The organism is Streptomyces sp. NPDC007095 (genome assembly GCF_040634475.1).
GTDB lineage: Bacteria > Actinomycetota > Actinomycetes > Streptomycetales > Streptomycetaceae > Streptomyces.
Genome location: NZ_JBEYFS010000032.1, coordinates 1 through 57,088 on the forward strand (window position 1 = coordinate 1; position 57,088 = coordinate 57,088).

General features: G+C 70.1%; 49 protein-coding genes and 2 pseudogenes (1 of these 51 cut by a window edge). 28 read left to right on the forward strand and 23 right to left on the reverse strand.

Going from position 1 to position 57,088, the window contains the following annotated elements:
• The 6 genes and pseudogenes from ABZ656_RS13680 to ABZ656_RS13705 form a co-directional block, all read left to right on the forward strand.
• Positions 1-311, forward strand: a 311-nt coding sequence (locus ABZ656_RS13680) for an ROK family protein (RefSeq protein WP_360267615.1), incomplete at its 5' end; no start/stop codon positions are given.
• Between the two features lie 274 nt (positions 312-585).
• Entirely contained in the window at positions 586-1,914 is a 1,329-nt protein-coding gene (locus ABZ656_RS13685; protein WP_101404023.1) for an extracellular solute-binding protein, read from the forward strand.
• 118 nt (positions 1,915-2,032) lie between these two features.
• On the forward strand, positions 2,033-2,944 hold the full coding sequence (locus ABZ656_RS13690) for a sugar ABC transporter permease (RefSeq protein WP_101402842.1): 912 nt from the start codon (positions 2,033-2,035) through the stop codon (positions 2,942-2,944).
• Positions 2,941-3,843, forward strand: coding sequence for a carbohydrate ABC transporter permease (locus ABZ656_RS13695; RefSeq protein ID WP_101402843.1), 903 nt, complete (start codon positions 2,941-2,943; stop codon positions 3,841-3,843). The genes ABZ656_RS13690 and ABZ656_RS13695 overlap by 4 nt, the downstream gene beginning before the upstream one ends.
• 2 nt (positions 3,844-3,845) lie before the next feature.
• A complete protein-coding gene (locus ABZ656_RS13700) occupies positions 3,846-5,564 on the forward strand; it encodes a hypothetical protein (RefSeq protein ID WP_360267620.1) in 1,719 nt (572 codons plus the stop codon).
• 50 nt (positions 5,565-5,614) lie between these two features.
• Positions 5,615-6,472 (forward strand): annotated as a pseudogene (locus tag ABZ656_RS13705) (hypothetical protein).
• On the opposite strand, the gene ABZ656_RS13710 reads toward ABZ656_RS13705, so the two are convergent.
• Positions 6,402-7,082 (reverse strand): nucleoside/nucleotide kinase family protein, encoded by a 681-nt coding sequence (locus ABZ656_RS13710; protein ID WP_360267710.1) that lies wholly within the window; start codon positions 7,080-7,082, stop codon positions 6,402-6,404. The pseudogene ABZ656_RS13705 and the gene ABZ656_RS13710 sit on opposite strands and share 71 nt — an antisense overlap.
• Before the next feature lie 14 nt (positions 7,083-7,096).
• Positions 7,097-7,411, reverse strand: a complete 315-nt coding sequence (locus ABZ656_RS13715; protein ID WP_101402846.1) for a DUF6191 domain-containing protein — start codon at positions 7,409-7,411, stop codon at positions 7,097-7,099.
• A gap of 145 nt (positions 7,412-7,556) precedes the next feature.
• On the opposite strand from ABZ656_RS13715, the gene ABZ656_RS13720 reads away from it, so the two are divergent.
• Positions 7,557-7,709 carry a hypothetical protein gene (locus ABZ656_RS13720; RefSeq protein ID WP_180362251.1) on the forward strand — a complete coding sequence of 51 codons (153 nt, stop codon included), beginning with the start codon at positions 7,557-7,559 and terminating at the stop codon, positions 7,707-7,709.
• Positions 7,710-7,785: 76 nt separating this feature from the next.
• Here the strand turns inward: ABZ656_RS13720 and ABZ656_RS13725 are convergent, their stop codons facing one another.
• The 7 genes from ABZ656_RS13725 to ABZ656_RS13755 all read right to left on the reverse strand — a co-directional run bounded on the left by ABZ656_RS13725 (position 7,786) and on the right by ABZ656_RS13755 (position 13,982).
• Complete coding sequence (locus ABZ656_RS13725) at positions 7,786-9,006, reverse strand: serine hydrolase domain-containing protein (RefSeq protein ID WP_101402847.1); 1,221 nt, start codon at positions 9,004-9,006, stop codon at positions 7,786-7,788.
• 121 nt (positions 9,007-9,127) lie between these two features.
• Positions 9,128-10,420: a CAP domain-containing protein gene (locus ABZ656_RS13730; RefSeq protein WP_360267625.1), complete on the reverse strand. Its 1,293-nt coding sequence runs from the start codon at positions 10,418-10,420 to the stop codon at positions 9,128-9,130.
• A gap of 80 nt (positions 10,421-10,500) precedes the next feature.
• Positions 10,501-10,821, reverse strand: a complete 321-nt coding sequence (locus tag ABZ656_RS13735) for a DUF1232 domain-containing protein (RefSeq protein ID WP_101402849.1) — start codon at positions 10,819-10,821, stop codon at positions 10,501-10,503.
• 88 nt (positions 10,822-10,909) lie between these two features.
• Positions 10,910-11,344, reverse strand: a complete 435-nt coding sequence (locus ABZ656_RS13740) for a VOC family protein (RefSeq protein WP_101402850.1) — start codon at positions 11,342-11,344, stop codon at positions 10,910-10,912.
• Positions 11,345-11,389: 45 nt separating this feature from the next.
• Positions 11,390-12,295: an MBL fold metallo-hydrolase gene (locus ABZ656_RS13745; protein WP_360267630.1), complete on the reverse strand. Its 906-nt coding sequence runs from the start codon at positions 12,293-12,295 to the stop codon at positions 11,390-11,392.
• Between the two features lie 50 nt (positions 12,296-12,345).
• A complete protein-coding gene (locus ABZ656_RS13750; RefSeq protein WP_101402851.1) occupies positions 12,346-12,726 on the reverse strand; it encodes a hypothetical protein in 381 nt (126 codons plus the stop codon).
• A gap of 332 nt (positions 12,727-13,058) precedes the next feature.
• On the reverse strand, positions 13,059-13,982 hold the full coding sequence (locus tag ABZ656_RS13755; protein WP_101402852.1) for a MurR/RpiR family transcriptional regulator: 924 nt from the start codon (positions 13,980-13,982) through the stop codon (positions 13,059-13,061).
• A 290-nt stretch (positions 13,983-14,272) separates the two neighbouring features.
• Between ABZ656_RS13755 and ABZ656_RS13760 the strand changes: the two genes are divergently transcribed.
• Positions 14,273-15,424 (forward strand): glycoside hydrolase family 88 protein, encoded by a 1,152-nt coding sequence (locus ABZ656_RS13760; RefSeq protein WP_101402853.1) that lies wholly within the window; start codon positions 14,273-14,275, stop codon positions 15,422-15,424.
• Positions 15,425-15,477: 53 nt separating this feature from the next.
• Here the strand turns inward: ABZ656_RS13760 and ABZ656_RS13765 are convergent, their stop codons facing one another.
• From ABZ656_RS13765 to ABZ656_RS13780, 4 genes are all read right to left on the reverse strand, one after another.
• Positions 15,478-16,770 (reverse strand): RICIN domain-containing protein, encoded by a 1,293-nt coding sequence (locus ABZ656_RS13765; RefSeq protein WP_101402854.1) that lies wholly within the window; start codon positions 16,768-16,770, stop codon positions 15,478-15,480.
• A gap of 26 nt (positions 16,771-16,796) precedes the next feature.
• Complete coding sequence (locus ABZ656_RS13770) at positions 16,797-18,953, reverse strand: RICIN domain-containing protein (protein WP_360267714.1); 2,157 nt, start codon at positions 18,951-18,953, stop codon at positions 16,797-16,799.
• 137 nt (positions 18,954-19,090) lie between these two features.
• Positions 19,091-20,479, reverse strand: a complete 1,389-nt coding sequence (locus ABZ656_RS13775) for a ricin-type beta-trefoil lectin domain protein (protein WP_360267634.1) — start codon at positions 20,477-20,479, stop codon at positions 19,091-19,093.
• A 273-nt stretch (positions 20,480-20,752) separates the two neighbouring features.
• Positions 20,753-21,271, reverse strand: coding sequence for a DUF2231 domain-containing protein (locus tag ABZ656_RS13780; protein ID WP_360267637.1), 519 nt, complete (start codon positions 21,269-21,271; stop codon positions 20,753-20,755).
• Positions 21,272-21,484: 213 nt separating this feature from the next.
• Between ABZ656_RS13780 and ABZ656_RS13785 the strand changes: the two genes are divergently transcribed.
• Positions 21,485-21,682 carry a hypothetical protein gene (locus tag ABZ656_RS13785; protein ID WP_180362252.1) on the forward strand — a complete coding sequence of 66 codons (198 nt, stop codon included), beginning with the start codon at positions 21,485-21,487 and terminating at the stop codon, positions 21,680-21,682.
• Between the two features lie 27 nt (positions 21,683-21,709).
• On the opposite strand, the gene ABZ656_RS13790 is transcribed toward ABZ656_RS13785, so the two are convergent.
• Positions 21,710-23,455: a cholesterol oxidase substrate-binding domain-containing protein gene (locus ABZ656_RS13790; RefSeq protein ID WP_360267640.1), complete on the reverse strand. Its 1,746-nt coding sequence runs from the start codon at positions 23,453-23,455 to the stop codon at positions 21,710-21,712.
• Between the two features lie 151 nt (positions 23,456-23,606).
• Between ABZ656_RS13790 and ABZ656_RS13795 the strand changes: the two genes are divergently transcribed.
• The 6 genes from ABZ656_RS13795 to ABZ656_RS13820 all read left to right on the forward strand — a co-directional run bounded on the left by ABZ656_RS13795 (position 23,607) and on the right by ABZ656_RS13820 (position 31,633).
• Positions 23,607-24,590: an aldo/keto reductase gene (locus ABZ656_RS13795; RefSeq protein ID WP_101402857.1), complete on the forward strand. Its 984-nt coding sequence runs from the start codon at positions 23,607-23,609 to the stop codon at positions 24,588-24,590.
• A 330-nt stretch (positions 24,591-24,920) separates the two neighbouring features.
• Positions 24,921-25,262 carry a hypothetical protein gene (locus ABZ656_RS13800; protein ID WP_360267643.1) on the forward strand — a complete coding sequence of 114 codons (342 nt, stop codon included), beginning with the start codon at positions 24,921-24,923 and terminating at the stop codon, positions 25,260-25,262.
• 291 nt (positions 25,263-25,553) lie between these two features.
• Positions 25,554-25,739, forward strand: coding sequence for a hypothetical protein (locus tag ABZ656_RS13805; protein WP_101402858.1), 186 nt, complete (start codon positions 25,554-25,556; stop codon positions 25,737-25,739).
• Between the two features lie 154 nt (positions 25,740-25,893).
• Positions 25,894-27,444 carry a hypothetical protein gene (locus ABZ656_RS13810; RefSeq protein ID WP_360267646.1) on the forward strand — a complete coding sequence of 517 codons (1,551 nt, stop codon included), beginning with the start codon at positions 25,894-25,896 and terminating at the stop codon, positions 27,442-27,444.
• Positions 27,445-27,802: 358 nt separating this feature from the next.
• Positions 27,803-28,975 (forward strand): NAD(P)/FAD-dependent oxidoreductase, encoded by a 1,173-nt coding sequence (locus ABZ656_RS13815; protein ID WP_101402860.1) that lies wholly within the window; start codon positions 27,803-27,805, stop codon positions 28,973-28,975.
• 216 nt (positions 28,976-29,191) lie between these two features.
• A complete protein-coding gene (locus ABZ656_RS13820; RefSeq protein ID WP_360267649.1) occupies positions 29,192-31,633 on the forward strand; it encodes a GH92 family glycosyl hydrolase in 2,442 nt (813 codons plus the stop codon).
• 51 nt (positions 31,634-31,684) lie between these two features.
• On the opposite strand, the gene ABZ656_RS13825 is transcribed toward ABZ656_RS13820, so the two are convergent.
• Complete coding sequence (locus ABZ656_RS13825; protein WP_360267652.1) at positions 31,685-32,713, reverse strand: hypothetical protein; 1,029 nt, start codon at positions 32,711-32,713, stop codon at positions 31,685-31,687.
• A 238-nt stretch (positions 32,714-32,951) separates the two neighbouring features.
• Here ABZ656_RS13825 and tgmA point away from each other — a divergent pair, with 238 nt between their 5' ends.
• The 3 genes from tgmA (at position 32,952) to ABZ656_RS13840 (ending at position 37,476) form a co-directional block, all read left to right on the forward strand.
• A complete protein-coding gene (gene tgmA / locus ABZ656_RS13830) occupies positions 32,952-33,143 on the forward strand; it encodes a putative ATP-grasp-modified RiPP (protein ID WP_101402862.1) in 192 nt (63 codons plus the stop codon).
• Positions 33,144-33,158: 15 nt separating this feature from the next.
• On the forward strand, positions 33,159-34,103 hold the full coding sequence (locus ABZ656_RS13835) for an MvdC/MvdD family ATP grasp protein (protein ID WP_180362255.1): 945 nt from the start codon (positions 33,159-33,161) through the stop codon (positions 34,101-34,103).
• Between the two features lie 97 nt (positions 34,104-34,200).
• Complete coding sequence (locus tag ABZ656_RS13840; protein WP_360267656.1) at positions 34,201-37,476, forward strand: amidohydrolase family protein; 3,276 nt, start codon at positions 34,201-34,203, stop codon at positions 37,474-37,476.
• On the opposite strand, the gene ABZ656_RS13845 is transcribed toward ABZ656_RS13840, so the two are convergent.
• The 3 genes from ABZ656_RS13845 to ABZ656_RS13855 all read right to left on the reverse strand — a co-directional run bounded on the left by ABZ656_RS13845 (position 37,468) and on the right by ABZ656_RS13855 (position 43,897).
• Positions 37,468-39,102 carry a serine/threonine protein kinase gene (locus tag ABZ656_RS13845; RefSeq protein WP_360267659.1) on the reverse strand — a complete coding sequence of 545 codons (1,635 nt, stop codon included), beginning with the start codon at positions 39,100-39,102 and terminating at the stop codon, positions 37,468-37,470. The genes ABZ656_RS13840 and ABZ656_RS13845 overlap by 9 nt on opposite strands.
• Positions 39,103-39,265: 163 nt before the next feature.
• Positions 39,266-40,501, reverse strand: coding sequence for a 4-hydroxybenzoate 3-monooxygenase (locus ABZ656_RS13850; RefSeq protein ID WP_360267662.1), 1,236 nt, complete (start codon positions 40,499-40,501; stop codon positions 39,266-39,268).
• A gap of 120 nt (positions 40,502-40,621) precedes the next feature.
• A complete protein-coding gene (locus ABZ656_RS13855; RefSeq protein ID WP_360267665.1) occupies positions 40,622-43,897 on the reverse strand; it encodes a family 78 glycoside hydrolase catalytic domain in 3,276 nt (1,091 codons plus the stop codon).
• A gap of 205 nt (positions 43,898-44,102) precedes the next feature.
• On the opposite strand from ABZ656_RS13855, the gene ABZ656_RS13860 reads away from it, so the two are divergent.
• The 5 genes from ABZ656_RS13860 (at position 44,103) to ABZ656_RS13880 (ending at position 49,428) form a co-directional block, all read left to right on the forward strand.
• The gene (locus tag ABZ656_RS13860; RefSeq protein ID WP_360267668.1) at positions 44,103-45,551 is read left to right on the forward strand and encodes a serine hydrolase domain-containing protein; all 1,449 of its coding nucleotides are present in this window, start codon (positions 44,103-44,105) and stop codon (positions 45,549-45,551) included.
• A 649-nt stretch (positions 45,552-46,200) separates the two neighbouring features.
• Positions 46,201-47,226: an alcohol dehydrogenase gene (locus ABZ656_RS13865; RefSeq protein ID WP_101402867.1), complete on the forward strand. Its 1,026-nt coding sequence runs from the start codon at positions 46,201-46,203 to the stop codon at positions 47,224-47,226.
• A 521-nt stretch (positions 47,227-47,747) separates the two neighbouring features.
• Positions 47,748-48,335, forward strand: a complete 588-nt coding sequence (locus ABZ656_RS13870; RefSeq protein ID WP_101404030.1) for a rhodanese-like domain-containing protein — start codon at positions 47,748-47,750, stop codon at positions 48,333-48,335.
• 158 nt (positions 48,336-48,493) lie between these two features.
• Complete coding sequence (locus tag ABZ656_RS13875; RefSeq protein WP_101402868.1) at positions 48,494-48,868, forward strand: hypothetical protein; 375 nt, start codon at positions 48,494-48,496, stop codon at positions 48,866-48,868.
• Between the two features lie 200 nt (positions 48,869-49,068).
• Positions 49,069-49,428, forward strand: a complete 360-nt coding sequence (locus ABZ656_RS13880; protein WP_060900065.1) for a metalloregulator ArsR/SmtB family transcription factor — start codon at positions 49,069-49,071, stop codon at positions 49,426-49,428.
• A 32-nt stretch (positions 49,429-49,460) separates the two neighbouring features.
• On the opposite strand, the gene ABZ656_RS13885 is transcribed toward ABZ656_RS13880, so the two are convergent.
• Entirely contained in the window at positions 49,461-49,934 is a 474-nt protein-coding gene (locus ABZ656_RS13885; RefSeq protein WP_360267673.1) for a TetR-like C-terminal domain-containing protein, read from the reverse strand.
• On the opposite strand from ABZ656_RS13885, the gene ABZ656_RS13890 reads away from it, so the two are divergent.
• The 3 genes from ABZ656_RS13890 (at position 49,855) to ABZ656_RS13900 (ending at position 50,832) form a co-directional block, all read left to right on the forward strand.
• Positions 49,855-50,040, forward strand: a complete 186-nt coding sequence (locus tag ABZ656_RS13890) for a hypothetical protein (RefSeq protein ID WP_360267676.1) — start codon at positions 49,855-49,857, stop codon at positions 50,038-50,040. The genes ABZ656_RS13885 and ABZ656_RS13890 overlap by 80 nt on opposite strands.
• Entirely contained in the window at positions 49,974-50,408 is a 435-nt protein-coding gene (locus tag ABZ656_RS13895; protein WP_360267679.1) for a carboxymuconolactone decarboxylase family protein, read from the forward strand. The genes ABZ656_RS13890 and ABZ656_RS13895 overlap by 67 nt, the downstream gene beginning before the upstream one ends.
• Before the next feature lie 172 nt (positions 50,409-50,580).
• Positions 50,581-50,832: a hypothetical protein gene (locus ABZ656_RS13900; RefSeq protein ID WP_360267682.1), complete on the forward strand. Its 252-nt coding sequence runs from the start codon at positions 50,581-50,583 to the stop codon at positions 50,830-50,832.
• Positions 50,833-51,143: 311 nt separating this feature from the next.
• Here the strand turns inward: ABZ656_RS13900 and ABZ656_RS13905 are convergent, their stop codons facing one another.
• Together ABZ656_RS13905 and ABZ656_RS13910 are read right to left on the reverse strand one after the other, a co-directional pair.
• Complete coding sequence (locus ABZ656_RS13905) at positions 51,144-52,379, reverse strand: GNAT family N-acetyltransferase (protein ID WP_360267685.1); 1,236 nt, start codon at positions 52,377-52,379, stop codon at positions 51,144-51,146.
• Positions 52,380-52,682: 303 nt separating this feature from the next.
• Entirely contained in the window at positions 52,683-53,351 is a 669-nt protein-coding gene (locus ABZ656_RS13910; RefSeq protein ID WP_360267688.1) for an NmrA family NAD(P)-binding protein, read from the reverse strand.
• On the opposite strand from ABZ656_RS13910, the gene ABZ656_RS13915 reads away from it, so the two are divergent.
• The gene (locus tag ABZ656_RS13915) at positions 53,331-53,696 is read left to right on the forward strand and encodes a hypothetical protein (protein WP_360267691.1); all 366 of its coding nucleotides are present in this window, start codon (positions 53,331-53,333) and stop codon (positions 53,694-53,696) included. The two genes, ABZ656_RS13910 and ABZ656_RS13915, sit on opposite strands and share 21 nt — an antisense overlap.
• Positions 53,697-54,114: 418 nt before the next feature.
• Here the strand turns inward: ABZ656_RS13915 and ABZ656_RS13920 are convergent.
• Together ABZ656_RS13920 and ABZ656_RS13925 are read right to left on the reverse strand one after the other, a co-directional pair.
• Positions 54,115-54,495: pseudogene (locus tag ABZ656_RS13920) on the reverse strand (VOC family protein); the annotation flags it as partial.
• Positions 54,496-54,752: 257 nt separating this feature from the next.
• A complete protein-coding gene (locus ABZ656_RS13925; RefSeq protein WP_101402871.1) occupies positions 54,753-56,126 on the reverse strand; it encodes a glycoside hydrolase family 125 protein in 1,374 nt (457 codons plus the stop codon).
• Positions 56,127-56,277: 151 nt separating this feature from the next.
• Here ABZ656_RS13925 and ABZ656_RS13930 point away from each other — a divergent pair, with 151 nt between their 5' ends.
• A protein-coding gene (locus ABZ656_RS13930) for a sugar ABC transporter permease (RefSeq protein WP_360267694.1) crosses the window boundary here: on the forward strand, positions 56,278-57,088 show its 5' portion. Its footprint extends 119 nt past the window's final position; 811 of the gene's 930 nt are visible here — the first part of the coding sequence; its start codon is at positions 56,278-56,280; its stop codon lies off the right edge, out of view.

Genomic DNA, 57,088 nt, shown 5'->3' on the forward strand with positions numbered 1-57,088 from the left:
GGCTCTTCGCGCTGGCCGCGGCGGGCCGGGAACCCGCCCGTGCAGTCGTCGCCCGGCACGCCGCCGACGTGGGCCGGCTGGCCGCCGCGGTGGCTGCCGTACTGGATCCGGGACTGATCGTCCTCGGCGGCAGCACCGGCGCGGATCCCCAGCTCCTGCCGGGGGTGCGGGCCGAACTGGGGCGGCTCAGCTGGCCCACCGAGGTGGTCAGCAGCCAGATCGGGGATCTCGGTACCGTGGTGGGTGCCGCCCGGCTCGCCGTGGCCAAGGGAGTCCAAACCGTGACCGAGGGCGCGCAGGTGAAGGATTGACGGCTTCCTTATCGGTCTGCCAATGTCCGGACAAGCGCTTTCTAAGTCGGCCGGGACGCCGACTCCGGGTGAGCCTTCAGCCCGTACGCGAAGTACGGCAGCCGCACGAGGGCGTGCTTGTGCGACGTCGGCCGTCATGGCCGGGGACCCCACCCGTCAAGGCGACACGGCCGGGCGAGGCCGTGCCCCCGGAAAGCGACATCTCCCTCAAAACGCACCCGTGCCGCCTCGGCTGGCGCCGTGCTTCTTCCGCTACGACGAAAAGGGATTGAAGATGACCACTGTGGGTGTGCGGCGCTCTCGCCGACTCGGCCGCGGCGGCATGCGCCGCCTGGTTCCTCTCGCTGCCGTGGCCACGGCAGGAGCCCTGCTGCTCTCCGCCTGCGGGTCGGGGTCCGGCTCGGGCGGGAACGCGAAGTCGCTGACGTTCTGGATCTCCACGGTTCCGGGTCAGGACGCGGGCTGGAAGAAGCTGGTGGCGCAGTACAAGAAGGAAAACGGCGTCAACGTCAAGCTCGTCAACATCCCCTATGACGGGTACCCGACGAAGCTGCACAACGCCGCGCAGGCGAACTCGCTGCCCGACGTGGCGGACGTGCCGGCGCTGGACCCGATCTGGTCGAGCAAGCTGATCGACCTCAGCTCCATCGCCAACAACAAGACCAATAACATCAACGCCAACTTCCTCGCCAAGGACTCGTCCGGGAAGGTGCTGTCCATCCCCTCGGACGTCACCGCGTCCGGCCTGTACATCAACGAGACGCTGTTCAAGAAGGCCGGCGTCTCCGTCCCGACCTCGCCCCAGAAGACCTGGACCTGGACCGACTTCATCGCGGCGGCGAACAAGGTCCGCGAGAAGACCGGCGCCAAGTACTCCCTGACGTTCGACCAGTCACCGTCCCGGCTCCGCGCCATGGTGTACGAGATGGGCGGGCAGTACGTCCACGCGGACTCCTCCGGCAAGTTCTCGGTGGACGCCGCGACCAAGAAGGCCGTGAAGTACTTCGTCGGACTGAACGACGACAAGACCATGCCGAAGTCGGTGTGGACCAGCGGCGCCGACCCGTCCGCCATGTTCCAGAGCGGTGACGTGGTCGCCTACTGGTCCGGCGTGTGGCAGGTTCCCGCCTTCGCGTCGAGCATCAAGAAGTTCGACTGGGCGAGCGTCCCGACTCCCGCCCAGCCCGTGCAGGCCAGTGACGTCAACAGCGGCGGCATGATGGTGGGCTTCAACAACAACGGCGCCGCGGCCACCGCCGCGCAGAAGTTCCTGTCCTGGGTGTACGAGCCGAAGCAGTACACCGAGCTGGTCGAGGCCTCCGGGTTCCTCCCGGTCGAGAGCGGTCTGAGCCCGAAGTACCCCTTCACCTCCGAGGCGGCGCAGGCGGCGTTCAAGCTGTACAACGAGGAGATCCCGCTCTACGCCCCGATCTCGGGTTACTTCAACGGCGCGCAGACGAACTGGGTGCTGAAGGGCAAGAGCCTCACCACCGACCCGACCAAGACGGAGCTGGGCAAGGCGATCAACGGCCAGCAGTCGGTCGACAAGGCCCTGGAGAACATCGTGGCCGGCTACAACCAGCAGGTCGGCGGCGGATCGTAGGCCACAGGGCCGGGCGGCGGGGTCGAGACACCGCCGCCCGGCCCTGGGCGCCCGCGTGATGCCGGGCTCATGGTGTGAGCCCACAGCAATCCATTCCACCAGCACGGAAGTCAGGAAGATGACAAAAAGCGCCGCGGACGTGTCCGTGAGGCCGCCCAGGAGACGCAGCACCTACACCCTCGCGCCGCTCGTCCTCATCGCGGCCAATGTCGTGCTCTTCGCGCTGTTCTTCGTGTGGCCGGCGGTGATCGGGCTCGTCTACTCCTTCACGAACTACACGGGCGTGGGGGCGTTCCAGTTCGTCGGACTGGACAACTACCACAACCTGTTCGGGGACTCCGCCTTCTACGACGCGCTGACCCGGACGCTGCTGTACACCGTCCTCTTCGTTCCGCTGAACTTCGCGCTCGCGCTGCTCACCGCCAATGTGCTGGTGAGCAAGCACGCCAAGGGCGCGTCGGTCGCGCGCGTCATCTTCTTCATTCCGTGGCTGCTGTCGCCCATCGTCGTGGGCGTCCTGTGGCGGTGGCTGTTCGGTGAGAACTTCGGACTGGTCAACTACGTCATCGAGAAGTTCGGCGGGTCCGCCGTTCCGTGGCAGTCCAACGCGGACCTGTCGCTGCTGGTGGTGGTGATCGCGGCATCCTGGGCCTGGACGGGCTTCTCGATGCTGCTGTTCATCGCGGCGATCAAGAACGTACCGGTGTCGTACTACGAGGCGGCCTCGCTCGACGGCGCCGGTCCATGGCGCCAGTTCATCAGCATCACGCTGCCGAGCATCGCGCCCACCTCGTTCATCGTCATCCTGCTCAACACGATCAACGCGATGAAAGAATACCCGCTGTTCGTCTCCCTCAACAACGGCGGACCCGGAACGTCGAACAACCTGCTTGTCCAGTACATCTATCAGACCGGCTTCCAACGGGGCCAGATCGGCTACGCGAGCGCCGCGTCGTTCGTGCTCATGCTCATCCTGATGGCCGTCGCGATCATCCAGCTGATCGTCAACCGGCGGGTGGAGAACCGATGACAACCACAGACATGCCACGCAAGGCCGACGCCGGTCCCGGACGGGCCGTCTCCAAAAAGCGGCCCCGCGGTGCGGGCAGTGGTGGGCTCCGGCGGGCAGTACCCGCGACGACACTGCTGTGGATCCTGGCGTGCCTCTACGGGCTGCCGGTGCTGTGGTTCATCCTCAGCTCCTTCAAACCGGCCGGGGATCTGTTCTCCTATCCGCTGACGCTGGTTCCGCACAACCCCACGCTGTCGGGTTACTTCGAGGCGTGGCGCAGTGCCAACTTCTCCCAATACTTCATCAACACGACCATCGTGTGCGTGATCACGACGATCCTCACGGTGGGAGCCAGCTGCTGTACCGGGTACGCGCTGGCCAAATACGACAACAAATGGCTCAAGGCGTTCTTCATCTGCATCCTGGCCACCACGATGCTGCCGGGCGAGGTCATGCTCGCCCCCGAGTTCCTGGTGGTCCGCAATCTCGGCCTCTACAACTCGTTCGCCGGCATCATCCTCCCGGCCGTGCTCACCGCGACCGGATGCTTCATGTTCCGCCAGTTCTTCCTGACGGTTCCCGACGAACTCGTGGAAGCCGCACGCATCGACGGCGCCCGCGAACTGTCGATCTTCCTGCGGATCATGGTGCCGCTCTCCCGGCCCATCATGCTGACCCTCGCCATCCTGTCCTTCCAGTGGCGGTGGAACGACTACATCTGGCCGCTTCTGATGCTGAACGACCCCAACAAGTTCACCGTGCAGATCGGCATCCAGAGCATCGTCGGCGCGCAGAACATCAACTGGTCGGTACTGCTCGGCGCATCGGTCATCTCCATGATCCCCCTGATCGTCATCTTCCTGGTCTTCCAGCGCTACGTCATGGGCGCCGACATCAATGCCGGACTGAAGGACTGACCGTGCCCACCCCGCTCGACCACGAGTTCGTCCGCGCGGTGGCCGACGCCGCCGACCGGCTGGCCGCCCCGCTGGCGGCCGGCCCCGACGAGGAACCCGCCGGTGTGACCCACCGCGCTCTGGCACGCCGGGTGAAGACCCTCGTCGCGGCGTACCGTTCCACCGCCTCGGCCTTGCACGGCAGCAGGCAGGCCGTCGTCGCCGCGATGACCCACCTCGGCGCCCTCCGGGCCGCGCAGACCACCACCGGCCTCTTCGCCGGGGGCGACAACGTGCAGTCACCGCCGGACTCCGCGTTCACCGTCAACGACGTGTGCGACGCGTACGTCCTCGCCGCGGGCGCGGGGCCGGAACTGCGCGACGTCACGGCCGCGCTCGCCGAGATCGCCGGCGCCGCCTCCGGCAGTCTCCTGACCGGTGGGGCGCACACCCCGAACCACCGCTGGGAGCTGTGCGCGGCGCTGGCCCGGCTGCACCGGTCGTTCCCGGACAGCCGGCTGCTCGACCGTGTCGACGCGTGGCTCGCCGAGGGCGTCGACATCGATGCGGAGGGCCTGTACTCGGAGCGGAGCGCCAACTACGCGGCCCACGTGTCCAACCCGTCGCTGCTGCTCCTGGCCGCCGTCCTAGGCCGCACCGACCTGTGGGACGCCGTCGAACGCAACCTCACCGCGACCCTGGACCTCATCAGACCGGACGGCACGGTGGAGACCGTCCACTCGCGACGGCAGGACCAGAACCACCCGTTCCCGCTGGCGCCCTACCTGCCGCACTACCGGCTGCTCGCGATCCGCACCGGCCGACGCGACTTCAGCCGGGCGGCGCGGCTGGCGGCCGCCGGCGGCATCGACGACCCCGACCTGCTCGCCGAGACCCTCCTCACCCCCGACCTGTGCCGCGTGCTGCCGAAACCGGCGCCGGAACCCCTTCCCCGCGGCCGGTACATCACCACGGCACGCCTTGCCGCACGTGCCTCCGCCACCGCGCACAGCGTCCTGTACGGCGGCTCGGACGTGCCCGAGCACCGGCGCATCCGCTCGGGCCTCGCCTGCAATCCCACCTTCCTGCGCCTGTTCGCCGGCGACGCCGTCCTCGACGCGGTCCGCCTCTCACGGGGATTCTTCGACCTGGGCCCGTTCCGTGCCGCCGGCATGCAGCAGCTCGCCGACAACCGGTTCCGGCTCACCGAAACCCTCACGGCCGCCTACTACCAGCCGCTCCCGCCGGAACGGCGACGGGACGACGGCGCCTACCGTATGGCGGACGAGGGACGCTTCTCGGCCGCGATGGCCTTCCCGGACCGGCCTCGGGACGAGGTCTCCCACACGACTCGCGTCGAAGTGGATCTGAGGGAGGACGGTGCCGACCTGCGGATCGACATCAGCGGACCAACGGTGCCCTGGGCCCTCGAACTGACCTTCCGGCCGGGCGGCGTGCCAGAGGGCGCCGTACCGATCGGCGACGGACACTGGTGCCTGACGACCGGGCCGATGACCTACCGGGTCGGTGACGACGAGATCCGGGTCGAGGCCGACGTCGAGGCAGGCGAACCGCTCGCCGGGCCGGACCGGGGCGACGTACTACGGTACGACCCGGGTCAGGACCACACCGTGGTGGGCGGCACCGACGCGACGACCGGGAACCGCGTCTACATCGGTGGGCACGGCCCTCACACACTGACCGTCGCACTGCGCGCCCGCCGTCCCTCGCCTGTCGTCTGACCCGACAAACCATGCCATGGCCACCTCCGGCATGAAGGGCTGATCCACCCGTGCACCTCCTCCGCCGGCTCGGCCCGCCGCACGACCTGCCGGACACGCCCGAGGCGTATGACGCGGTCCTCGCCGACGTCGTGGAGCAGGCCCTGGCCCGCCTCACGCCCGAGGGCAATCTCGAACACCCCGACTGTGTGGACGACATCGGCGACACCCACTCGGCGTCACCTCGCTGCTGGCCGTCGCCTGGCAGCGCGGCAAGGACCCGCGGCTGCCGGAGGCGGCGCACCGCAGCCTCGCCTTCCATGGGCGAGGTACGGGTGCGCGACCTCGGGAGCGACGGCCTGAGTGCCAAGCTCGTCACCAAGCCGGTCGTCGGCCGCGACCATGTCCTGCGCCACGTCCGGTCGCTGTACGTCACCGACGGCGCGAGCCTGTGGACCACGGTCGCCGTCGAACGCCTCGACGGCATGCCGTACCCGCTCGCCGGGCTGCCGTACGCCACCGACGACGGGGACCGGGTGCGCAGGACCGCAGAGGCCGCCGTGACCTCCGCCGGCCCGCTCGGACTGACGCGTCCACGAGCGGACGGCGTGGACCACTTCGACGCCCGCTCCGAGACGACCCAGGAGCAGACGGCGTTCGCCCTGGCCGCGGATCCGCGCGGCTACGGCAACCCGGACGAGGGGCGCCACCTCGACGCCTCCACGGCACTCGAAGCCGGACCGGCTCCCGGCGCCCCGGAGGATCTGCACGTCTTCGCCGTGCGCTACGGCTCGCCGGGCCCCTTCGCCCCCGCTTTCGAACACGGACCGGCGGGCCTGACGATCCGCCCCGAGGCGTTCACCGCACTGATCGGGGGTCCCGCGGGTGATGCCCGAGGGGAACCCGCGCTGGAACTCCGGCGGCGGTGACCTCCGCGCCGACGACCAGGTCGGCACGGTCCCGTGTCGCGGCGACCAGGTCGGCGTTGCGCTGGTCCGTGGCGAGCACCCAGGCCACCGCCGTGTCGTGGTCCTTGCCGAACTCCTCGTGGCGGGCGACGAGCCGACGTACGCGCTCTTCCTCGCCGAGCTCGCAGAACCACACCTCGTCCAGCCGCGACCGTACGCGCGCCCACGCTCCGTCCCCCAGCAGGAGGTAGTTGCCCTCGGTGATGATCAGGCGGGCGCTGCGGAAGACCGGGACGGCGCCCGCGATCGGCTGCTCCAACGTCCGTTCGAAGCCCGGCGCGTAGACGATGTCGTCCTCCTGCTCGTCGCGCAGCCTGCCCAACAGCGCCGCGTACCCTGCCGCATCGAAGGTGTCGGGAGCGCCCTTGCGGTCCCGGCGGCCCAGCCGGTCAAGCTCGACGTCCGCGAGATGGAACCCGTCCATCGGCACATGTGCGACCCGGCCGGGCGTGTCGCCGTTCAGCTCCCGGACCAGGCGCTCGGCCAGCGTCGTCTTGCCCGCGCCGGGGCTCCCCGCGATCCCGAGAATCGCGCGCCGGCCGGGGCGCACCAGTGCCGCGGCCCGCTCCATGAGGTCGTCGAACGTCACGAGCGGGACCTGCGGACGGCCGCCGTCCCGCCCTCCAGGTCGATCGTCGTACGGTGCGGGGGCGCCCCGTCCTCCTCGTCGTCCCGCAGCACCAGGGCCGACTGCCGCTCCTTGAGCTCGTTCTGCTTGCCCGGCGAGAGACTCGCGTGCAACTGTTCGAAGCCGGTCGCGGATATCTGCCCCTGCCGCACCCCGTTCCGCCATGGCAGAAGACCGGCGCGTCCGGCGCGCAGCAGCAGCTGGTCCGCGAAGGCCGCTAGGGTCAGCAGGATGACCAGTCCCGGCAGGGTCATGAAGACGGCGAATCCCATGCGACCAGTATCAGGGTGCGAGAGTGGGATTCGGCCAGGCTCCGGCGACCTGGGTTCTGGGACCGGTCATTTCGCCTATGCTCGTCAAGCTGTTGAATATTGGTCAACAACGGGCGCCACAGCCGCCGTCCACGGGGAGAACGTCATGTCGCAGCAACGCCCTACGCTCGCCCCTCACAGCTACCGGGCGTACTGCGACCACCTGCTCGCCTGCCAGAAGTGCAGCGAGCCCCCGCGGCGGTGCGACGACGGCAGCGCTCTGTACCGGACCTACCGGTCCGACCTGAAGAAGTCATGAGCCCGGCCGAGGGGCAGATCCGCGCCCCGGCGGAGGGGTGTGGCCGGACGGGTGGGTCCGGCCGCACCTTCGCGCGTCAGCCGCGGGCGATGCCCGGCGCGATGTCCTCGTAGCGCTCCACGGTGGTCGCCGAGGAGGTCGCGCCGCGCAGCTTCGCGGTCGTCGACTTTCCGCAGAAAGCGGATTCCAGCGTGCGGGCCATCGTGTTCAACACGTTCACGTTGTTCGAGGTGTTGGCGAGCGCGGTGACGCTGCGCTTGCCGTCCTTCGAGGCGAAGGCGTACGTGTAGTAGCCCTGCACGGTGCCCGTGTGCCCGTACACCGAGATACCGCAGGACAGGTCACGGCGGCGCAGGCCGAGGCCGTATCCCTGGGTGCTGTTGACCGTCGTCCACTGCTGCATCTGCGTGAGCTGTGCGGCGGACATGAGCTGCCCTCTCATCAGCGCGGAGAAGAACGTGTCCAGGTCCTGGGTGCTGGAGATGATCGCGCCCGCGCTCTGCGCCCAGGACACCGTCTGCTCGGTGGAGTCGACCAGGGCTCCACCGGCCTCGTCCGGCGTGAGGTAACCGTTGGCGTGCGTGCCCGGGATGGCGGTGTCGGGGTGTACGTAGAAGGTGTCGGTCAGGTTCAGCGGGGTGAAGATGCGGTTCTGGTACTCCGTGGCCACGGGGTGGCCGGTGAGCTTCTCGATGAGCATGCCCGCGACGACGAAGTTCGTGTTGGAGTACGAATAGGCCGCGCCCGGGGCGTTGGTGACCGCGTGCTTCAGGGACAGGGTGACCAGGTCCTGGTAGCTGAAGACCTTGTTGCGGACGGACTCGAAGCCCGGGACCGTCTGCGCGAACATGTCGTTGGTGTAGTCGTACAGCCCACTGCGGTGGCTCATCACCTCGCGCACGGTGATCCGGTCGTCGGGCAGCAGCCCGGGCAGGTAGGTGTTCACCGAAGCGTCCAGGTCGAGCTTGCCCTCGTCCACCAGTTGCAGCAGGACCACGGCGGAGAAGCTCTTGGTGACGCTGCCGACGCGGAACCGGTCGGTCGTGGTGATCGCACGCCCGGTGGCCCGGTCGGCGACTCCCTCCGACAGTTGGTGGACCGTGCCGTTGTCGTCGACCCGCACCATCGCGCCGGGGGCTCCCTGGGACAGGGCCGTGTGCAGCACCGCCTGCAGTCCGGCGTCGTCGGGTGCCGGCAGATCCGCAGCCGCTGCGGTGCCGGCCTGTGCGGGGACTGCGAGGAGGGCCAACAGCGCCGCGCCCAGCGCCGTGCCTCTGCCCACCATTGCTGAGACCATCTGATTCTTCTCCCGGGTTCCCTCTGTGTACCGCGCCGTGGATGCGAACGTCGGCACCATCTGTACGCGCAGGAAGGACGGATGGGTTGCATGTCACGCGAAGGAAAGCGGAAAAGATCCTTCAGCGGCCGAAAAGCTGAGTCCAGTACATGCCCGCCGTGCCGCCGCCCGCGAAACCGATGCCGATGTGGGTGAAGTCGGGCTTGAGGATGTTGGCACGGTGGCCCGGGCTGTTCATCCAGCCGCGGACGACCTCGGCGGGGGAGCGCTGGCCGCAGGCGATGTTCTCCCCGATGGTGCGGCGTTCGGAGCCCGCGGCGGCGGCTCGGTCCCACGGTTGGCGGCCGTCGGGGGAGGTGTGGGAGTAGAAGGCACGGGCCACCATGTCGTCGCTGTGTGCCTGGGCCGCGTCGGTGAGCAGGATGTCGACGGCGAGCGGCGGCAGGCCGTCCGCGGCTCGCTCGGTATTGGTCAGCGCGACCACCTCACCCGCCGTCTGCCGCAGGCCTCCGCGACTGAAGGGCCGGGCCCACAGCGCCGTCCAGTACATGTCGCCGGAGCGCCGGCCGGGGACGTACGCCAGCCCCGCCTGGCTGTACGCCGGGTTGTACAGCGTGTCGCGGGACTGCTCTGTGGTGAGGCAGTACTCCACGAACTCGCCCGGGGTGCGCGGGCCGGAGACGAGGTGCTCGCCGACGGTCAGATACGCGTATCCGGCGGACGTGATGCGCTGATAGACGGAGATCCCGTGGGCGCTCTCGGAGCTGAGGAGTCCGCGGGACGCCATGTCGGAGGCGTGGGCCCGGGCCGCGGTCGCGAGCCGCGCGTCGAGGGAGATGGGTGGAGAACCGGCCGCGCGGCGCACGGAGTTGACCAGGTCGAGGAAGCCGTCCGGGTCAGGAGCCGCCACCGGTGTCGGGTCGTCCCCGGTGGCATCCTCGGCGACCTCGACCCCGAAGTCCCGCGCGATGCCGGCCAGTCCGTCCGCGTACCCCTGGCCCAGTGCGCGCAGCTTCCACCCCGTGCCGCGTCGGTAGATCTCGGCGAGCAGCAGCACGGTCTCCCGCTGCGGGCGCGGGGGTGTGAACCGGGCGAGGGTGTGGCCGCCCCGACCGCTGACGTGCAGGGTGGGTGTGGGCAGCCGGCCCAGCGGCGTACCGGGATCGGCCGGACTGACGACCACGGTGACGCGGCTCGCGCCGGACCGCAGGCGCGGCGGGTCGATGGTGAGGTGCTCCCCGGCTAGCCGGGCGCCCGGCACCGTCGGCTGGTTGTAGAAGACGAAGTCGGCGTCGCCGCGCACCTTGCCGCTGTCGTCGGTGATGAGCGCGGACACGTCGAAGGGACCCGGCACCCGGATCGTCAGGGTGCCGCCAGGCAGGGGCACGTTGCCCCCGGGAACCAGCTCGGTCATGGTGCCGCCCGTCGAAGTGATGGTCCTCGCGGACCACCGACACGGGCGCACCCGCTCCCGCTTCCCGCCCGCTCACCTCGTCAACGTCCCGTTCGCTCCCGAGGGTTCCCGCGCGCCTCGGCACCGCGTGCGTCGATCGCCTCGGGCGGGCGCAACGACCGCAGCGCGAGCAGGAGTACGCCGATGTCGTCCAGGTAGATCGGGTCGGGGAGCAGGTCGGTGGGCAGCAGGAGATAGGCGACGGCACCCCAGAAGACCCAGCGGGACCCCGTCGGAAGCCCGGCGCGCCTGAGGTCGCGGCGGGTGCGCACGAGCCGCACCAGGACCGCGATCGCCACCCCGAGCGCGGCGGCACCCAGGATCGCGACGATGAGCACCACCGTCCATGTCGTGGAGTCCATGAGTTCCGTCCAGAGCTCTCGTAGGGCAGTTCCTCCCCTTCGTGTTCCCGCTCGCCCGGTTCGTATCGCCCCCGAACCACCGGCCGATTCAGGCCGAGCCTGCGGCGACGCAGAACTCGTTGCCCTCCGGGTCGGCCATCACCACGTGGTGCCCGTCGAACTCCTCCAGGACGGAGCCGCCCGCCTTCACGAGCCGCTCGGACTCCGCCCTGATCCGCGCCCACCGCTCCTCGGGACCGCCGTGTCCCGGCACGCGGACGTCGATGTGAAGGCGGTTCTTCGCCGTCTTCGGCTCGGGAACCTTGAGGATGGACAACCGGGGGCCGACGCCGTCGGGATCGCAGAGCCACGCGCCGTCGTCCGCGGAGTCGTCCTCCGGAAGGTCGAACTGCGCGAGCCACTCCTCGCGGGTGGCGAAGGGAGCGGGCGGCGGCTCGTCGATGTACCCCAGAGCCGTCTTCCAGAACTCTGCGAGGAGTTTCGCGTCCGCGCAATCAAGGGTCAGATCGATTCTGGCTGCCATGACAGGACCGTACTGCGCGCCTCTGACAATCCGGCCGTACGCCTCTCACTCACCCGCGGGGACGTCACGGCGGCAGAGAACGAAGTCGTCGAAGACGTGCCGTCCGGGGCGGTCGCCGACGGTCTGTATCGCCGCGCGGATGTCACGCAACTGGTCCGTCGTCATCTGCAGGGGCGGCTCGTCGGGCTGGTAGGTGGTGCGGACGGGATAGTCCAGGCCCGGTTGACGGGTCATCTCGATGTGGCAGCCGAGCACATGGGTGACCGGCCGTTCGGCGCAGAAGCCGATCAGGCGGTCGACAGTGCGGGTGAACGCTGCCCAGTCGTCGATGTACAGACGGCCGGGATAGACCGTGTCACCGGTGAGGAGGAAGCCGGTCCAGGGGTCGAAGAACGTCACCGCGGCCGCGTGGTGGCCCGGCGTGGCCAGGCACTCCAGGACCCGGCCCCCGAGATCGACACGCGCGACGCCCTCGGGGTCGCCGTCGAAGCCGAAGAACGGCCAGGCGGTGTCGACAGCCGCGTCCACGACCGTGGTGCCGGGACGGTCGGCGAACTGTCCGTCCCCCGCGACGTGGTCGCCGTGGGGGTGGGTGTGCAGCACCAACAGCTCGTAACCCTCCCGGGGACGGGCGGTCAGCCAGGTCTCCATCAGCTCGTCCACCACCCGCCGCAGCGGGAAGTGGGCGGCGGAGGCCGTGGCACCGGTGTCGATCAGCACGGCCCGTGCCTCGCCGAACAGCAGGAAAAGGAACGGCGCCTCGTAGTCGACGGCCATGTTCTGTCGCAGGATCACCGTGTGCGCGTCGTGGGCGTGGACCTGGATGTCGGGATCGGTGTTGTGCTTGGCCGACGGCGATCCGTGGATCCACCGCACGTCCAGCGCCCGCGTGCCCACGGCCTTCTCCGCTGCTTCAGCGGTCTGTTCGGTCCTCTGCCTCTGGGTGTCCACGACGTCTCCCGGTGATGATCCCGCCGGGACCACCACCTGGACCCGGGACCTCAGTTTCGCGCGGGGTGGTGGTCGACTAGCGCCTGGGTGACCGCTCGGACGCTGCGGGCGATGTGGTTGAGCTGCAGCACTTCGGCGGCGTACATCTTGATGGTGTGCTCGATGACCGATTCGTGCAGGCCGAGAGCGGGGAGTTCGGCCCGGGCGGTCTGCAGGGCGGTCCGGGCGACCCGGATCTCGTGCTGCACCTGGATCTGGGCGTGACGGGCGAGCAGCACGGGGTGCTTCATGAGCACCGGGTAGCTCGCGTAGCGGGACGGCACCAGATCGCGCAGCCACTTGGTCGCGGAGCGCTCCCAGTCGAAGCTGCCGGGGGTCTTGACCTGGCACGGCCAGTCCGAGGTGATCGGTGAGTACGTCGTCAGGGCCATGTTCATCGCTTCCGGGTTACGTCGGCGGCAAGGGTCAGCGGGTTATGGGGCGGCCCCGGTCTAGGGGATGGCCGGGGCCGCCACCACGGGCGCCCACTCACGCGGGGCCCGTCCGAACATCCGGGGCCCCATGCGGGTAGGAGCGGACGGCCCCGGATGGCCGTAGGACGTGACCCGGAGGCCTCCTGGTCGCATCCGCGAGAAGTATTTATATATACCGCCGGATACGCAAGAACATGAAAAAATTCATCCGCGATATGGGCGAATGATCCCGTGATGCCGTGGTGACAGGGGGCGTACGGGGTGTTGAGGGAGGGGGGAACCGTGCGAGGTCAGTCCTTGAGGAAGAACTGGTGCTGCTCCGCGATCTGCTCGTACTCCTCCAGCCGGGCCTGCGTCCGCTCCGGATCCGCGTCGGACATGGCCTGGAGGAGTGCCGCCGACATCATCACGGGCGCGGCGTAGGAGTCGAAGACGAGGCGGGCCCCGGTGCCTACGGTGAAGGTGGCGTCGGCCTCGTCCGCGAGTGGTCCGAGCCCCAGGTCGGTGATCAGGGCGACCTTCAGCCCCGCGCTGCGCGCGACCCGCACCGCGGTCAGTGTCTCCTGGGCGTGCCGGGGCATTCCGAAGGCGAGCAGCCAGGTGCCGCCAGCCTCGCGCGACTGGAGCAGCGCGTCGTAGGCGACGCTCCCGCCGCGCGTCACCAACCGCACATCGGGGTGGATGCGGCGGGCGGCGTACGCGAAGTACTCGGCCAGCGACACCGAGATGCGCAGACCGAGAACGGTGAGCGGGGTCGACTGCGACAGCGCGCGGCCGATGGTGATCACCTGGTCCGGATCGGCGAAGTCGCGGCGCAGGTTCTCCAGGTTCTCGATCTCGGCGTCCACCGCCTGCTGCAGCTCGTTGCCGTGGTCCTCCGCGGGCGCGCCCGGGGTGCTGGAGAGTGTGCTGAGCGCGATGGCCTGCAGTTTCTCCCGCAGCGCGGGGTAGCCGCTGAAGCCGACCGCCGCGGCGAAACGGGTCACCGACGGCTGGCTGACCCCGACGCGCTCCGCGAGATCGGTGATCGACAGGAACGCCGCCTCGGTGATGTGCTCGATCAGGTACTGGGCGATACGGCGCTGTCCGGGCGAGAGCCGGGGGCCGTCGAACAACTCCCTGAGCTGGGACGTGGGTGCCGCGCCCACCTCCGGAGCCGTCTTCCCCGAGGTGATCGCAGACGCCTGAGCGCGTGCCTGCTGCGGCGATGGCACCGATGTGCCTCCTTCGTGTCCCACGAGAACTCAACATAGCTCACGGACCGTGCTGACCAGGGCATGGATGACCACACGCCGTAGTTCGGCGGGCGTGGAACGTGAGGCCGGGCGCCCGGTGGGCGGCACGGCCCGGTGTGAGCGGGAAAGCATACGGCCGGCGTTCTGCCCCGTGAAGATCGCATCAGAATATGAACCTGGCCTGATTCGCGACAAGTTGACGACGGGCCATGGACACCTGCTGAGACGGGTGTTGAGGATGGGAGTCCCCATCCGTAGGAGTTGTTCATATGCGTAGACGACGCCTGCTGACCGGTGGTGCCGCCCTCGCGGCCGCCGCCTCGCTCCAGCCCGCCCTCACGGAAAGCGCGCAAGCCGCTCCGTCCGCCGCGCCAATGCCCTCCCGAGGCGCGGTCGTCGCCGTCCTGCGGCGCGTGGCCGACCAGTGGATCGGCGCGCACACGGACCCCGGCGACAACGGCTGGGCCAACGCCACCTTCTTCAGCGGACTGCTCGCCCTCCAGCGCCTGACCGGCAGCCCGCGCTATCTGGCCTACGCCAGGAACTGGGCCGAGAAGCACGCGTACGGTCTCAACGGCGGGGTCACCACGCGTCATGCCGACAACCACAACGCCGGGCAGGCCTACCTCGACCTGTACGAGATCGAGCCGGAGGAGAGCAAGGTCTCCGCCATCGAGGAGTCGCTCCACCGCATGGTCTACACCGACCAGCCGGACAAGAACGACGACTGGTGGTGGGACGACGCCCTGCACATGGCGATGCCTCCGTTCGCCAGGATCGGAGTGCTCCGCGGCGACCCGCAGTACTGGCAGAAGCTGTACGCCCTCTACGACCACACCAAGCGTGCGGAGGGCGGACCCGGCCTGTACGACGCCGACACGGGGCTCTGGTACCGCGACAAGCGGTTCCTCCCCGGGACCCCCGGCGGGATCCTCTCGCCGGCGGGCAAGCCGGTGGTCTGGTCGCGCGGCAACGGCTGGGTGGCGGGCGCACACGCCAAGACGCTCAAGGCGCTGCCGCCCGGCGAGCGGCACACCGGTGAGTACCGCGACACCCTTGTACGCCTGGTGACGGCCGTCACCGGGATCCAGCGCACCGATGGCTTCTGGAACGTCAACCTCGCCGACGTTACCCATCTGCCCGGCCCCGAGACCAGCGGCACCTCCTTCTTCCTCTACGGCACCTCCTACGCGATCCGGGCCGGCCTCGTCGACCGGCGCGCCCACCTCCCGGTCGTGGCCCGCGCCTGGAACGGCCTCGTCACCACGGCCGTACACCCCGACGGCTTCCTCGGCTACGTCCAGAACGTCGGCGACCGCCCGGAATCCAGCCAGCCCGTCACCTACGACAGCACCGCGAACTTCGGCGTGGGCGCCTTCCTGCTCGCCGGCACCGAACTCGCCCGCCTGGCCGGACCCTGACGCGACGTACCGGTGCCCCCGCCGCGTACGTCGGGGGCACCGGTACGTCGCTGTCAGGACTGCGCGGTGAGCGTGAAGCTCTGGGCCGCGGAGCCGTCGCAGGTGCGCTGGGTGAGCTGGACGCTGTTCGTCGAGGCGCTCGCCGCGGTCAGGCACTTGCCGCTGTGGCGAGCCGTGAAGTGGTAGCGCCCGGTGCTCTCCTTCACCGGCAGCCACTGCTGGTTCTGTCCGCCCGAGTAACTCCACAACTGGAGCGGTGCGTTGTCGGTCGTCGAGACACCGGTCACGTCGATGACCTGTTGTGGATTGACACGGATGGCGGCCTGCCGGTACCCGCTGTCGGTCGAGCGGAACTGGAACTGCTGGGCCTGGGTGCCGTTGCAGGCGTACTGCTGGATCACGGTCCCGTTCGCCGTGGCGGCCGAACGGGCATCCACGCAGGTGCCGTTACCGGCATTCGTCAGCGAGTACCAGTCGGTCTCGGAGGGGGAGTCAGCCGGGGGCGTGCCGGTGTCGGCTCCTCCCAGCCACTTCAGACCGTCCAGCAGGAACTGATTCTGTGTGGCGCTCGCGAACGTCGACGACAGACGCGTGTTGGTGGTGTAGTTCATCGCGTTGTGACCGAAGTTCGCGTACAGCATCTTGTACTGCGTGTTGGTCCACAGGATCGGGTAATAGCCGCTGTACCAGGACTGGTTGGGATCCGTTCCGACCGGGAAGCTGCCGGCGTCGATCGAGGCCAGGATCTTGATGTTCGGGTTCTGCCGCAGATCGTTGGACCAGCTGTACCACTCACTGACCGACGAGGTGAACGTGGCCGGCAGATTCTTGGTGGCCGGCTGCGTACGGTCCTCGACCTTCAGGGTCACCGATGTCGGACCCCAGGTGTTCGACTGGAAGTTCCCGGAGCCGAGGAACTGGTTGTGGTACCAGGACCAGCTCGCCGCGTTCGTCGTGAAGGCGGAGACGTGGAAGCCCATCCAGGCGCCACCACCCCGCATGTACGCCTCGAAACCGGATCGTTGGGCGGATGTCTGCGGCAAGTCGTCGAGGAACAGGACGACTTGGTAGGCGTTCACCCCGCCGTTGGCGAGCAGGTCCCAGTCGGTGCTGGCCGTGTAGGTGAAGCCGTTCGCCGCGGCCTGCTGCGGAAACCAGACGTTGGCCTCCTTGTCGAAGTCGATGTGCGCCGCGTCGTAGGTGCCGCTGTAGAGCGCGAGGACCTTGAACGGGGTCGCCGCGGTGCTCGCGTGGGCGGCGGGCGGTGCGGCGAGGCCGAGCAGCGCCGTCAGGAGCAGGAGGATCCGCAGGGTGGTGCGCGCGGAGCCGGATCTGATGGTGTGCATCTGCTGATCGATCCTTTCCCTGCGGTTTACGGGTAGTTGGTGAGGTAGGCGACGTTGGTGCTGGAGTTGGACGGTCCTCCGGTGCTGTTGATGATGTGGCTGATCGTGCCGACACCGCCCAGCGTGACGGTCACCATGTCGTGGAACCTGACCCCGGACACGCTCGGCACCTCGAAGGCGTGATCGGCGACCACGCTCGAGTTGGCGCTGAAGTAGCAGTAGCTGCCCAGCCCCCACGCTTCGTGGCTGGTCACGGAGGAGGCGACCTTGTAGGCGGGATAGCCCTTTCCGGTGCCGTTCATCCAGGAGGCCTGGTTCGGCGGGTCGTAGGGCATCTCGTTCTGGAAGAAGTACGTTCTGCCGCCGTTTCCGTTCCAGGTGACCTGGGTCTTCTGGTAGTGCTCGACGAACAGGCCGTACGCGGTCACGTTGTTGCCGTTGACGGTCAGGCCGTTGTCCGCCGTGTTGGTCGTCCAGCCGACCGTGCCGGAGTTGCCGTGGTCGGCCCGCCAGATCCAGGTGTGGTCGATGATCGTGTTGGCGCTGTTGATCACCAGCGAGTTGGTCGCCTTGCCGACGGTGGCGCCGCCGATCCGGATGAAGACGTCGGACAGCTGCGTCGGGTCGGTCGCGTGGGTGGCGGACGAACCGGCCGGGCCGATCTGCATCAGCGTGGGGGAGTTGGTGGTGCCCGCGTCGATCAGCAGGCCCGCCAGCTCGATGCCGTCCACGTCGGCGGTGGTGACGGCGGTGATCCCGCCGTCCGGCACGAAGGTGGCCAGGCCCATGCCCAGCACCACCGTGTCGGGGCGCGTGATGTTGATCGTCTGGTTGAGGTGGTAGACGCCCGGGGTGACCAGCAGGTTCTTGCCCGCCGCGAGGGCCGTGTTCATGTCGGCCGCGGTGGCGCCGGGCTTGACGATGTAGAACTGGTCGATCGGCAGGGACTTGCCCGCCGGGGTCTTCCCGCTCCACGTGGTGCCGACGGCGTTGGACTGCAGCCCGGGCACGAACACCTGATAGGCGCCCGCGCTGTCGACGTACAGGAACGGCTTCTCGCGGATCGTCGGTGAGCTGGCGACGTTGGTGTACGTCGGGAAGGACTGGGCGGGCGCGCCCTGATCGCCGACGAAGACCATGTTCCAGTTGGAGCCGGACCAACTGCCCATCTGCGAGTTGCGGGTGAGGAACTGCTGCTGGGTGCCGGACTGGATCTGCCCGTCGACCTCGGTGTCGGAGATGAAGCCGCCGCTGGACCAACCGCCGTCGTCCAGCGCGAGGTTGCCGCGCACGTGCATGCGCCGGTACGGAGCGGCCTGCGAGACGGCCCAACGGTCCGTGCCACCGGTCGGGTTGACGGACAGGTTCTCGGCGTCGCGCCAGAAGTTCTGGGTGGCGTTGCCCTGGAACCAGTCGGCCTCCGCGTGCACGGCGCCGTCGATGGTCACGTCGTCCGGCGAGAAGCCCAGGCCGGCGACCTGGGTGTAGAAGCCCACGTTGGCGTTCGCGCTGTAGGTGCCGGGCTTGAACAGCAGGGCCTGGCGGGCCGAGCCGAACTGGTTGGTCTCCTGCTGGGAGAAGACCGAGTCCAGCTTGGACTGGATGCTGGACGCCGACATCGACGGGTCGAACACCGTCACGTTGGGACCGAAGTCCGGAGTGCCCGGCGGGTTCGTCGTGCCGCCGCCCAGAGTGAAGGACTGCGCGGCGGTGCCGTTGCAGGTGTACTGCGCGAGCTGCACGCTGTCCGCGGTGGAGGCGCTGGGGACGTCCAGGCACTTCCCGCTGTTGCGGTTGACGAAGTGGTAGGCGCCGTCGGCCTCGGCGACGGGCAGCCACTGCTGGTTGTTGCCGCTGGAGTACGTCCACAGCTGGACGGGCGCGGAGTCGGCGGTGGAGACGTCGGTGACGTCCCACGCCTTTGTGGCGTCCAAGTTGCTGTTCACCCGGTAGTAGCCGCCGCTGGTGGCCACCAACTGCCAGTTCTGGGCGGTGCTGCCGTTGCACGCGTACTGCTGGACGGCGGTGCCGTCGGCACTCGCGGCCGAGCGGGCGTCGACGCACTTGCCGCTGCCCTTGTTGACCACGGTGGTGTAGCCGGTAGGTATGGCGGCGGCCGCCGCGGTCTGCGCGCTCGCCGAGTCCTGCGAGGCGAACTCGATGCCGGACACGGTGGTCGCCACGAGGCCGACCACGGTCAGCACTCGCGGTATCCGGTGGCGACCGGACAGCCTCGTCCGTCTGAGCTCGGATCTGGGCACGGAGCTGGACACGGATTTCTCCTGGGGTGATGGGGGGTGGAAGGGGGGAAGCGCGTCCGTCAGCCGGTGTACTTGGCGAAGATGCTGGTGAACTGCCAGGCGTTCTGGGCCACACCCGAGCAGGTGTCGTCGTTCGGGTAGGCGCCCGGGCAGGGACGGTCACGGTTGGCCGACCAGAACGTCAGCCGCGCGAGGTGGTGCTGCTGCGCGTAGCCGAGGATGGTCTGGAAGTCGGCGGTGGTGACGGTTTCGTTGTTGTCGGTGATGCCGTTCATGGAGGAGATGCCCATGTCCCGGTACGCCTGGTCGTCGCTGTAGCCGTACGCGTTCTTCAGAGCGGTCTTGAGACCCTCCGCGGCCCGCTGGGTGAGCGTGCCCATGTTCTGGCCCGCGCCGCCGAAGTCGAACGGCATGATCGTCCAGGCGTCCACGGTCAGTCCGGACGCCGCGGCCCGGTTGATCAGGCCGGTGTCGGGGCCGTTCTGACCGGTGCCGATCGTGACGTACACCTTGATGCCCGGGTTGTTGGCCTTGACGGTCTTGAGCGCGTCCACGGTGCGCTGCTGGACCGTCGTGTTGCTGTAGGCGTCGGCCTCGATGTCGATGTCGATCGCCTTGAGCCCGTATGCGTTGATGACCTTCTGGTACGCGGCGGCCAGCTCCCCGGCACTGGAGCAGGAGCTCTCCAGCTTGTTGCCGCTGTAGCCGCCGAAGGAGGGGACGACGTCGCCGCCGGCCGAGCGCACGGTGTTGATGGTCTGCTGGTCGACGCCGCCGGTCAGCCCGCGGCCGCCGTCCCACTGCGGGTTGCAGTAGCCGTTGCTGAGGACGAAGGCCAGCGTGAACCACTTGACGCCGGTGGCGTTCATGACGGTGGTGGGGCTCGGCGGGTTGCCCCAGCCGTTGTAGAGGTAGGGGGCGACGGCCATCGGTGCGGAGGGGGGCGTTCCTCCGCCGTCGGCGGCGGGCGCGGTCCACTTCTGGTTGGCGGCGCCGGTGCAGGTCCAGATCTGGATGGGCGTGCCGTTGGCCGAGGTGTTGCCGGTGACGTCGGCACACTTGTTCGCCTGCGGATTGACGAGGTCGCGGGCGGCGGAGACCGTCCACATCTGGTTGGCGCCGCCCGAACAGTCCCACAGCTGGAGCTTGGCCCCGTCCGCGGTCGAGTTGCCGGTGACGTCAAGACACTTGCCGAGGGCCCGTACGGTTCCGTCGGAGCCGACGGTCCACTGCTGGGCGGCGGTGCCGTTGCAGTCGTAGAGCTGAACGGCCGTGCCGTTCGCGGAGCTCGCGCCGGCCACGTCGAGGCACTTGCCCGCGAGTCCGGTGATGGTCCCGGTGGCGGCGGAGGCGGGGGAGACGCTCAGGGCGCCGGCGGAGAGAGCGAACACCGCCGTGGTCAGAGTGGCGCGCAGCGCGGTGGAGCGCGCGAGGGATTGTTTTGCCATCAGAGGGTCACAGCCCTTCGGGGAGGCTGAAAGTGGGGGGCGTTCATATCCGTGAATGTTGAGTGCATTCATGGAGCTGTAGTGATCGGTGAACCTAAAGGTCTGAACCAAGCTCGTCAAGAGATGAAGCAAAGCGGGCTTTGGATTGACCTGGGTTCACAAGGAGTTGAACGCATCGACCATCCCGGGAACAGCAAACAGCCGAGGTTCCGTCGTGCGGAACCTCGGCTGTACGGCGAGCGGTTGTGTGGAGCCCGCCTGGTGCGGCCTCGGTCAGTTGCCCTGACTCTGCGCGGTCTTCGCGTAGGCGTCGTGCCAGGCCGCCTTGGCGCCCGAGTCGCCGATGCGGTACACGTCCACCACGGAGCCCGTCGCCACGACGAGGGACAGCACGATCGCGGCGGTCCGTATCGGCGCGGACGTCAGACGGATGGCCGGAGCCCGGGTGTCTCCCTGGCCGGGGGCGGTGCGTCGGGCCGCCCACCACAGCGCCGAGGACAGCACGAACAGGCCGAGGGCCCATGGCAGCAGACCGTCACCGAGCTCGGCGTGTCGCTGCACCAGGGACGAGCTGTCGACGTGCTTCTCCAGCCACTCTCCCGCCTGCGTGGTGAGAGGCACACTCACCAGCGTCACGAGCGCGAGCACCGGCGGCAGGACGCCGAGCCGCCGCGCGAGGTGCGGCCAGATCGCGCAGACGACGAGCGCCAGTGCGCTCAGCGGTACGAGGACGACGACGAAGTGCACGAACAGGACATGCGCGGGCAGGCCATTGACAATGCTGGGGCTCATCAGGCTTGTCTCCTGGAGACGCTCGGTCGCAAAGTGGGGGGTGTTCAGGGGCGGCGGTGGTGATCGCCCGGCGCCCGGCGGCTTGCAGCCTGGCACAGGAACTTCTCAGCTTCTTCTGAGGCGGGAGTACACGGGAGTGGTCGCCGGTACTCTGACCGTTTGCCGTCCCCATGGACGCCGACAGGCGTTCCTCGCACCCCTGGTGCCCTCCTGATGACCAACCGTGTCCCGCGCCTTCCCCGCCGCGACGCCATGATGGATCCCGTCCTCGTCTTCGCCACCTCGATTCCGGTGTCGCTCGCCTCGCCGACGGCCGCCAGGTACTGGTGGCTCCTCACGGTTCCCGCGCGCCTGCTGTTCCGCGAGACACGCACGCCAGAAAACGAGCAACTGGCCGCTGCCGCCGAGTGAGACCACCGCGCTTCGGAGGACCGGACATCAGGGGAAGAGCCGGTTGAGGAGGGCCGTGCCGAACAGCCGGTGAGGATCGAGCCGGTCCAGGACGGCGGCCGCCTCGTCCCAGCCCTGGCCCGCACCGTCCCGGAAGGAGGCGGGCACCGCGGTGCCCAGCACCTCCTCGTCGGACCAGGCGGCCTCGTCCGTATAGCCCCAGCCCTTGGACCACTCGACGCGGGTGAGCGCGTACTCGCCGTCGTACGTCGTGAGCAGAAAGCGCTCCAACTCCCGGTAGAACGCCTCCGCGTCGGGCGTCCCGGGCAGTGTCAGGACGTCCAGCCAGACGGCCGTGTCCCATTCGGGGTGGTCGGCGCGGGGGCGCAGCGCGGACAGCAGTGGCGCACGGGCGCCCGCCGAGTCGGCGTCGGACGGGTGGTCGAGGCCGGTCACCCGGATTTCCACCTGGCCGTTGACGGGGTATCGGCCCTGGGCGGCGTAGGCGGAGAGCCGCTCGCGGAAGAAGGCCGTGAACTCGGCGATGACGCGCTGTACTTCGGCACGCGAGGTGAGCACCGCGTACCCGTTGGCGGTCACCCGCAGTGTGGTGGGCCTGATGTAGAGCAGCGTGTTCTTCGACGGTCCCCAGATGTCCGCCGACAGGGTGGCCGTCAGTCCCACGGCCGCCGCGGTGAACTGCGCGCTGCCCAGGAGCGGGGCCAGATACCAGGCCGCGTCGGCCACCATGCGCCCGGCGAGATCGGCGACGACGGTGGGGACGTTGTCCGAGAAGGGGTAGTTGTACGGCGACCCCACGCGGCGGGAGGCCGGCGGCCGGGTGGGGGCGACACTCCAGACCTTCAGCCAGGGGTGCTCGGTGAACGCGAACCAGATCGCCTCCGCACGCCCCGACTCGTCCAGGAAGCTCGCGAAGGTGCGTCCGCCCTCGGGGCCGCCCGGCGCCGCGAAGAGTTCGGCGGCGGGGATGTCGGTACGGCTGACGCAGCGCAGATGGGTGTTCGCGCCCACGCGCAGCGTCACCTCGGTGACCAGGGCGCGGCCGAGATGCGCGAGGAGCGCCGCACCGTCGGGGTCGTCCCTCTCGTACGTCCGCAGTACGTAGGAGTCACTGCCCGCGTCCCACACCACCGCCGTGAGGGACAGGACGAGATTGCTGAGCGAGCCGTAGGTGTGCCCGGGCAGTCTGCTCTCGCCGTGGGCCGGAACGGCCGTGCCGTGGGCGTCGATGGCCAGGGCGCCGCCGAGCGTCAGGTCGCCGGGCGCGGGCGTCGCCGTGAGGCCGAGGCCATGGTCCTCCAGATGCCCGAGCAGAGCTTCCAGCGTGACGCCGGCACCGGCTCGTACGACGGCGGGGGCGGTGGCCTCCAGGGACAGACCGGTGAGATGCCGGGCGGTGTCGACGAGCAGCACGGGAGCGCCCGCCTCGGTCCCGGAGGCGATCGTCAGCGGCGACCAGCCGTGGGAACTGCCCCGGGCGCGCACCGACCAGCCCTGCTTCCAGGCCCAGTTGACCACGGCGGCCACCTGGTCCTGGTCGGCCGGAGCGCAGGCCCACAGCCCCGTGGCGGCGATCTCGCCGACCCAGTTGCGGTACGACGAGCGGTAGACGTCGACGCCTTCGGGGAAACCGGGAAGCTCCTCCGCCGCGGCGGCAGGGTCCGGCAGCGCGAGTGGCAGCAGCGCGGTGAGCGAGGCCGCGCTCAGCAGGAACCCCCGACGGGACCAGGGGGTGCGTCCTTCACTTTCTAAATGGTCGGTCACCTGGTTCACGGTAGGTGATGGTTGACACGCATCACCTGTCCGTCAAAAGGACTCACCCGTGTGAGTGAATGACGCGCTGTTGCGTCCGCCTGGGGGGCGCGGGCGGGCGTGAGCGGGGCGGGCGTCCTGCGCGGGCGGGTGGAGATGTCAGACTGACGGCATGGACGAGCGTGAATTCGGCAGGTCAGGCCAGAAGGCATCGGTCATCGGTCTCGGTACGTGGCAGCTCGGCGCCGACTGGGGTGACGTGAGCGCTGGGGACGCCGAGGCGGTGCTGGAGACGGCGGCGGAGTCGGGGGTGACGTTCTTCGACACCGCTGACGTCTACGGCGACGGGCGCAGTGAGCAGGCGATCGCGTCCTTCCTCAGTGCCCGCCCCGACCTGCACGTGATGGTGGCGACGAAGATGGGCCGCCGGGTGGAGCAGATTCCGCAGAACTACGTCCTCGACAACTTCCGCGCGTGGAACGACCGTTCCCGGCGCAACCTCGGCGTCGACCGCATCGACCTGGTGCAGCTGCACTGCCCGCCGACCCCCGTCTACTCGTCGGACGAGGTGTTCGACGCGCTGGACACGCTGGTCGAGGAGGAGCGGATCGCCGCGTACGGGGTGAGTGTCGAGACCTGTGACGAGGCGCTGACCGCGATCGCCCGGCCGAACGTGGCGAGCGTGCAGATCATCCTGAACCCGTTCCGCATGAAGCCCCTGCGGCAGGTCCTGCCGGCCGCGCGGGAGGCGGGCGTCGCGATCATCGCCCGCGTTCCGCTGGCCTCCGGGCTGCTTTCGGGCAAGTACACGAAGGACACGGTGTTCGCGGCGGACGACCACCGGACGTACAACCGTCACGGGGAGTCCTTCGACCAGGGTGAGACCTTCTCCGGAGTCGACTTCGTGACCGGCGTGGAGGCGGCGGCCGAGTTCTCCGCGCTCGCCCCGCAGGGCGTCACCCCGGCCCAGCTGGCGCTGCGCTGGATCATCCAGCAGCCCGGAGTGACCACGGTGATCCCGGGCGCCCGCTCGCCCGAACAGGCCCACGCCAACGCGACCGCCGCGAAGCTTCCGGCGCTGCCGGCGGAGACGCTGGACGCGATCGAGGAACTCTACGACCGACGGATCAAGGAGCAGGTGGAGGGCCGCTGGTAGTGCCCCTCAGGGGGCCGGCCGCGCGACGGGTGCCGTCGGTGCCCCGGCTCGCCGGGTCGGTGGCCTGCCTCGGGGGAGTGGTGTCCGTGGCCGCGGCCCCTCACCGGTGACTTCCGGGGGGCGGCTGCCGGCCGCGGCCTTGGCTCCGCGCGGGTGAGCTTCGGGCGGTGCCGTCCTTGGCCTTGTCCCGTGGGTGAGCTTGGGAGCGGGTGCCATCTGTGGCCCCGGCTTTCCGCGAGGCCAGGGGCTTCGGTGGCCTCGGTCCCATACGCTGGCCTCGCGCATACGTGGCGTGCGGCTCGGTGCTCAGGCTGTCTGCACGAGCGCATCTTGGACGAGCAGGTGCCCGGCGCGCTTCTGGAGTGGATCAAGGTGGTCGACGCACCGCGCTGCCTCACGGGAGGCCGCCCGCGGCCGGACAATGAGCGCCGCATGATCGTCACTCGAGCCGCCATCGCCCTGCCTTTCGCCCTGTCCGTGACCGCCCCCGGGCGAAGGCGGGACATCCTCCAGGGCGTGTTCTCCTGGGTCGCCGTCAGGCTCGATCAGCCAGGCAGCCGCAAGGACCAGGTCTGGCTCGACCTACGAGCCGAGCTGGACTGGGCAGAGGCGGAACTCCGCAGCCGCATCTACCTCGTAGGCCAGGCGCCGACCTCTGAGCCCTCGACCTGAAGCCCCGTTCGCCCTACCTCGTCTCGGCGGAACATGCCTTGCGTTCCTCAACAGCACTCGCCGCGTGGGCGAACTCTGAGGACACCGCCCAAGGTGTGGGAAAAGTGCGTCTGGTTGAGACGCAGGTCTCCGATGAGTTGTTCGCCTGGCAGCGGGTCGTGAAGACCTGGTTGGTTCAGTAGTCGTCACCTCGCGACGACCCGGGCGGCTGAGTATCTCCGGCGGTTCTTCGGGAGCCAGCGTCCGCGGTGACCTCCGTTGCCCTTGCGGCGCTCGCGGACGTGGTCGCTGATGGTCACGGACTCCGAGACCATCGAGGGCGCGGTGGACGAACTTCCCGTCATCTCCGCCCTCGACGGCGTGTGCACGGTGCTGTCCTGGCCCTACCAGAACGGCGCGACCCTCTTTCAGGCCGGCGATCCTGCCGAGGCAGTGGAGTTCACGGCCCGTTCGATCGAGGAGCGGCGCTCGATGTGAGCAGGGCGTCCGCCGCTCGACCCCGTGACGCGGCGGGCAGTGAGTCCTTGGCTTGGAGAGAGTGCGAGCCCCGGAGAACTACCTTGCCGGCTCGGGTCAATCTGGGCATGATCTCCTCCATGACCTCGCGAAAGGGCGTCCTGCGCCCCACCCGTTGACCGGCCACCAGTGGGAGTTCGGTGACAAGGCCGACGAACTGCCCACTTTCCTGGCCCACGCCTTGGCTCTCAGTGCGGTGCACGGTCCCGGTCCGTGGCCGGACCATGGCTTCCCGCTCCCCGACGATGTGACAGGTGCGCTGCGCCGTACCGTCACCCCCGCCTCGCTCGACGGGCCTCGCGCTCTCCACTTCGGCATCGCCAGAGACCCGTCGACGGTCGAGGCGATCTGCGACCGCGTCGAGCGGCTCTTTTCGGCCGCGCCCGACCCGTTGACGGTCCGGCTCCTGCACGACTATCTGACCACATGCTCGCCGCTGGACCTCGCCGACGACCTTGGCACCGAGATCGAGCGCCGGAAGCTTCCCGCCAACCGGCTGCGCACGCTGGGACGCCATTTGGCCGAGCACGGCATCCATCGAGCCCCGGTAAAAGTCGGCCTGGTGCTGTTGGGCCTCGCGGGCGACAGCCGGGACCGTGAACTCCTGCTTCTCCTCGGAACACTGGACGAGCTCACCCTCTATGCCGGCATTGCCCTGCACCGCTCACAACCGGACCGCGACGCGGCGGTGTTTCAGCTCGCCCGCCGCGTGGCCGGCTGGGGCCGTATCCACACCGTGAGGCTGCTGCGCGATACCGGAGACCCCGAGATCCGGGCCTGGATGCTCCGCGAGGGATACCGCAACACCGTGATGAACGAGTATCTGGCCCATATCGCCGCCACCACCGGCGACCTCCACGGCGCCCTCACCGCGAATCAGGTTGATGACGCTCTCGTGGACGGCGCGGGTGACATCCTCGCCGCACTCGCTGACAGCGAGGGTGGGCCTGCCCCGGGCCTGAGCGTCTACCCCCAGGCTGTCCCGGTGCTCGCCCGCTACGCGCGTCTGCTCTCCTCCAGGTCACCAACTCTCGGTAGGCTTCGCTCTCTGCTCTCTCTGGTGGCCTATCTGCGTCGTGCGCCGAGCGCCTTCCCCGGCTGGGCAGCCGACGGGCAGCGGCTGACCGCACGTTACGAGGCGCTGCTCGCCGAGCCACACTGGGGCCGCGTGGTCCTCACCCACCTGTCCGACCCGACGCGCCCTGACTTCTCCGCCGCGCTGTGGCCCGCCGACCGCCTCGAACTGAGGCCCATCACACAGGTCCTGGCTCATCTGGAGACCTCTCCGCCCCTGCACAGCTTCGCCTGGTTCTGGGCCTTGCGCCACTGCGACCCTGACCAAGCCGAGCGAGTCGCCGCACTCGCCGAACCACTCCTGCCTTCCGTGCCCAGCCAGGCCACCGCCGTACTGGAACCGCTGGTCGTCGCGCTGAAGCGATTCCCAGGAATCGGCTGGCCCATCCTGCGTGCTGGACTCGCAGGCAGCGATGCCCAGGTGAGCCGGGCCGCACGGGCCACCCTCGCGGCCTGGCCCCGCCGGGCACTTCCCGCAGAGGCCGTCGCTCACCGGCACGAGGCAGTGCCGAATGTGCACGGCACCAGACCGGCGACCGTCTCACCAGCCGGCCCGGATGTCTCCGGTCCGGCCACGGAGTCGAAGCCGTGAGGGGAATCAGTTTTGCATTTCCCGTCGTAGGACGAGGAGTTCGCCGTGGGCGGCGGCGAGTGCGGCTTGCAGTCGTGCGAGGGCCGCCAGCATCGGTCCGCCCCCGCGGCGGCGCCAGGCGGTCACCCCGAACAGCCGACGAGCGGGCTGGGCACATCACGCCGTCGAGGGGTCATTGAGCCCCGCTTACGGCCCGTCCGGGCGACACCCCGCCTACCGGCTCAGCCCTCGCGCACGCGGAACAGCCAGGCCCCAGGGGAACGAACATGCTCGCAAAGTACTTGTTCGCAACGAACATGTTCGCTACCTTCGGGGGAGTGACAGCGGCCCGCGTCACGCATTCCGAAGGAGCGACACCTTGTCCACTCACCACCCCATCGCCGTCGTCGGCGCCGGTCTCGGCGGCCTCACCCTCGCCCGCGTACTGCACCTGAACGGCATCGAGTCCGCCGTCTTCGACCTCGACGCCTCACCCACCGTCCGCACGCAGGGCGGCATGCTGGACATACACGAGGACTCCGGTCAGGCCGCCCTGCGGGCCGCCGGTCTCCATGACGAGTTCCGGGCGGTCATCCACCGCGGCGGCGAGGCCATGCGCATCCTCGACCGGGAGGCCACCGTCCGGATGGCAGAAGACGGCGAGGGCGGCACACGGCCCGAGGTGGACCGGGGAGTACTGCGGGACCTCCTCCTCGGCTCCCTGCCCGACGGCACCGTCCGCTGGGGCGCCAAAGTCACCGGCGTCCGAACGCTCGAGGACGGCCGCCACGAGGCGACGTTCGCCGACGGACGGACGATCACCGCCGATCTGCTGATCGGTGCCGACGGCGCCTGGTCGAAGGTGCGGCCGCTCGTCTCGGACGCCACCCCTGCCTACCTCGGCCTCTCCTTCGTCGAGGCGCACCTCCTCGACGCCGGCACCCGGCACCCGGAGAGCGCCGCCGTCGTGGGCAACGGCATGATGTTCGCGCTCGCCGAGGGTCACGGATTTCTCGCCCACCGCACCCCCGACGGCTCGCTGCACGTCTACGCCGCGCTGCGCACGCCCGCCGACTGGGCCACGTCCGGCCCCATCGACTTCACGGACGTCGCCGCGGCCAAGGCGAGCCTCCTGGAGCACTTCGACGGCTGGGACGAGCGGCTGCGGGCGCTGATCGCCGACTCGGACGGGGCGCTCGTCGCCCGCCCGGTCCACGCCCTGCCGGTCGGGCACCGCTGGGACCGCGTTTTGGGCGTCACCCTGCTCGGAGACGCCGCGCACCTGATGTCCCCGTTCGCCGGCGAGGGCGCCAACCTCGCCATGCTCGACGGAGCCGAACTCGCGACGGCCGTCGCCGCCCACCCGGACGACATCGAGAAGGCCCTGACCATGTACGAGCAGGCGCTCTTCCCGCGCAGCGAGGCCGCGGCGGCCGCATCGGCGGAGAACCTCGACCTCTGCTTCGCCCCGCACGCACCCCAGCCGCTCGTCGACCGGATGGCCTTCTACCGTGCGGCGGCCGAGACGGCGATGGCGAACGCGACCGACTGAGACCCCCTGCGGACCCTACGCGCCCGAGCTCCGTATCCCCGTCCCGCCCACACCCTTCACCACACCGTAACCAGCAGTCCGCACATGCCACTTCCGGCTCTCCCGGCCGCCTTCTATCCTCGCGCCCGGACCGGTGCCCGAGGCGGCCAGTCGTCGGGGACAGCCCGGTCCGACCCGTCATCGCACCTCCTCGTCCCACAGAAGGTGACACCACGTATGCGCCCCCAATGGCTGCGCACAGCAAGACGGTTCGGCAGTCGCACCGCGGGCAGGTCCGCCGCCGCGGTCGTGACCACCGCGGTCGTCCTCGTCCTTCCCGCCCCGGTGGACGCGGCCGGCCTCCCGCCCCAGCGGCCGGTCTCCGCCGTGGACCCGCTGATCGGATCGGCGAACGGCGGCAACACCTACCCCGGCGCCACCCTCCCGTACGGGATGATCGCCTGGTCCCCGACCAGCACCACAGGCGATCAGACCAGCACGGGGGCTGCCAACGGCTACCAGTACGACACCACCCGCATCCGGGGTCTGAGCCTCACCCACGTCAACGGCGCCGGCTGCAATCCGGGCGCCGCCGGGGACGTACCGATCATGCCGTTCGTCGGTGACGTGACGTCGTCGCCCTCGGCGGACACCAAGGACGCGGTCTACGCCGCCGATTTCACGCACGCCGAGGAGAAGGCCGTACCCGGGCGTTACACCCTCGGTCTCAAGACGGGTGCCACCGCCGACCTGGCCGTCAGCGAGCGTGCCGGTGTCGCCGACTTCGGTTTCCCGAGCGACCGTCCCGCCAACCTGCTCTTCCGCGTCTCCAACTCCCTCAACGGCAGTGAGGACGCGCACGTCGACATCGACGCCGCGCACCGCAAGGTGACCGGCTGGGTCCGCACAGGTGCTTTCTGCGGACGCCGCGCCAACGGCGGTACGAACAACCGCAAGAGCTACTACAAGCTGTACTTCAGCGCCTCCTTCGACCGTGCCTTCTCCGACTTCGGCACGTGGAAGGACGGCACGCTGTCGGCGGGTTCGACCGCAGCCTCGGGAGGCGAGGGGTACGCCACCGGGGCGGCCCGTGCGGGCCGCGGTTCCGGCGGATACATCGGCTTCGACACCAGCTCTGACAACGATGTCCACATGCGCATCGGGGTCTCGTACGTCAGTCTCGGCGGCGCCGAGGCCAACCTCCGCGGAGAGATCCCGTCGCACGCGAGCGTCGCCCAGGTGGCCGACGCGGGTGCGCGCGCCTGGGACCGCGAACTGAGCAGCGTGCGCGTCGGGGGCGGCACCTCCGCCCAGCGCACCACCTTCTACACCGCGCTCTACCACGCGCTGATGCAACCCGACCTGATCAGCGACGCCGACGGCCGGTACCACGGCATGGACGGCGCGGTGCACCGCCTCGCCCGCGGTCAGCGCGCCCAGTACAGCAACTTCTCGGGCTGGGACCAGTACCGCGCCCAGATACAACTGCTCGCCCTGCTGAAACCGAGGATCGCGGGCGACTTCGCCCAGTCCCTCTACAACTTCGCGCAGCAGAACAACGGCGTCTGGGACCGCTGGGTGCACATCAGCGGCGCCACCCACGTCATGACCGGCGATCCCTCGGCGGCCACCCTGGCCACCTTCTACGCCATGGGCGTCCGCAACTTCGACTACGAGGGCGCCTTCGACTCGCTGGTCCGGCAGGCCACCGTGCCGAATGCCGACGGTCTCTCGGACGCGGGCTGTCCAGGACAGTGCGTGGGTCAACGGCCCAATCTCGCCCAGTACTTGAACTCGCACTACGCCGCGCAGGACGCCTGCCACTGCTGGGGCGGTGCCGCCGAGACGCTGGAGGACGCCGTCGCCGACTCCGCGCTCGCGCGGTGGGCGAAGCTGCTCGGCCGTGACCAGGAGGCCGCCGTGTTCGCCGAGCGCGGTGGCTACTGGCGCAATGTCTTCAACCCCGCCGCCACCGCCGACGCGGGCTACGTCCAGGCCCGCAGGCTCGACGGCTCCTGGGTGGGTCCGTTCAACCCGGGCAGCGACCTCGGCTTCGCCCAGGGCACCAGTGCCACGTACACCTGGATGGTGCCGCAGGACGTCCAGGGTCTGGCGGCCGCGATGGGCGGCCGGGAGCAGGCCGCCGCCCGCCTCGACGGGTTCTTCCATGCGGCGGACGGCTCCTGGTCGGTGCGCGGCGGCGACCCGCTGCGCTACGACCCGACCAACGAACCCGGCATCCACGCGCCCTGGATGTACAACGCCCTCGGACAGCCCTGGAAGACGCAGGCGACGGTACGGCAGATCCTCAACACCGTGTACGGCACCGGGCCTTCGGGGCTGCCCGGGAACGACGACCTGGGCACCATGTCCGCCTGGTACGTCTTCTCGGCCCTCGGCCTGTATCCCCAGACTCCGGGCAGTGCCTCGATGCTGCTGGGCGCCCCGCTCTTCCCGAGTGCGGTCGTGGACCGTCCGGGCGGCGCCGACCTCACCATCGGCGCGCCCGGCGCGGACGCCGCACACCCCTACATCGACGCCGTACGTGTCAACGGGCGTCCCACGCAACGCTCCTGGACGGATGCCGGCCTGACTACGAAGGGCGGCAGGATCGCCTTCCGGCTCGCCGAACAGCCCGACACCCAGTGGGCGACCGACCCGGCAGGTCTTCCCCGGTGAAACCGGTGGTCTCCCGGGAACAGGCCGTTCCCGGGAGACCACCGGCACGGCTCACCGGCGGGGAGCCGCGCTCCGAAGTGCCGTGATGCAGGATCCGATCGCCTGCTGGAGTTCCTCCAGGCGCTGCACCATGTCGTCCTCGTAGATGTCGTCGGCGTCGTCGAAGGTCAGCTCCTCGAAGACCTCCGTGGCCTTCTGCAGGCTGCTGTAGAACTTCGTGCGGCGCTCCTGGACGCGCAGTTCGGGGTCCGCCTCGACGGTCTCGACGACGAGGTTCTTCATGGTGTCGTACGCCTCGGTCACCCACTCGCCGGTGTCCTCGCCCTCGTCCAGCTCGTCGAGGAGGGAGAGGTGGCGCTCGGCCTCGGAGCGCAGTTCGGCCGGGGCGTCGAGGGTCTGTCCGGCCGGTGTCCTGATCTGGCCCTTCTCCGCGATCTGGCGGACGTAGCCGATCCGGTCGGCAGCCCTGGTCTCGGTGGCGACCGCCTTCTTCAGCTCGTCGGTGCGGGCGATGTCACGGGCCAGCTCGGCCTGAAGCGCCGGGTCCTCCTTCACCCGGTCGAGGAGCGCCGTCCGGGCCGCCTGGGCCGTGGAGGGGTCGGCGAGGATCGCCGCCCGCAGCGCGGTGGGGTTCTCGGCGACCTCCAGGGCCTTGGTGGGGCGGATGCCCTCGGCCGCGGCGGCCTCGGTGATGGCGCTGCCGCGCTCGGAGGAGGCGCTGGAGCGGGACACGTAGTACGTCTGCCACGCCTCCGCGTCCGGCAGCTCGATGTCCTGGCCCGGGACGAGGACTTCGAAGTGCGGTACGAGACCGTAGTCGGCGGCCCTGTCCCAGGCCTTGTAGTAGCGCATCACCCGTTCGGGGGAGCAACCGGCCAGCTCGGCGAACTCCTTCGCGGACACCTTCGGCGTCTCGTCGGCGGACTGCCCACCCGGGCGCACACTGCGCGCCACCTTCAGGGCGAAGGTCCAGCCACCGGTTCGCGCATAGGCCCCGAAGTTGCGTGCGTCACACGAAATGGGGTCCAACACGCCCTGGATCGGGGCGGATTGGGCACTCGGATCGAGAACTACGGTCACCGGGAACTCTCCTGGGTAAGACGGCGTCTAGATTACAGAGAATGAAGCCTTGGCCGAAGCTTTCGGCTTGGGTCAAGCAGACAACCAAGCACACACACGTGCAATACGGAAACTAGCAAGCCTGAAACGACGCGATGTGATGCCCTTCACCCCGATGTGGCGGAAAGTGATGAATTCCTTACGGTCGCGACACGTAGGGAAGGGGGCAGAACTTCGTGAGATGGCGGGAGGATCTTTCGTGCGACCGTTCACCCTCAACTACGCCTTGCCCACAGGGCATTCGGCCGCAATACCCCCGTACCACTTCGACGTGTCCCTGCAACTGAACGTGCTGCCGGACGGCCGCCCGGCCGTCAGCGACCACGCCCTCCTCATGGCCGCCGGCACGACCACCTCGACCGCCGGTTCCCAGACGCACTTCGACGACTGACGGTCCCTCACTCACATGACGGTACTCATTCTCACGGCGGAGCAGGACGTCACCGCCGACATGGTCGTGGCCAGGCTGCATGAACAGGGCGTGCCCATGGTGCGCCTGGACCCGGCCGACCTGCCGGGCAAGGCGGTGCTGTCCGCGGACTACGCGCACGGCGACTTCGACGGCTACCTCTCGGTCAACGGCCATGTGCTCAGCATGGGCGGCCTGCGCTCCGTGTGGGTACGTCGGCCGGGTGAGCCCGCGGCGCACGCGGCGGAGCCCTCACCGTGGCTCACCGCGGAGACCAAGCAGGCCCTGTTCGGCATGCTCTACTCCGCCTCCACCCGCTGGATGAACCACCCGCGCCGGGCCGAGCAGGCCCGGCACAAACCCTGGCAGCTGCGAGTCGCCCACAGCAGTGGCTTCGCGGTCCCACCGACCGTGATCACCACCGCTCCCCGGGTGGCCCAGCAGTTCGTGGAGGAGTACCGGCAGGTGGTGGTGAAGTCCGCCTCAGGGCCGCCACCCGGCGAACCCCCGGTGGCCCTGCCGACCACGCTGATCGGCCCCGACGCGGACTTCTCCGGCGTCGCGGCCGGTCCCGCGCTGCTTCAGCAGTACATCCCCAAGCGGGCCGACATCCGGCTCACCTGCATCGGCAACCAGCTGTTCGCCGCACGGAAGGTCGCCGTGGCCGGGCAGGTCGACGGGCGCTTCGGCGACACCGGACACGGCTGGGAGCCCACCCCGGTGCCCGGCCGTATCTCCCGCTCGGTCCAGGAGTACACCGCGTTCACCGGACTCGCGTACGCCGCCTTCGACTTCGCCGAGGACGAGGACGGCGTCTGGTGGTTCCTGGAAGGCAACCAGGGCGGGCAGTTCGGCTTCATCGAACTGGAAACCGGCCAGCCCATCTCGGAGGCGGTCGCCCTGTGGCTGTCCCAGCGAAGACCAGCCGCCAAGGGCCATTGACGCGCGCCGACCTGACCTCAAGGGAGGCCGACCGTACCCGTTTGGCGTGAATGGCGCTGTTGCTCCCGGGCTTTGAGATGAGTAAGCGTTCTCTGTCATGGAACGCGACCGGAGCCCCGCAGCCCTCCCCACCTCCCGTCCCTCCCCGCTTTCCCCGCTTTCTTCGCTCCCCCCACTCTCTCGTCTCTCCCGTCGTCAACTCCTCGCCGCGGCTGGCGTCGCGGGTGTCGTGGGCGTCTCCTCCACCGCCCTTGTCCCCGCTGCGGCCGCGGCGAGCAGTCGCGCCACGCCCTCACTGTCGTTCTCGGAGGCCACCAACGGCGCGGCCACGCTCTCGCCGGCCGGTGACCGGCTGATCGTCGAGATCCAGCATGTGCTGTGGTCGCTCCCGCGCGCCGGCGGCCGTGCCGTGCCCCTCACCCCGGCCGGCCTGGAACCCAGCCGGCCCACGCACTCCCCGGACGGCAAGCTCGTCGCGTTCTGCGCGTACCAGGGCGGCGGCTACCACCTGTGGACCATGCGCCCCGACGGATCGGACGTACGACAGCGCACCGACGGTCCCTGGGACGACCGCGCCCCGGCCTGGTCCCCGGACGGCACCCGGATCGCCTTCGCCTCCGAGCGCGGTGGCGACCCGGTCGAGGGCAGCCCGTACCGCATCCACGTCCTGGACCTGGCAAGCGGCGAACTGACCCGCGTCACCGGGCTCACCGGTCAGGACGGCCCACTGCAGGACGGCCCCTGGGAGGACTTCGACCCCACCTGGTCTCCGGACGGCAAGCGCGTCCTCTTCGTCCGCGCGAAGGCCGTCAGCCTGCCCACGGGGCCCGGCCTCGAAGCCCGCACCATCGCCGCGGTACCGGCCGGCGCCGTGGGCCCGGTCGTCGTCGAGCACACGGAGACCACGGCCGCGCAGGTCATGACCCCGGCCCTGGCTCCCGACGGCCGCCGCCTCGCGTACCTGCGCGTCACCGCTGCCCCGAACGCCTCCTGCACCCTCGTCGTCGACGGCACGCCCGTCGCGCTCGCCGGAGACCTCGCACCCGTGCCGCCACGCTGGACCGCGGCGGGGGAGCTGCTCCTCACCGTGGACGGCCGCTTCACCCTCGTACGACCGGAGAAGCCGGCGCGGACCGAGCCGATCCCCTTCCAGGGCGAACTGCCGGTGGACCGGCCCCGGTACCGGATCAAGGAGTACGACCTCGGCGAGGCTCGGGTGCGACCGGTGCGGGGCATCCACCTGCCCGCGCTGTCCCCCGACGGACGGCGGATCGCCTTCGCCGCCCTCAACTCGCTCTGGCTCGCCGGAACGTCGGGCGGGCACCCGCCCGAGCGACTGCGGAAGTCCGGGCCCACCCGCTATCTGCTCGCACCGGTCTGGGCGCGCGACGGACGGTCCCTCCTGTACACCGACGACCGCGACGGACTGCTCGGCGTGTACCGGCGCGATCTCGCCACCGGCGAGGAGACCGCGCTCACCACGGGCGGGCGCGTCCATCCCGCGCTCTCGCCCGACGGGACGCGGCTCGCCTGTCTCGACATGACCGGAAGGCTCGTCCTGCGCGATCTGGGCAGCGGTGAGGAACGCGTCCTGGTGACGCCGCTCGGCGGCGGCGGACTGCCCGGCCGCCCCAGTTGGTCACCCGACGGCAGATACGTCGCGCTGTGCGACCGTAACCGCCTGAATCTCCGCTTCCGCGAGGGCTACAACGTCATCCGGATCGTCGACACCACCACAGGCACCGACCGCCTCCACGCCGTCGCGCCCCACGTCTGCATCGCCGACCGCTACGACTCCGGACCCGTCTGGTCGCCCGACGGACGCTGGATGGCGGTCGTCGTCGAGTCCGCGCTGTGCCTGCTGCCCGTCGCCCCCGACGGCACCCCGGCCGGTGCCCCGCGCACCCTCGCCACCGAACCCGCCGACCACCCCTCCTGGTCCGGCGACTCGAAGACCCTCCTGTACCTCTCTGCGGGCCGCCTGCGGCTCATAGGCATCGACGGGGGCGAGAGCCGCACCGTCCGGGTCCCGCTCGACCAGCACAGGACCGCCCCCGCCGACACGGTGGTGCACGCCGGGCGCCTGTGGGACGGCACCGGCGAGTCGGTCAGGGACGACGTGGACATCGTCGTACGCGGCGGACGCGTCGCCGAAGTCGCGCCGCACCGGGCCCGCGGCCGTAGCGCCCTCAACAGGATCGACGCCTCGAACCGCACCGTGATCCCCGGGCTGTGGGACACCCACACCCACCCCTGGCAGAGCACCTACGGAGGCCGCCAGACCGTCGGACAACTGACGTACGGGATCACCACGGCCGTCTCCCTGGGCGGATTCGCCTACGAGCAGGCCCGCATCCGCGAGGCGGTGGCCGTCGGTCAGCTCGCCGGACCCCGGCTGCTGACGACCGGCGAACTGCTCGACGGCTCGCGGGTCGCCTACAGCATGGGGCGCGCCCACCGCACGAAAGACGGTCTGCGCAGGTCGCTGGAGCGGGGTGCCGCCCTCGACTGGGACTTCGTCAAGACCTATGTCCGGGCACCGAGTTGGGTGATGGAGGAGGCCGCGCGGTTCGCGCACGAACGGCTCGGGGTGCGCTCGGGAAGCCATCTCCTGTCACCCGGCGTCCAGAGCCGACAGGATCTGACGACCCATCTGCTGGCCACTCAGCGCGGGGAGTTCGGACACGCCCTGACCGCGACCGGGCGGGCGTACGAGGACGTCCTGGAGATCTACACCGGGCAGGGCCTCAACTTCGCCCTCGTCGCCACGCCGTTCACCTCCGCGCCGCTGCTCGGCGCCGATCCGGGGCTCGCCGAGGACCCACGTGTCACCGTCGTCATGCCCCCGTGGGACTCCGCCGCCGTACGGCAATCCGCGGGTGTGCCGCCCACCGCGGCCCAACTGGCCACCCTGCGCACCGAGACGGACGTCTACCGGCGGGTGCTGGCCGCGGGCGGTCTCGTCGCGCTCGGCACGGACCAGCCCCTCGTACCGGTCGGGCTCTCCCTTCACCTGGGCCTGCGCGCCCTGCACCGCGGCGGACTGTCCCCGGCAGGGGCGCTGCGCACCGCGACCGTCCTGCCGGCCCGCCTCTTCGGTCTCGACGGCGACCTCGGCACCGTACAGCCGGGGAAACTCGCCGATCTCACGGTGGTGGACGGCGATCCCTTCGAGGACTTCGACACCCTCGTCCGCACCGTGTCGGTGCTGAGGGGCGGAACGCCGTACGTGACGGAGGACCTGGTGGCCGCTTTCGAGCCGCCGTCGAAGGTCTCGGCATCGGAGCGCTGGCGCGCCGTGACCGAGGACGACTGGCTCGAAGTGGGGCGGCTGATGCGCAGGGACGGCTGTTGCGGCACGGGTTCACTGTGATCCGCCCCTGAAGGTCCGCAGGAAGGTGGCCAGGGCCGCCTGGTTGGCGGTGGTGTCCCAGTCGGCGGCCGGGGTCGTCCACCTGAGGGAGAAGCCCTCGTGGTCACCGATGAGGAAGCCACGCCCGAACGTGCGCTCACGGACGTTGTCGTTCGTCGACAGCCACTCCATGTCCGCGCCCTTGTAGCCCTGGTAGGTGACGGCGCGGATGTCACCCAGCCGCTCGTAGGCGATGGAGTCGCCGCGCAGCGAGGTGTCCACCTCGCGCCAGACCGCGACGGGGTCCGAGGTGAGCTGGGTGCTGTAGGTGACGACCAGCGTGCGCGGGTCTCCGCTCGCGCCGAGCGTGACCCGGTAGGAGCCGTCGGCGGAGTTCTCGGTCCGCACCGGCTTCCAGCCCTTGGGCAGCTCGACGGAGAAGCCCTGGGGCGCGGTGTAGCGGAAGAAACCGGACGGCGGATCCTCGGTGACGGTGTGGGACGGCGAAGGGGAGGCGGAAGCGGACGAGGAAGAAGAAGGGGCGGGGGACGTCGACGGGGCCTGCTGGGGAACAGAGCTGCTGGGCGAAGCGCTCGGCGTGGGGGACGGTTTGGCGGAAACCGTAGGTGACGGCGCGGGGCCGGACACGGAGGTGCCGCGCTCGGACAGCCCGCCGACCGCGGTGAGCCCGGCGAAGCAGACGACCGTCACGGCCAGCGCTCCGCCCAGCAGTACCGGGCGGCTGAGGGGCACCTTGCCCCACACCCGCCCCGCAGGCGGGGCGTCGAGGTCCCGGAAGACCGGCAGGGTCTCGGTGGGCATCGAGTCCTCGTCGAGTTCCGCCTTGAGAATGCGCGTGAGCGCCTCCCGCACGACCGACTCGGGCACCCGCTCCACCGGATCCCTGCGCAGGAGCCCCTGAATGGCCGGACTGAGCGGCCCGGCGCTCAACGGGGCCCGGATGGGCAGCCGTTGCACGGCGCGGAACGTCGCTTCGATCCCTCCCCGGTCCCGGATGGCCGGCCGGCCCTCGACCATCTCGTACATGATCGAGCCCAGCGCCCACAGGTCCGTGGCCGGTCCACCGCCCTCGCCACGGGCCTGCTCGGGTGAGGCGTACGACGGTGCCGTGACGCGCGGGGACGCGCTGGCCCCCATCAGCCCGAAGCCGGCCACCGTGACCCCGCCCCGCTCCGAGACCCACACCTGGCCGGGGCTGAGGTCGCCGTGTGCGATCCCTTCCTGATGGGCCGCGCCCAGGATGTCGAGGACGCCGAGCCCGATTTGGGCCGCGCGGACATAGCCCACCGGGCCGTGTCCGAGGAGCGCGTTCAGCGGAACGCCCTCCGGCCGTGCGGTGACCGTCCACAGGAAATCGTGGTCCTCGACGACGTCGACGACGACGGACACCCGCCCGGGGCAGACCAGCCCGAGAGCCTCCGACTCCCGGGTGATCCGGACCGCGGTGCGCAGCTCCGCCTCCTCACGGAGATGGGCCGGGAGCCGGGAGCGGGTCACGGTGACCGGCCGCTCTGACTCGACGTCCTGACCGTGCCAGCCGTCACGCCCTTCCTCGTGGTGGACGACCTCCAGCAGTCGGTATCTTCCGGCGACCAACTCATCCGTGGAGACTTGCACCTTGACCATGGTCATCCCTCGCTGCGCACCGGACTTTCACCTTTCCCGGTTGTACGGCGGGTGTGACGTTGTGTGTTCAAAGGCGGGCGATTCCGGGGCCCCGTTTTCCGGAATTCTTTGCGCGTAGCGCACTAGTGCGAAGAATTCAGGCCTCGCCCCGCCGCGGTTCATCTCACGGTGCCGTCGTGGACATCGGGCCGGTGTCCTTGCCGATGTACGACTCGGCGAAGGTGGCCGCCGCCGCGGGTGAGCCGAGGATCCGTCGGAGGCGGGCTCGCGCGGCACCCGCCCGGAACGGATCGCCCGAGGACGGTCCGTGCAGCAACTCCGCGAACCACTGGGAGAATTCCTGGTACTCCCACACCCGCCGCAGACAGGCCGCCGAGTAGCCGCGCAGTCCGTCGGCGTCCCCCCTCAGGTAGTGGGCGACGAGCGCGTCGGCCAGCAACAGGGCGTCGTGCAGCGCGAGGTTCATGCCCTTCGCGGCGATCGGCGCGACGAGGTGTGCGGAGTCGCCGGCCAGGAACAGCCGACCGTACGTCATCGGCTCCACGACGTAGCTGTGCATGTCGAGGACGCGTTTCTCGATCAGCGGCCCCTCGGTGAGCGGTGGGGCTCCGGCGGCCGACAGCCGGGCGTGGAGCTCCGACCACACGCGGTCGTGCGACCAGTTCTCCGGGTCCTCGCCGGGCGCCACCTCCAGGTAGTAGCGGGTGACTTCGGGGCTGCGGGCCATGTGGGCGCCGAATCCGCGCGGGTGGACACCGAAGACGACGCAGTCGCTGGACGGCGGTGCCTCGGCGAGCAGCGCCAGCCAGCCGACCCCGTAGTCGTACCGGGCCACCGTGCCCCGGTCCGGGGTCACATGGGTGCGGGTCACTCCGCGCGCGCCGTCGCAGCCGGCGACGATGTCGCAGTCGATCCGCCGGCGCTCACCGGTCTCCGGATCGGTGTAGAGCACCGCCGGCCGGTCGCCGTCGATGCCGTGGAGGGCCACGTCACGCACGCCGAAAAGGATCTCGCCGCCCTTCACGTCGGCGTACTCGTGCAGCAGGTCCGTCACCAGCAGCGGCTGCGGATAGACGAAGTGCCGGTCCCCGGTCAGCGCGGCGTACCGGAAGCGGTGGCGCTCGCCGTCGATCCGGAACTCGCACTCGCTGTGCGCCTGCGCTCGCTCCACCAGCCCTTCGGCCAGCCCCCGTTGACGCAGCGCCCGCACCGCCCACTCCTCGATGAAGCCGGCGCGGGGCCGCTGTTCGACGAACTCCCGGCTCTCGGTCTCCAGGACCAGGCAGTCGACGGACGCGGCCCGCAGGATGTTGGCGACGGTGAGCCCGGCCGGTCCCGCACCGATGATGACGACGGGGACGCGCGGCGCCGGCGCGGATGTGGGGGAGGGGTTGATCATTCCGGCATTATGGCGGCGATCCGACAAGCCCTCACACCGCCTGCGCAACCCTCTGACACGGCTTGCACAACCCCTCCGTCCCAGGCCGCGCCGATGTGCCGCGGCGTCCCCGGGCGTGACTCAGACGCGCGCCACGAACTCCCAACTCCCGTGCGGTACCGCGTACACGACGAATCCCGGCTCCGAGCGCAGCCACCTCGCACCGTCCGGCGACGCGACGGCCGAGCGGTCGGCCGCCGGCACGTGCACCTCTGCCGCCGCCCCGACCGGCACTCCCACCGACAGCCGGGTCGTCCCGTCCACGACGGACCACGCGGCCGACGCCAGGCCGCGCACGGTCCGCACCGAGGTACGGGCCCAGTCCACGCCCGTACGGCCGTCCGGGCGGACCGTGAAGGTGCGGTAACCCGCGTCGCCGGGGCGCAGGCCCGCCACGTTCTCGTAGAGCCACTGCACCACGGTGCCCAGGAAGTAGTGGTCCCGGGAGCGGGAGTCGAGCGGCCACATCTCCCACATGGTGTCGGCACCGTTGTCGAACCAGTACCCCCAGCCGGGGTAGGTGCGCTGGGTGGCGAGGGCGTGGGCCACCTCGGGATGCCCCTGGGCCGAGAGCTCGCGCAGGAGCACGCTGGTGCCCAGCGCCCCCGTGTTGAGGTGGTTGCCACGCCGTGCGATGTCGGCCAGGAGCGAGTCGACGACGCTCGCCCGGGCGCCGGCCGGGACGAGCCCGAAGGCCAGCGGGACGCAGTTGCTGGTCTGGCGGTAGTCGGGGTCCTTCGCCGTGCGGTAGTGGCCGTCCGCGCCGAGGAACGCCGTGTTGAACGCCTCCTTGAGCGCTTCGGCCGTCTTGCGGTAGCGGGCCGCCACCTCGGTGTCGCGCAGCAGGTCGGCCAGTTCCGCGGTTCCGGTGAGCGCGCGGTGCAGATAGGCGGTGGCGGTCAGCCTGGTGTCCTCGGGCGGGTTGCCGCCGTAGCCCGGCGGCAGCCAGTCGCCGAGGGCGGTCACCGCCAGCCCGTCCTGGAGACGCCCGATCTCCCAGTCCAGGTAGCGGATGAGCGGCGCCCAGTGGTCACGGGCGAGCCGCTCGTCCCCGTACACGCGGTACATCTCCCGCAGCAGGAAGGGGTACACCGTCGTCCACTCCGGAGCGGGGGCCAGATCGTGGTAGCCCCAGCCTCCGCTCGGCACGATCACCGGCAGCTGCCCTTCGGCGTTCTGACTGTCCCTCAGGTCACCCAGCCACTTCGTCAGAAAGCGGTGCACACCGAAGGCGTACGCCATCACCGGCGTCCCGAGCTGCGCGTCGCCGGTCCAGCCGTTCTTCTCGTACACGGGAGTGTCCGTCGGAATGCCGTGGAGGTTGTTGAGGACGGTGCGGCGCATCGCCCCGTCCAACTTCTCGTAGAACGGCTCGGAGCAGGAGAACGTGCTCGTCGACGCCACCCGCGTGTGCACGACCCGGCCGAGCACCTGCTCGGGCTCCGGCTTCGCGGGCAGCCCGCTGACCTGGACGTAACGGAAGCCCTTGTACGAGAACCTGGGCTCCCACACCTCGTCCGCACCGCCGCCCGCACACACGTACTCGTCCGTCTGGCAGCGGCCCGGCACCAGGTCGTTGCGGGCGATCACACTGCCGTCGGAGTTCAGCCGCTCCCCGTGGGCCAGCCGGACGGTCGTCCCCGCCTCTGCGCGCACGGTCAGCCGGGTCCAGCCCGAGAGCGTCCGCCCCATGTCGACGACGTACACGCCCTGGCTCAACTCACTGATGTCCACCGGGCGTACGGTCTGAGCCACCTCGATCGGGTCGTGCCCTTGAGCGTGCAGGGTGCCCTTGGGCGCGGTCTGCCGCTGGGCCTCCTGCCAGGAGCGGTCGTCGAAGCCGGGGCGTGACCAGCCCCGGGGTGCCTTGCGGGCGTCGTAGGTCTCGCCCGCGTAGAGGGAGTTGGAGAGGGTCGGTCCGTCGGTGATCCGCCAGGTGCCGTCCGTGGCGACGGTGGTGCGCGAGCCGTCCGGATGGTCGACCTCCAGCTGCGCCAGCAGCCGGGGTTCACCGTGCCAGGGCGCTCGGTTCCAGTTCCACGCGGTGGGGGTGGTCAGGCCGAAGAAGCCGCGCCCGAGCGTCACCCCGATCGCGTTGGCACCGCGCCGGACGCGGTCCGTGACGTCGTGCACCGCGTAGAGCACCGTCTCGTCGTAGTCCGTGAAGCCGGGGTCGAGGACCTGACGGCCGACGCGGATGCCGTTGATCTCGGCCTCGTAGTAGGCGAGTCCGCTGATGTGGAGGCGGGCGCGCACGACGTCCTTCGGGACGCTGAACGTCCGGCGCAGCAGGGGAGCGGGCTGTTCCGGGACACCGACGGAGACCCCGGTGCCCCAGGGGCCCTGGCCCCAGGGCGCGAGCACGGCGGCCCCGGACCAGCCCGTGTCGTCGAAGTCGGGCCGCTGCCAGCCCTGTTGCTCACTGTCGGCGCAGCGCCAGCCGTCGCCGGTGACGAGCTCGACCGTGTCGCCGGACGTGGTCTCCACGATCAGGCGGAGCAGGAGCCCGCCCGGATTGGCGGACCCGTTGTCGCGGTTGGTCGCGACTGCGGCGACCACGATCCGCCCGCCGCTCACCCCGCGCACCTGCTCGGTGACCTCGGCGAGATGCCCGGTGCGCCAGGCGTCCGTCTGCTGGGGCTGATACAGGATCTGCTGTCCGTCGACGTAGAGCGTGAAGTCGTCGTCGGCCGTGGCCACCAGTCTCGCCCTGCGCACCTCAGTGCCGGTGGGGAGCGTGGTCGCGGTACGGAACCAACGGGGCCCGACGGGGGCGGAACCGGTGGTCGAGCCGGGCGACCAGATCCAGGACGCCCCGTCGAAGCCGGGCGGTTCGGGAAGGGCCGCCGCCCCGATCCAGAACCCCTGCCAGCCGTCCTTTGGCAACGTTGTCTCCCACCAGCGCGGGGTGCTCCACGCCGACGGGCGGCCGTCACCGTCCCAGACCCTGACCTGCCAGTGGTAGCGGGTACGGGGCCGCAGTGCGGGCCCCGCGTAGGCGATGCCGACGGTGCGGTCCGACTCGACGCGCCCCGAGTCCCAGACCGGACGGCGCCCCTCGCGCAGGTCCTTCTCGGTGAGTGCCACCCGTACCCGGTACGCCGACTGCCGCGCCCCCCGGCCCGGGGCGGCCAACTCCCAGGTAAGTCTGGGGTGTTCGACCTCGGTGCCGAGGAGCGTCTCGGCGTACTCGACGGTGGTGCGCTCGATGCGCAGCCCGCCCTCCGGCGGCGCGTCGGCGCTCGCTCCGGGGGCCGCGGAGGCGGTGTGGACGCCCCCGGACCCGAGTGCGACGGTGGCGCCCGGTCCGACGACGGAGCTGCGCAGGAAGACGCGGCGGTTCCAATCCTTGGCCATGTGTCGCCCCTCGATGGTGAAGTCGATGGTGAAGCGATGAATTGAAACGTTTCATTCCGGTGGTAACGATCCTACGCATCACGTCACTTCAGCCTCAAGAGTCCTGCACGCACCTCGTGGACAGACGGTGTCCGCCGACGGAAAGATGTCGAATGCCCACAGTGCCCCGCTCCATCACCGCCCGAGCCGCCCGGAGGCAGTCTTCATGAGCTCCCGTCCCCTGCCCGCCAGCACCCCCGCCGCCGAGGGGGTGGACGCCGCGGGCATTCACGCCTTCCTCGACGCCGTCGAGGCGGCGGCGGACATCGAACCGCACAGCCTGATGATCCTGCGCCACGGGCACCTCGTGGCCTCCGGCTGGTGGGCGCCGTACACACCCGACCGCCGCCACCTGCTCTACTCGCTCAGCAAGAGCTTCACGTCCACGGCCGCCGGATTCGCCGTCGCCGAAGGCCTGTTGCGCCTGGACGACCCCGTGATCTCGTACTTCCCCGAGTTCGAGGCCGACATCACGGATCCGCGCAGCCGCGCCATGCTCGTACGCCATGTGGCGGCCATGGCCAGCGGCCACATCGAAGAGACCTACGCGACCTCGATCCGCCGCGACCGCGACGAGATCGTACGGGGGTTCCTGCTCTTCCCGCCGGACCGGGATCCCGGGAGTGTCTTCGCCTACAACCAGCCCTGCACGTACACGCTCGCCGCGATCATCCAGCGCCTGACCGGCCAGTCGTTGACGGATTATCTGCGGCCCCGGCTGTTCGACCCGCTGGGCATCGGCGAGACGGCCTGGCTCCAGCGGCCGCCCGGGCGTGACCTCGGCTTCAGCGGTCTGCACGCCACGACGGACGCGATCGCCCGGCTCGGCCAGTTCTATTTGCAGGACGGTGTCTGGGAGGGGCGTCGGCTGCTTCCGTCCGCATGGATCGAGGAAGCGACCCGCGCGCACATCTCCACCGCGGACGGTACGCAGGAGGGCGCGCTGTCGGACTGGCAGCAGGGGTACGGCTACCAGTTCTGGAGGAGCAGGCACGGGTACCGCGGCGACGGCGCGTACGGGCAGTTCTGTCTCGTCCTGCCCGAGCACGACGCCGTGATCGCGACGACCGCGGCGGCCGAGGACATGCAGGGTCTGCTGAACCTGGTGTGGCGCCACCTCCTCCCGGCGTTCGGTGCCGAACCGCTCCCGGGCACGGCGGACGAGGGCGTGCGCCGCCGCCTCGCGGAGCTGGCCCTGCCACCGGTCGAGGCGAGCCCCGAGCCGCCCGCGCGGGGCGACGACTGGAGGAGCGCCGTGTTCGCGCCGGAGGACGGTGAGTGTCCGCAGCAGCGGACCCTCACGGGCGTCACGGTCACGGCCGACGCGGACGGGAAGGGCTGGGCCGTGTCGCTCGCGGAGGACGACGAGCTCATCGAGTTGCGGCTCGGCGCGACCGGTTGGACCGTCGACGCGGGCGGCCCGGCCACGGCGGTCAGCGGAGGCTGGACGGACCAGGACACCCTGCGCCTCGACGTGCTGTTCCTGGAGACGCCGCACCGACTGACCGTGACCTGTTCGCTGCCGGAGGGGACCTTCACCGTGCGCTGGCACACGACACCGATCCATGGCGGTCGGCTGCGCTCGCTCCGGGCGCCCGTGGGGGATCGGGTGTGACAGCCGAGGCGGCTGGGTTTCCGCCCGGGGCGGACAGTCGGGTGCCCATGTCCGGCAGGTCGTGGGCGGTGGGGTGACGGGCGGTCGAGGGGAGCGGTGTGCCGCTCGCCTCGGCGCCTAGGAGGGGGCGTTTCGGAGGGGGCGTCGCGGGACGCCGTGGCTGCGGTGCGCCGTGAACGCGCGGCTCGCGAGTGGCGGCCCGGACTGGGGCCTGTCCGGCGGATCATGGCGAAGACGCGGGATCCGGCACGCCCATCTGTGCTCATGAGGCGCCATTACGTCCCTCCGGCCTTGATCCGCCGCACTGGCCTTGACCCAGGACGTCTCCAGCGTGCCCACGGCCGCTCCACCAGCACCGGCAGGCCGCTCGTCCCGGTGGCGCCGCCGCGCACGCGGTGGACGGCGAACTCGCCGAGCGTCCTGCTGTGACCTGAAGTAGCGTGAGATTACCCGCGCCCGTCCGTCCGTGGCCCGCCGAGGCTCGGCAGGCGGATCCCGCCCGGCCGCCGGCCGACACCGCCACCGGAGTGAAGCAAGCCGGTCGGGTTCGTGGGTCGTCCGCGTGCGGCCCGCGCCTGTCGCCGGCCCCGTGACCACCTGCGGGCGGAGCGCTTCTAGATCAGACCGACTCTCCAAGGCAGGGATCCGGATGACTACCTATCACGTTGCGCAGGTGACCGCCCCCGGCGGTTCGTTCGAGGTCGTCGAGCGTGAGGTGCCGCAGCCGGGCCCCGGACACGTACGGGTCACCGTCGACGCCTGCGGGGTGTGTCACAGCGACACCCTCTTCGTGAACGCCGGCGTGCCCGGCGTGACGTTCCCGGTGGTCCCCGGGCATGAGGTCGCCGGTCGGATCGCGGAGCTCGGCGAGGGGACGCAGGACTGGGGCTGGCAGGTGGGCGACCGGGTGGCGGTGGGCTGGTTCGGCGGCGCGTGCGGCCACTGCACACCCTGTCGGCAGGGCGACTTCATCGTGTGCGAGAACCTGCAGGTCCCCGGATGGGCGTACGACGGTGGTTACGCCGAGACGGTGGTCGTGCCCGTGGACGCACTGGCGCGGATCCCCGACGGGCTGGGGGCCACCGACGCGGGGCCCCTGGCCTGCGCGGGGGTGACCGTGTACAACGGCATGCGGCGCAGCTCGGCGCGGCCGGGTGACCTGGTCGCCGTTCTCGGCATCGGCGGCCTGGGACACCTGGGGGTGAAGTACGCGGCCGCGATGGGTTTCGAGACCGTGGCCATCGCCCGGGGTGCCGACAAAGCCGACTTCGCCAAGCAGCTCGGCGCGCACCACTACATCGACAGCACGGCCGGCACTCCGGTCGCCGAGGCGCTTCAGTCCCTCGGGGGTGCGCAGGTCGTCCTGGCGACCGCGTCGAACTCCGCCGCGATCACCGCGACCGTGGACGGTCTGCGTCCCCGCGGTGAGCTGGTGGTCGTCGGCGTGGACATGGAGCCGCTCGGCATCAGCCCGGTCCAGCTGCTGATGGCGGGCAAGGCCGTCAGCGGGCACCCCAGCGGCACCTCGCAGGACATCCAGGACACCATGGAGTTCAGCGCCCTGCACGGCATCCGTCCGATGACCGAGGTCGTGACGCTGGGCGAGACCGACGAGGCGTACCGGAAGATGCTCTCCGGTGCCGCCCGCTTCCGGATGGTGCTCACCATGAGCTGACACGGCGGCTCGGCGGCTCGGCAGCCCGGGTGGCGTTCGGCGAAGTGGTCCAGGTCGCGGTGCCCGAGCGCAGGCCACGGATGAGTTCCCAGGTGTACGGGGCGTGCTCGAAAGCGTAGTTGCTGGATACGGGCACCGTGCCCGACGGCGGCATCGAGGCCGGGGATCGCATCCCGGTCCAGTTGGAGACCGGGGGCCATCACGAGGTGGTCGTAGCCGATAGCGCGGTGCACGGCGGTGGTGACGGTCCGCGCCTCGGGGTCGACGGCGGTGGCGGCCCCGCGGATCCAGTGCACCTGCCTGGGCACGGCGGAGGCTTCGGGGCGGCGGGTGACACCGAGTGGGGCCTGGCCGCCGCCGACCAGGGTCCACAGCGGCTGATACCGGTGGACGTCGGCCGGTTCGAGCACCGCGACGTCGCAGACGCCGACGCTCCGCAGGCGGGCCGCGACGGTGATGCCCGCGGTTCCACCTCCACGTCGAAGTGGACAAGCACACCCTGCAACACCCGCGGCACCGCAATGTATTCGCCCTCGGCGACGTCGCCAATCTGCCCACCTCCAAGACCGGCGCCGCCGTCCGCAATCCTGACCGTCATCGATGTGCGGACCCATGGTGAGTACGCCTCGGGCCACATTGCGGGCGCCCACAACATCCCCCTGGACCATCTGGACGCGGCCGTGACCGTCCTGAAGTCCGCCGCCGAGCGCGGTGACCTCGTCATGGTGTGCGCCTCCGGCGCCCGCTCCGCGCAGGCCTGCGCCACCCGCATCGCACACAACGTCCCCGCCGCCACCCTCACCGGCGGCATCATCGCCTGGAGCCGGCACGGACACGACTTGCACCGCCCCGCCGACGCCCGCGGCGTCTGGCCCATGGGCCGTCAGGTCCGCTTCGTCGCCGGGTCCCTGATCCTCGCCGGACTCGCGGTCGGACAGCGCCGGGCGGCCGCCCGCTGGTTGTCCGTCGGCGTCGCCGGAGGCCTGGTCTGCTCGGCCGTCAGCGGCAGCTGCGCCATGGCCCGCGTTCTGGCCGAGCTCCCGCTCAACCAGCCCCGTTCCGTCGACCTCGACGCCACCCTCGCCGCACTGGCCACAATGGGGCAGTAGTAGTCGAGAAACGATGCCGTCGCGCTCATCTCCGATCGCCAGCCGTCAGCCTCGGAGATACCCCCGTAGGCGCCTCGGCCGTCCGCATACGGTGCGGTCACGCGGCGGGACGGGCATCCCCGATCCCGCCGCACAGCCGACAATCAAGGGGAGGCGCTATGGCAAGTGTGGATGTGTCGCTGAAGGAAATGATGACCGCGGCCGAGGGGGCGTTGGGGGCGGCCGTCGTCGACTACACCAGCGGCATGGCGCTGGGCACGCTGGGCGGGGGCAAGGACCTCGACCTCATGATCGCTGCCGCCGGAAACACGGATGTGGTCCGCGCGAAGGTGCGGACCATGGAGCAACTGGGGCTCAAGAGCCGGATCGAAGACATCCTGATCACTCTCGAAACGCAGTACCACCTCATCCGACCGGTCGCCGGACGCGCCGGCAACGGTCTGTTCCTCTACCTCGTGCTCGACAAGGCGCGTTCGAACCTGGCGATGGCCCGCCACCAACTCAAGCGCGTTGAAGAGCAGTTGGAAGTCTAGGCCGACCGGATCCTCGGCCCGACGTGTGCCCACGATGTGAAGACTTCTTCAAGTCACCACATCAGCATCACCCCAACAAGTGGATGCGCACGGCCGTGAGCGAGAAGGATCGGCAGTGACGGACACATGGTGCGGCGGCGTCTTCCGGGTGTCGCCGCACCATGTGACGACCATCCCCACGCGGCAGGGAGCGAGCACCGATGCGGGTCCCCCTTTACCAGGCCAAGGCGGAGTTCTTCCGCATGCTGGGACATCCCGTGCGCATCAGGGTCCTCGAGCTGCTGCAACACGGCCCCGTCCCGGTGCGGGACCTGCTCGCCGACCTCGACATCGAGCCCTCGAGCCTGTCGCAGCAGTTGGCCGTCCTGCGTCGTTCCGGCATCGTGGTGTCCATTCGTGAGGGCTCCACCGTCAGCTACGCGCTGGCCGGCGGTGACGTCGCGGAGCTCCTGCGCGCGGCCCGCCGCATCCTCACGGAGCTGCTGGCCGGGCAGAACGAACTGCTGGTCGAACTCCGGCAGAACGACACGTCCCTGCCACCGGTGTCCTCCGGCGGCTGACCCTGTGCGGGGCTGTGGGCCGCGCCGCTCCGTCACCCCTTCGCGGGCGGCACACCGACCAGTTTCGTGAGGAACCGGTCGACCTGCTCCTCCAACGGGGGCCAGGGCAGCTCGGGTTGGCTGACGCGCAGTGACACCGCGCCATGGACGGCCGTCCGTAGACCCAGGGATACGGTCTCGGTATCGCCCCGCGGCGCCAGTCCGGCGTCCATGCAGCGACGGATCGCCGCGGTCGTCCGCGCGGCCATCTCCTCCTTGAAGGACATGTCCGTGCGCCGGTTGAGCGTGCGATCGTCGAGCTGGACCCGGTGTTCGCGGAGATGGCTGCCGCGAGCTTTCGACTCGCGGGCGAGGGCCCGGAACTGACGCCACGCGAGCGCAGCCTGGTTCAGCCTCGTCGCCGACGTGTGCGAACAGGTCCTCGGAATGCCGTACGAACTGCATGTGCGAGCCGCCCTGGACCAGGGCATCGACGCCGACGACCTGCGCGAACTGCTTCGCTTCATCTCCTACGACAGCGGATACCCGGCGGCACAGCCGCGCTGGTGCGACTGGCTGAGATCGAGCGCGAGCACGGCCTGCCCGGACCGACCGGCCAGGGCCACGAGGTGAACGCGGACGGCACGGGCAGTCCGCTTCCCGCGGCGATGCGCGCCCAGGTCCAAGCCCTCGACCCGGGTCTGGCCGACTACATGGACCTGCAGTCGCGCATGCGGGCCGACATGTCCCGCATCAGCGTCCGCGAACGGGCGTTCGCCACGATGGCGGTGGACGTCCTCTACCAGACCCTCCAGGAAAGCTTCCGCGCCCACGTCGGCCGCGCACTGGGCGCGGGGGCGACACCGGATGAGGTCCGCGCCGCCGTCCGCGTCACCGCGCCGTTCGGAATGACACGGACCTGGCGCGCCCTGAACGTCCTCGACGCGCTGCTCGCCGAGTGGGAGCAACAGGAGGGGAAACGGACGCCCGACGCCGCCTGACCGTCCTTCACCCGCACACGATGGCATTGGCGTTGCGCCGGCGCGGGACAGAGGTGCAACTCCCGGTCTGGGCGGTGTGGTTGGGATGGCCGGCGGCGCGACAGGGCTGTGACGCAGCTCACCAGGAAAGGGTGACAGGACGTTGTCGCGGACAGGGGCGACTGTCGACAGCATGACGATCACCGATGAGGACTGCCTCGCCGAGGCCCTGGCATTCAACAAGCAATTCGAGGCCACTGCCGCAAGCCGCCCGACTCGCGGGGAAACGCTGGACGCCACCGTGCTGGCAACCCTGCGGCGTAACCGGCTCGGTGGCAACACGCCACCGTTGAGACTGCCGCAGGGCCAGGACCATGTCGTTGCGGGCGGAGTGAACGTCCGGGCGTTCGTGCCGGACCGCGTCGACGGCGTATATCGGCGGTGAGCAGGCGCAGCCCCATGACCTGACCGAACTGTTGCTCGGCTCGGCCGCCGCCGGTGCAATGCGGCCCATGGCGCTGGCTTCACTCACACCCCCACCATGAGGAATCCGAGGACGACACCGACGCGGCGAACTTTTCCGGTCACACTGGCCTCGGTCACCACGGCGACTGTCACTACGGCTGCCGAGCGCGTCCAGGACCACGAGGTGGAGCGGCGGTACACGGTACGGAGACCCTCCGCATCAAACCGAACGCGCCATCCAGCCAAAGAAGACGGCGCCTGACGAGACTCGTGCAGGGTCGGCGCGCGCGGTCAGAACCAGTGCAGGCAGTGCGGGGAGCGCTCGGTGCGGAAGAGGGCGTCAGCGAGGGTGGCCGCGCCCGGGCGGTGGGCCTGGATGTGTCCGGCACGCACGAGCGTGCTCGGGGCGGTGCCGCCGAGGTAGACCGAGCCCAGGTCACTCACGTCCAGGGACAGGTCGGGCTCCCGGTCCGTCGGGACGCAGTCGGCCTTGCTGTCCCGGACGGTCAGCAGGTAGCGGCCGTGCTCGCCGAGAAACGGGTCGTCGACGTCGAGGACGAGCTCGCCGTCCATGAACCAGCCGCGCGCGGTCAGCGCACGCGGGACGTCCAGCAGCCGCACCCAGAGCCAGTCGGTGTCGCCGCTCACCTGACCGGCACGGAAGTCCGCAAACTGCCAGCGCAGCGGGTGCGTGGGCGGGAAGTGCTTGAACACGACCTGAGCGACCAGGTCGTGTCCGAGCACGAATCGGGCCAGGGCCGTGAAGACGGCGTCGTCGGTGGCGACGGTCTCATCGACCGTCAAGGTTTCGGGCTCGCCGACCGAATAGCTGGCGTACCCGTCCGGGACGCCGTCGGCGTCCCGGTGGACGGCGACGTAGCGCGGCGCCGGTGAGACCGGGGGCTGCCCCGCGCCCAAGGCCCACCAGCGATGCGGCCGGGACAACGCGCCGGGCTGTGCGCGGCGGTACCGGTCGTAGACCTCTTCCAGGATCTCGCCGCACTCGGCTCGCCGCAGCAGCTCGATCGTGCCGGTGTCCGAGCCGGTCGCTGGGGCGTCGGCCGTCCCGCGCGCCCGGGGGAGAGCGAGGGTGGCCTGGTGGCGCGTCACCGTCAGCCGCTGCGTGTAGGTCGCCGGTCCGTAGCCGAACCTGCGGTAGATCAGGGCCTCGGAGGCCAGCAGTACGGAGAGGAACTCCCCTCGGGCCCGCAGCTCGGTGAGCTGATGGCGCATCATCGCGCTGAGCACGCCCTGGCGTCGGTGCGAGGGCAGGACGCCGACGAAGCTCACCCCGGCGGCCGGGACGAGGATCTCACCGGGCAGGGTGAGCTCGAAGGAGTACGCACCGGCGGTGCCGACGGGCCGCCCGTCCGCCGTCATGGCGAGCAGGTTGCGGTCCATTTCGAGTGCCGACCACCAGACCCCGCCGCCGCCCTCGGCCGGGGTGTCCGGGAAGCGCCCGAACGCGGCATGGAGTGTGTCGACGAAGACGTCAAGGTCCTGGTCGGTTGTGGGACGGATCTCCATTGCTGCCACTGCCTCCCCGGGATAGCGGCACCACGACTCGTGGTGTCCCGCCACAGTGCAGCGTTGACCCGTGCCCAGGTCAAGCGGATTACGGGCCGGGTCCGCGGCCGGTAACAGCACTGCCCGTTCCCAGCCCGGCCCCGGGGGAGTTTCGGTGGTCGGGCTCGGCGGCGATGATCCCCGCCGTAGCTGAACGACGTGCGCGTTCTTGTCGGCGGGCATACACGGCCAAGAGGCCCCGGCCGGCCCCGCGACAGCAGTCGTCGCCCCGGGGCCGGCCTTGGACGGGGCGGCTCAGCCCAGTTAGAAGTCCCTGCGGGCGGCCACGAACGCCTCGATCGTCTGGGCAGGTACGCCCGTCACCCGTTCGACGCCGTCGGCGGTGTGGTCGTAGCGGTTCTCGCGGTGCAGCCGGCCCATGACGGCGACGTGCTGTGCGAGGCGCGGCGCCGTCCCCGGCCTCGGGAGCTCGGCCTCCCACCGCTCCGGGGGCACGTCCACGTAGGTCACCGGTCGTCCCAGCGCCCGCGAGAACTCCTCGGCCAGTTCCTTCATGCCGACCGAGCGGGGCCCGGTCAGCTCGTAGACCTGCCCGACGTGCGGAGCCGGGTCGCTGAGCACGGTGGCGACCACCCGGGCGACGTCCTCCACGGCGACCGGCGACGTCCGCCCGGTGCCGAATGGCAGCGCGATCGTGCCGTTCTCCCGGATCGACCGCGCCGCCAGCGCGGTGAACAGCGGAGTGTCCAGGAACGACGTCGGCCGGACGTGCACCACGGGCAGGCCGGACCAGTTCAGTACCTGCTCCGCCAGCCAGTGCAGCCGCTGCTGGTCCGACTCCTCGGTACTGGTGGCGGTCATCTGCGACACCGTCATCTGAGACAGCCCGACCAGGACGTCCAGCTTCCCGTACTCCCTTGCGACGGAGGCCACCACGGTCGCCGCCAGCAGGTGGTCCGGCGACACGGGCACGAGGCCACCCGCCGGACGCTGATCGAGCACTACCTCTCGGTCCGGCACCGCGATCACGCCAGGGAGGGCCGCTCCGTCTCCGGATTCGCCTCTGACCTGGGGCGCGAGCCCGACCAGACCGCCCGCGCCCAGGACGTCTACGTGAACGGGGTACGCAACCGCGCCGCTCGGCTGGCCACCGGCGACGACGACGGCATGGCCCAGCTCTGCACCATGGCCGGTGCCTTCGTCCTCGCCCGCGCCACCCGGGGCAACCCGATCTCCGAAGAACTGCTGCAGGCCGCGCGCACGGCTCTCACCGGGAACGGCACCGGGCGGTCCGAACCGCAGCAGCGCACGGACTGACCCGGGGCCGGCCGACGACACTCACGCTGGCCGTGAAGGCGGTGATCCCGCTGCTCCGGTAGCGCCCGTCCGTATGCGCAGGACCGGAGACGGCCGGAGTCTGACGTTGCGGACGTCCCGTGGCCGTCGCCCTTGCCGAGCTCGTGCCGACTCTTCCGGTCGGCACGAGCCGACGGTATGAACCAAAGTCATGGACGGGGTTGGAGCTTGTCCGTTGTCCATACCGGAAGGCGCTCGTCTCACCTTGGTGTGGCTTATGGGGGCTCGCCTGCAGAGCGAGGCGCTACGACTCCGAGCTCACCGCGGAAGAGACCCACGGTGTGGACCGCGTCGTCGTCGCCATCAGCGAGCCGGCCACCTCACCCCGCCCGCGGGAGTCACCGGTCCGCTGTGCCTTGTTCGATGTGGCGGGACGTCGGACGGGCTTGAGTCGCGTGCGCAGGAGGCAGAACTCGTTGCCCTCGGGGTCGGCCAGCACATGCCAGCTCTCTTCTCCGGTCTGGCCGATGTCGACAGGCACAGCGCCCAGCGCGAGCAACCTGGCCGGCTCGGCGTCCTGGTCGCGGTCGGTGGCGTTGACATCGATGTGCAGCGGGAGCTTCCCGAGCCGGGGGTCGCGGCCCGCATTGAAGACGAGGGTTGGCTGCGCGCCGCCGAATCCGGCGCCGGCCGGGCCGATTTCGATGCTGCCGTCACCTTCTCGAGTCAGCTCGACGTAGCCGAGGACGTCGCACCCAAATGCGGCCAGTCGGCCAGGGTCTTCGGCGTCGATCACGAGTTCGCTGATTCGGCATGCCATGCACCGAGGACAGGTGCGACGACCCGGCACCGGCCGGGTGCAGGTGCCGCCGCCCCGCCGTGCGCGCTCAGCGCCCCGACCGGCACCAGGTCAGTGCGTGGATTGCGGGGTGATCCGGCTCCGGGAGTGGAGAGGAACGACCGTGGCGCCGTCGCGCAGGGCGTCGTTTTCGAGAGCCGGTTGCCGGATCGCCCCTGTCTTGTCATCTCGTCGCACTGAGGCAGGGACGCGAGCCGGCGGGCCGCACCGGGCGTTTCTCAGGTGACGCCCGGGGCGGCACGCGGGATGCGCGGGTGCCTGGGAAAGAGGTGGCGTACGCCGTGCCCGCACAGGTCGAGGGCGAGTTCACAGAACATGGCATTGGCCCAGCCGAACCAGTCCCGGGTGAACCGCCCGGGGTCGTCGACATGGAAACTCTCGTGCATCAGCCCGGTGCCGGCGGTGGTGGCCGCCAGTGTGTCCAGAGCCCGCGCCGCGTCGTTCTCATCGCCGGTCAGCCCGGCGACGGCGATCGCCAGCGGCCAGACGTGTTCGTCCGGGGTGTGCGCGCTGCCCACCCCGGACGCGAACCTGCCGCGGAAGTAGGAGGAGTTCGCGTCGGACAGCACCAGCCGCCGAGTGGACAGATACAGCGGGTCGTCCTGGGCGCACCAGCCGCTGAGGGGGAGGCTCAGCAGACTGGGGAGGTTGGCGTCGTCGCCCAGCAGGGCATGGCCCCGGCCGTCCACCTCGTACGCCAGCACGGACGCGCCGGCCGCCTCCACCACCGCGGTCGCCAGGATTCCCGCATCGATCTCGTCCGCCAGCGTCAAGGACGTCCGGGCGAGCTCCGTGTCGTGGAGGACGGACTCGGCCAGTACGGCCAGGCCGTGCAGGCACGTCGACGCCAACGCGTTGGCCGGCACGAGATAGCCGTACGTGCAGCGGTCGTCGCTCGGCCGGAAGCCCGACCACGTCATACCGGTCCACACCACCGGCGCGCCGCGGCCGCCGAGCGGAAGGGTGTCCGCCGAGAAGGGGCCGGAGGGCCGGACGAATCGATACGGCGACCGCTCGTGCGCCTGCTCAACACGCCAGGTTCGTACGATCGTCCACGCGGCGCGGCGAAAGCCGTCGTCGAGGTGGTCCACGCGGCCGGTCGCCCGCCAGATCGCGTACGCCAACTGCAGTGGCGCGCACAGCGAGTCGAGTTCGTACTTGCGTTCCCAGACCCAGCTTTCCGGCGCAGGGCGGTCGGCGGGTTCGCCATGCGCGTCGGTGGGGCCGTCGTTGAAGGCATTCGCGTACGGGTCCAGCAGGACGCAGCGGATCTGACGGCGCGATACGCCGACCAGGACATCGCCGATCCGGGGATCCGCGGCCAGGGCCAGGTAGGGACGCATCTGGGCGGTGCTGTCACGCAGCCACATCGCCGGAATGTCGCCGGTCCTGACGAAGACCTCCGCCGCCCGAGAGGCCGCAGGAGTTCCCCAACTCATCGAAGTGGCCCAGGTGTTGGTCAGACAGCCCGCGACGATGTCCGCGGCCGGGCCGGTGCCCCGCAGTTCGGTGGCGAGCTTCCCTCCGAGCGTCCTCAGGGACTCCGGAACGTCCCAGGGCGGAGAAGATTCGGGAATGGGAAACGTTACCATCACGCCTCTTGACTCCTCCTTGCGGCCTGGGCCACGGTGTGATCAATGGGGAATGGAAACGTTACCTTGAGGGAGCTGGCGGCCACCAGACCGGCGAGCGCGCCCAGGACTGAGCCATCGCCAACTCCTCGGAGGGAGAAGGTGAACGCGTGTGACAGCTCCTCCGCGCCTGCGGCGCAGAAAGCTCGTGTCGGACGCCCGGGCCGCGTGCGCGTTCCTGGCGCCGGCCCTCATCGGGTTCACGGTGTTCGTCGTCTACCCGCTGATCCGGTCGGCGTACTTCGCGTTGACGCAGTACAACGGCCTGTCGGACCCGAAGTTCGTCGGCTTCGACAACTTCCGAAGGATGTTCACCACCGATCCGTCGTTCTGGCCCTCGGTACGCGCCGCCCTGCTGCTGGTGGTCCTGTACGTACCGCTGTCGCTGGCCACCGGGCTGGCCCTGGCGGTCTTCTGCAACCAGCGGATGCGGGGGGTCAGCCTGCTGCGCACCCTGTGCTACCTGCCCGTCGTACTGCCGGTGGTCGCCACGATCACGCTGTGGAAGTTCGTCTTCAATCCCCAAGTCGGCCTGGCCAACCAGGTGCTGACGTGGCTGCACATCCCTACGAGTGAGTGGCTGTCCGGTTCGGACTCGGCGATGCCCTCGATCGTGATCGTCATGCTGTGGAGCGTCGGCTCGACAATGGTCATCTTCCTCGCCGCGCTCCAGGCGGTTCCCACCGAGCTCTACGAAGCAGCCAGGCTCGACGGCGCCGGACCCAGGACGGTGTTCTTCCGGATCACCCTGCCGCTGATCAACCCGATCATGGTGCTGCAGGTCGTACTGCAGATGGTGACCGCCCTCCAGGCCTTCAACCAGCCGAAGATCCTCTCACCGGACGGGATGGGCGGGCCGGGGTTCAGCACCAGGGTGCTGATGCTGTCGATCTACACCAACGGCTTCCCCTCGCTCGGCCGGG

Excerpts from the sequence above, each read along its gene's own strand:
- ABZ656_RS13685 (WP_101404023.1), top strand. The coding sequence starts at position 586 with ATGACCACTGTGGGTGTGCGGCGCTCTCGCCGACTCGGCCGCGGCGGC.
- ABZ656_RS13690 (WP_101402842.1), top strand. The coding sequence starts at position 2,033 with ATGACAAAAAGCGCCGCGGACGTGTCCGTGAGGCCGCCCAGGAGACGC.
- ABZ656_RS13695 (WP_101402843.1), top strand. The coding sequence starts at position 2,941 with ATGACAACCACAGACATGCCACGCAAGGCCGACGCCGGTCCCGGACGG.
- ABZ656_RS13710 (WP_360267710.1), bottom strand. The coding sequence starts at position 7,082 with ATGGAGCGGGCCGCGGCACTGGTGCGCCCCGGCCGGCGCGCGATTCTC.
- ABZ656_RS13715 (WP_101402846.1), bottom strand. The coding sequence starts at position 7,411 with ATGGGATTCGCCGTCTTCATGACCCTGCCGGGACTGGTCATCCTGCTG.
- ABZ656_RS13720 (WP_180362251.1), top strand. The coding sequence starts at position 7,557 with ATGTCGCAGCAACGCCCTACGCTCGCCCCTCACAGCTACCGGGCGTAC.
- ABZ656_RS13725 (WP_101402847.1), bottom strand. The coding sequence starts at position 9,006 with ATGGTCTCAGCAATGGTGGGCAGAGGCACGGCGCTGGGCGCGGCGCTG.
- ABZ656_RS13730 (WP_360267625.1), bottom strand. The coding sequence starts at position 10,420 with ATGACCGAGCTGGTTCCCGGGGGCAACGTGCCCCTGCCTGGCGGCACC.
- ABZ656_RS13735 (WP_101402849.1), bottom strand. The coding sequence starts at position 10,821 with ATGGACTCCACGACATGGACGGTGGTGCTCATCGTCGCGATCCTGGGT.
- ABZ656_RS13740 (WP_101402850.1), bottom strand. The coding sequence starts at position 11,344 with ATGGCAGCCAGAATCGATCTGACCCTTGATTGCGCGGACGCGAAACTC.
- ABZ656_RS13750 (WP_101402851.1), bottom strand. The coding sequence starts at position 12,726 with ATGGCCCTGACGACGTACTCACCGATCACCTCGGACTGGCCGTGCCAG.
- ABZ656_RS13760 (WP_101402853.1), top strand. The coding sequence starts at position 14,273 with ATGCGTAGACGACGCCTGCTGACCGGTGGTGCCGCCCTCGCGGCCGCC.
- ABZ656_RS13765 (WP_101402854.1), bottom strand. The coding sequence starts at position 16,770 with ATGCACACCATCAGATCCGGCTCCGCGCGCACCACCCTGCGGATCCTC.
- ABZ656_RS13775 (WP_360267634.1), bottom strand. The coding sequence starts at position 20,479 with ATGGCAAAACAATCCCTCGCGCGCTCCACCGCGCTGCGCGCCACTCTG.
- ABZ656_RS13780 (WP_360267637.1), bottom strand. The coding sequence starts at position 21,271 with ATGAGCCCCAGCATTGTCAATGGCCTGCCCGCGCATGTCCTGTTCGTG.
- ABZ656_RS13785 (WP_180362252.1), top strand. The coding sequence starts at position 21,485 with ATGACCAACCGTGTCCCGCGCCTTCCCCGCCGCGACGCCATGATGGAT.
- ABZ656_RS13795 (WP_101402857.1), top strand. The coding sequence starts at position 23,607 with ATGGACGAGCGTGAATTCGGCAGGTCAGGCCAGAAGGCATCGGTCATC.
- ABZ656_RS13805 (WP_101402858.1), top strand. The coding sequence starts at position 25,554 with ATGGTCACGGACTCCGAGACCATCGAGGGCGCGGTGGACGAACTTCCC.
- ABZ656_RS13820 (WP_360267649.1), top strand. The coding sequence starts at position 29,192 with ATGCGCCCCCAATGGCTGCGCACAGCAAGACGGTTCGGCAGTCGCACC.
- ABZ656_RS13835 (WP_180362255.1), top strand. The coding sequence starts at position 33,159 with ATGACGGTACTCATTCTCACGGCGGAGCAGGACGTCACCGCCGACATG.
- ABZ656_RS13840 (WP_360267656.1), top strand. The coding sequence starts at position 34,201 with ATGGAACGCGACCGGAGCCCCGCAGCCCTCCCCACCTCCCGTCCCTCC.
- ABZ656_RS13845 (WP_360267659.1), bottom strand. The coding sequence starts at position 39,102 with ATGGTCAAGGTGCAAGTCTCCACGGATGAGTTGGTCGCCGGAAGATAC.
- ABZ656_RS13850 (WP_360267662.1), bottom strand. The coding sequence starts at position 40,501 with ATGATCAACCCCTCCCCCACATCCGCGCCGGCGCCGCGCGTCCCCGTC.
- ABZ656_RS13855 (WP_360267665.1), bottom strand. The coding sequence starts at position 43,897 with ATGGCCAAGGATTGGAACCGCCGCGTCTTCCTGCGCAGCTCCGTCGTC.
- ABZ656_RS13860 (WP_360267668.1), top strand. The coding sequence starts at position 44,103 with ATGAGCTCCCGTCCCCTGCCCGCCAGCACCCCCGCCGCCGAGGGGGTG.
- ABZ656_RS13865 (WP_101402867.1), top strand. The coding sequence starts at position 46,201 with ATGACTACCTATCACGTTGCGCAGGTGACCGCCCCCGGCGGTTCGTTC.
- ABZ656_RS13870 (WP_101404030.1), top strand. The coding sequence starts at position 47,748 with ATGTATTCGCCCTCGGCGACGTCGCCAATCTGCCCACCTCCAAGACCG.
- ABZ656_RS13875 (WP_101402868.1), top strand. The coding sequence starts at position 48,494 with ATGGCAAGTGTGGATGTGTCGCTGAAGGAAATGATGACCGCGGCCGAG.
- ABZ656_RS13880 (WP_060900065.1), top strand. The coding sequence starts at position 49,069 with ATGCGGGTCCCCCTTTACCAGGCCAAGGCGGAGTTCTTCCGCATGCTG.
- ABZ656_RS13890 (WP_360267676.1), top strand. The coding sequence starts at position 49,855 with ATGCCGTACGAACTGCATGTGCGAGCCGCCCTGGACCAGGGCATCGAC.
- ABZ656_RS13885 (WP_360267673.1), bottom strand. The coding sequence starts at position 49,934 with ATGAAGCGAAGCAGTTCGCGCAGGTCGTCGGCGTCGATGCCCTGGTCC.
- ABZ656_RS13900 (WP_360267682.1), top strand. The coding sequence starts at position 50,581 with ATGACGATCACCGATGAGGACTGCCTCGCCGAGGCCCTGGCATTCAAC.
- ABZ656_RS13905 (WP_360267685.1), bottom strand. The coding sequence starts at position 52,379 with ATGGAGATCCGTCCCACAACCGACCAGGACCTTGACGTCTTCGTCGAC.
- ABZ656_RS13925 (WP_101402871.1), bottom strand. The coding sequence starts at position 56,126 with ATGGTAACGTTTCCCATTCCCGAATCTTCTCCGCCCTGGGACGTTCCG.